Consider the following 54519-nt stretch of genomic DNA (forward strand, 5'->3'; position numbering starts at 1 on the left):
GTCGGGGTGCGCCATCTGATCCACGACGAGCCCGACCCGGGATTCCTGGACCGCCCGGAGGTCCGCGAGTCCCTGGCCCTGCTGGCCGCCCGAGGCCTCCCGCTCGACGTTCCCGATGCGTTCCCCCGGCACCTGGACCAGGCCGTCCGCGTGGGATCGGAGGTCGACGGCCTGGTGCTGGTGCTGGACCATCTCGGCAAGCCCCCGCTGGGCGACGCCGCGGCGATGGGGGAGTGGGAACGCTCCCTGCGTGCGCTCGCGGGCCTCGGAACCAGCATCGCGAAGCTGTCCGGGCTCGCCACCAGCGGCGCGGGGTACGCGGCCCCGACGGACCTGCGCCGAGCCGTGGAGCTGGCCGGTGAGCTGTTCGGGCCCCGCCGGCTGATGTTCGGCAGCGACTGGCCGATCGCCCCGACCGCCTTCGACCTCACCTCCGGGACCAGCGGTCTGATCGCGCTGCTGGAGGAGCTGCCCGCCCCGGATCGTGGTCAGATCCACCGCGGCACGGCAGAGCGCGTGTACCGGCGCCCGGCCGGGTGAGGCTCAGTGGAGGCCGGCTCCCTTGAGGATCCAGCTCTCGACCCCTGCGATGTGTGCGGCGGCGTGCACGCGGGCGAGGTCCCCGCGCCCCTGGCGCAGCGCGTCCAGGATCCGACGGTGCTCGGCCAGGGTGGAGTCCACGGCGGAATCCTCGGTGAGACCTCGCCATACGCGCGCCCGCGCCGTCGCGCTGGCGAGCCCTTCGAGCATCGAGGAGAGGTAGGCGTTGGGGCAGCGGCTGGTGATCAGCTGATGGAACTCGATGTCCGCCTGCACCAGCTCCTCGACGCTGGAGTGCTCGGAGAGATCGACCATCAGCTGCTCGAGACGGTCGAAGTCGTGCTCGCCGAGATGGGGGCAGGCCTGCTCCACCGCCGTGGGTTCCAGCAGTCGGCGCACCTCGAGGATCTGCTCCTCCCCGGAGCCGTGGTGGAGATCGAGGATGAAACCGAGCGATTCGACCAGCAGGCTCGGAGCGAGGGAGGTGACATAGGTGCCATCGCCCTGGCGCACGTCCAGCACACGGATCACGGACAGCGCCTTGACCGCCTCGCGCAGCGAATTGCGACTCACACCGATCCGCTCGGAGAGCTCCTTCTCCGGCGGCAGGCGGTCGGCCGGGCCGAGCTCGCCGTCGATGATCATCTGCTTGATCGCGTCGATCGCACGATCCGTCACGGCATGCGGTGCTGGCATGGCGTCCTACTCCTCGCTGGGCCGGCGAAGGTGCCGGTCATCACCCGATCGATGCTAGTTCACGGGTGCCGCGCACCGGGCGCGGACCCGCCGATCCCTCCGGGGGAGCCTGATCGGGTCCCGCCGTCCACGTCTCATCCGCGCCCCTTCCGTGTCCCGCCCGCGCCCCATCCGTGTCCCGTCCGCGTCATGACCCGTCGCGCCGCGCTCGTGCCCGCGGTGCTCGCACGCTCGTGCCCGGGGCGCTCGCACGCTCGGTCACGCCCGCGGCGAACAGGCGGGGTATCCGCGTCGAACACGCGTAGTGTCGAGTCAACATCACCACCGGACGGGGGAGGACCATGTTCGAACGCTTCACCGATCGCGCCCGTCGCGTCGTCGTCCTGGCACAGGACGAAGCACGGCTGCTGAACCACAACTACATCGGCACCGAGCACATCCTGCTGGGGCTCATCCACGAGGCCGAAGGCGTCGGCGCGAAGGCCCTCGAGGCCCTCGGCGTGACGCTCGAGGCCGTGCGCGAGCAGGTGCGCGACATCATCGGCGAGGGCAACCAGACCCCCAGCGGCCACATTCCCTTCACGCCTCGTGCGAAGAAGGTCCTCGAGCTCTCCCTGCGCGAGGCACTGCAGCTGGGCCACAACTACATCGGCACCGAGCACATCCTGCTCGGCCTGCTGCGCGAGGGAGAGGGCACCGCCGTCAAGGTGCTCTCCCGCCTCAAGGCCGAGCCGTCGGCCGTGCGCCAGGAGGTCATCGAGCGCCTGCAGGGCTACCAGGGCAAGGAACCGGCCACCGCCGGCGGCCCCTCCGAGGGTCAGCCCTCCGGCTCGCTGGTGCTGGACCAGTTCGGCCGCAACCTCACCCAGGCCGCCCGCGATGGCAAGCTCGACCCGGTCATCGGCCGGGATCACGAGGCCGAGCGGGTGATGCAGGTGCTCTCGCGCCGCACCAAGAACAACCCGGTGCTGATCGGCGAGCCCGGCGTCGGCAAGACGGCCGTCGTCGAGGGGCTGGCGCAGGCCATCACCGCCGGCGACGTCCCCGAGACGCTCAAGGACAAGCAGCTCTACACCCTCGACCTCGGGTCGCTGGTCGCCGGCTCCCGCTACCGCGGTGACTTCGAGGAGCGCCTGAAGAAGGTGCTCAAGGAGATCCGCACCCGCGGCGACATCATCCTGTTCATCGACGAGATCCACACCCTCGTCGGGGCGGGCGCCGCCGAGGGAGCGATCGACGCCGCCAGCATCCTCAAGCCGATGCTGGCCCGCGGCGAGCTCCAGACCATCGGGGCGACCACCCTCGACGAGTACCGCAAGCACATCGAGAAGGACGCGGCCCTGGAGCGCCGCTTCCAGCCGATCCAGGTGGATCAGCCCTCGGTGGCGCTGACGGTCGAGATCCTCAAGGGGCTGCGCGATAAGTACGAGGCGCATCACCGGGTGACCATCACCGATGCCGCGCTGGTGGCCGCCGCGAACCTCGCCGATCGCTACGTCAACGACCGCTTCCTGCCGGACAAGGCGATCGACCTGATCGACGAGGCCGGTGCCCGACTGCGCATCCGCCGTCTCACCGCGCCGCCCGAGCTCAAGGAGTTCGACGCCAAGATCGAGACCGCACGCACGAAGAAGGAGGAGGCGATCGACGGCCAGGACTTCGAGCTCGCCGCCTCCCTGCGTGACGAGGAGCAGCAGCTGAAGTCCGAGCGCGACGAGAAGGAGCAGGCCTGGCGCCACGGCGAGACCGACGCCGTGACCACGGTCTCCGAGGAGGTCGTCGCCGAGGTGCTCGCCGCCTCGACCGGCATCCCGATCGTCAAGCTCACCGAGGAGGAGTCCTCGCGGCTGCTCCACATGGAGGACGAGCTGCACAAGCGGGTCATCGGCCAGGACGAGGCCATCAAGGCCCTGTCCCAGGCGATCCGCCGCACCCGTGCCGGGCTCAAGGATCCCAAGCGTCCCGGCGGCTCGTTCATCTTCGCCGGGTCCACCGGCGTCGGCAAGACCGAGCTGGCCAAGGCGCTCGCGGAGTTCCTCTTCGGGGACGACGAGTCCCTCATCCAGCTGGACATGTCCGAGTTCGGCGAGAAGCACACGGCCTCGCGGCTGTTCGGCTCGCCCCCCGGCTACGTCGGCTACGACGAGGGCGGCCAGCTCACCGAGAAGGTGCGCCGCAAGCCGTTCTCCGTGGTGCTGTTCGACGAGGTGGAGAAGGCCCATGTGGACATCTTCAACTCGCTGCTGCAGATCCTCGAGGACGGTCGGCTCACGGATTCGCAGGGTCGCGTCGTCGACTTCAAGAACACCGTGATCATCATGACCACCAACCTCGGCACCCGGGACATCGCCAAGGGCGTCTCCCTGGGCTTCAGCGCGGGCGGCGATCTGAACACCGACTACGACCGGATGAAGGACAAGGTGTACGAGGAGCTCAAGCAGCACTTCAAGCCGGAGTTCCTTAACCGTGTCGATGACACGGTGGTCTTCCCGCAGCTCTCGCGCGAGGAGATCGTCCAGATCGTGGATCTCATGATCGGCAAGCTGGAGGGACGCCTGGCGGAGAAGGACATGACCATCGAGCTCACGCACGGGGCGAAGGTCCTGCTGGCGGAGAAGGGGTACGACCCGGTGCTCGGTGCCCGTCCTCTGCGTCGCACCATCCAGCGCGACATCGAGGACGTCCTGTCTGAGAAGATCCTGTTCGGTCAGGTCCACGTGGGCGATACGATCGTCGTCGATGCGGAGGGCGAGGGTCTGCTCGGCGAGCTGACCTTCGGTCGCCGGGGCACCAGCGGCGAGCTCGAGTCGGTCACCGAGACGGTCGACGTCGAATCGATGACGCAGGCCCGGGCCGACGAGATGACCCGCCCGGACGGCTCCGCCGCTCCGGACACGGACAGCGCGGAGGCCAGCGCCTCCTGATCGGTGCGAGCCGGTCCCGCCCCTCGGTGGGACCGGCTCGCCCGCTTCGCGGGCGATGCTGTGCACCGCTCGCGGATCGCCCGGTGCGGACCGGCCGTCGTGGACGGCCCGTCGCGGAGGGCGGATCATCCGTCGCGACGGCGCAGCTCCGGGCCCGTCCCGGGCACGACGCCGGTGAGCGCATCAGGGACGGAGCAGCACTCCGGCGCCGAATCCGGCCCGGACGCCGAGAAATCGGAGGAGAGGACGCATGGGCGGATCCATCGACTGGCTGCTGTCCCTGACCGGTCAGATCGAGGACTGGATCATGGGCGTCGCCGATGCCTGGTGGGTCTACCTGGTCGTCTATGGGTTCGCGGCCTTCGACGGCTTCTTCCCGACGGTGCCGAGCGAATCGACCATCGTCACCCTGTCCTCCCTGTGGTCCTCCTCGGGGCGCCCCCTGATCCTCCTGATCGGCTTCGCCGCCTGGATGGGCGCCTGGACCGGGGATAACCTCGGCTACTGGCTGGGCAGCAAGATCGGGTGGGAACGATTCAAATTCTTGCGCGAGGGCAAAGGACGCCGCGCCGTCGAGGCGGCCGACCGCGGGCTGCAGCGCCGCGCCCTGCTGTTCCTCATGACCGCCCGTTACATCCCCTTCGGCCGCACCGCGGTGAACCTGGTCGCCGGCGCCGTGCACTACCCGCACAAGGAGTTCTGGCCGCGCTCGCTGCTGTCCACCTTCGTGTGGGCCGCCTACTCCTGCGCGATCGGCGCCATCGCCGGAGCCTGGTTCGGCGAGCACCATCTGCTCGCGATCACAGCCGCTCTGATCGCGGCCGTCGTGCTCGCCCTCATCGTGGAGCGCCTGATCGCGGCCATGCACCGGATCCTGGACCGCCGGGCCGAGCGCCGCGGAGAGGTCCTCGAGGACCGACTGGGCATGGAGGGATCCTCCGAGGCCGTCGCCGACGATCACGAGGACACGACCCGCGACGACCCCGAGCACCTCGCCCACGAACGGAGCCACCGGGATCAGGCTCCGGGGGACCGGGGCCCCGAGACCCCGGGCCCGGCGGATCGGGGCCATCACGATCGGGGCGCAGAGGGCCGCGGCGATCAGGACAGCGAACTCGAGGACGGACATAACTGCGCCGACGAGGTGGATGCCACGCCACTGTCCTCCCAGGGACAGGACAGCCCGGCATGAGCCCCACCATTCGCCCGGCCCTGCCGGCCGACGTCCGAGACATCAACGCTCTCGTCGAGCCGATGACTCACACCGGCATCCTGCTGGGCAAGGACCTGGTCTCCTACTACGAGGCGGTCCAGGAGTTCCTCGTCGCCGTCGACGACGAGGGCACCGTCGTCGGCTGCGGCGCCCTGCACATCATGTGGGAGGACCTCGCCGAGGTGCGCACCCTCGCCGTCCGCGATGACCAGCGCGGCACCGGGCTGGGTCACCGGATGCTGACCGCGCTGCTGGAGCGTGCGGCCCAGCTCGGGCTCAGTCGGGTGTTCTGCCTGACCTTCGAGGTCGAGTTCTTCTCCCGCCACGGGTTCGAGGTGATGGCCGACGAGGTCGCCCCCGAGATCTACAACCAGCTGCTGCGATCGCCCGACGAGGGCATCGCCGAGTTCCTCGACCTCGCCCGCGTCAAGCCCAACACCCTCGGCAACACCCGGATGATCACCACGCTCGGCACCGCCGGTTGATCAGTGGCCGGGGGCGGCAGAACGACCGCTGACGGGAACGTTCAGTCGCGAGACGCGAGACGCGAGACGCGAGACGCGAGTCGTGAGTCGTGAGACGCGGTCCGTTCAGGGCAGGCGCAGCTGCTCGCCGATTCGTGCCGCGAGTCCGTCCTGGACCAGGGACGCGGTGCAGCGCTCCACCCGGGCCGGATCCGACGGGTCCAGGGCGAGCAGATCAGCGGAGGCCGCCTCGCCGTCACGCCGCAGCACCGCCATGATCTTCCCGCGCATCTGCCGGTCGGTCCCCTCGAAACGCTGCGGCCGTCGACCGTCCTGAACGGAGGGGGGCATTCCCGCCGCGTACCAGGCGCATCCGGCCTCGGCCAGCGGACACCGCTCGCACTGCGGCGAGCGCGCCGTGCACACCAATGCTCCCAGCTCCATGACCGCCTGGTTCCACGCGACGGAGCGCTTCGGCTCGGCCGGCAGACTCCGGGTGGCCAGCGCCCGCTCGGCCGCGGAGTACGAGGGGTCCGGCAGCGCCCGGCCGCGGACGCTGCGCGCGAGCACCCGACGAATGTTGGTGTCGGCCACCACGGCGCGCCCGTGGTGGGCGAAGGCCGTGACGGCGGCGGCCGTGTACTCGCCGATGCCGGGCAGGGAGTGCAGGGACTCGAGGCCGCGGGGCACCGCTCCGCCGTGCTCACGGACGATGGCGCGCGCGCACTCCTGCAGGCGCAGCGCCCGCCGCGGGTAGCCGAGCCGGTCCCAGCGGCGCAGCACCTCGGCCGTCGGCGCATCGGCGAGATCGGCGGGCGTGGGCCACTGCTCCATCCAGTCGACCCAGCGGGGCAGGACCCGGACCACCGGGGTCTGCTGCAGCATGACCTCGGAGACGAGGATCGCCCAGGGCGAGGTGCCCGGGCGCCGCCAGGGGAGATCGCGGCCCTGGACCGAGAACCAGTCGATCACGTCGTCGATGACCTGATCGTCGGCCCGGTCCCCGGGGAGGGGCGTGCGATGACCGACGCGGGACGGGACCTCTCGGTCCCGCCCCGCGTCGAGGGAGTGAGGTGCCGGAGCACCTGGTCCGTGTGTCAGGCCTGCGGCCCTGCCTGGGGGTCGGAGGACGGATCGCGCTGCGCCGACAGCAGATCGCGGATCTCGGTGAGCAGCAGGATGTCCTCGGACAGGGGAGTCTCCTCCTCCTCGGGGAGACCGCGGCGCCGGCGGTCCAGGGCGCGCGCCTTGGATATCGGCAGCACGAAGACGAAGTACACGACCGCCGCCGTGATGAGGAAGGCGATGACCGCGGAGAGGATCGCCCCGACGTCGACCCTCGTCGATTCATTGGTGATCAGGAATGCGAGGCCATGGACGTTGCCGCCGCCGAAGACATTGATGATGGGCTGGATCAGGCTGTCCACGAAGGCCCCGATCAGCGCGGTGAACGCGGAGCCGATGACGAGACCGACCGCGAGATCGATGACGTTGCCCTGCATGATGAAGTCCTTGAAACCCTTCATGGGTCATCCTTACTGGGAAATGGGATCGGAATCATGTCACCGAGGCGACACTTCGGGACTCTAGCCGACTATCGAGACCGATACCCACCCCTCCCTCAGGGCGTGAGCGACTTCTCGTGCGCGGGGCCGCTCGACGGAGACCAGCACCTGCGCCGTCCCGGCCGTGCCCTGTCCGAGCACGTCCTCGGTGCCCCCGGCGTCCGGAGGCTCGACGACGACGGCGGGGACAGCGGTCACGGAGGCCGGATCGGGGCCCGAGGTGAGGACGTCGAGATGCGCCCCGGGGACCAGGCGCGGCACCAGCACGGCCGGCACGGGCAGCGCCATCAGTGCGGAATCCTCGGGGATCGCCGCCGCGCCGTCCCCGATGAGCAGGCCGGGCAGCAGCGGGGTCCGGGCGGTGACGTCGAGGGCGACTTCGCGGCCCACGAGCTGCTCCGGTGCGCCGGCGCTGCCCGACGGGACGAGCTCGGCGGCGACCCGCACCGTGGCCAGGTGCCGCTCGGTCAGGACCGTCCCGGCCGACAGGTCCTCCGCCGCGGTCACCACCGGGACGCCGCGCGTGCCCGGTGGCAGCAGGGAGGGGACGAGCAGAGCCAGGGCCAGGGCGAGGGAGAGCACGATCAGCGTGCGGCGACGGCGGCGCAGGGCGCGCCGCCAGGTGGGCACGGAGGCGCGGATCCGGGTGAGCATGGCTCGAACCTAGACGGCGCCCGGCCCGTCCGCCCGCCGTGCGGGCGCGCTGTGGATGACGGGGCGCTGGGGAGGAAGGGTCAGGAGGAGGAGGCTGCTGCGGCCGCCGGCTGCGCGCTCGCGGAGGAGCTGCCGCCGGTGGAGGACCCGGACGTGGACGAGCCGCTGCCGGCCGCGCCGTCCGCGGAGGAGCCGGTCGAGGACGCGCCGTCGGACGCCGCGGAGGATCCGTCGGAGGAGCCACCGCTCGAGGAGCCCGAGGAGGACTGCGAGGACGTTGCGGAGTTCGCGGAGTCGGTGGAGTAGAAGCCGGATCCCTTGAACACGATGCCCACCGAGTCGAAGACCTTCCGCAGCGCATCCTGCGTGCACTCGGGGCAGGTCACCAGCGAGTCCTCGCTGAAGCTCTGGTACTGCTCGAAGCGGTGCCCGCAGCTCTTGCAGGCGTAGACATAGGTGGGCACGAGGCATCCTCCGGGATCTTCTCTCAGCGGCCGCTGCTGCGGCGACCGGAGCGATTCTACGTCCGCGAGGCGGGATCCGGGCCTCAGGAGCCCTCGATCGTGATCAAGCGGACGAGCCCGTCGGCCGTCAGGACGACGGGGATCGGCACATCGTGCTCCCCGCGCGGCAGGGTGCCCGCCTCCAGCAGCTCGTCGGGGTGGATCACCGTGACCACGTGGGTGTCCGCGCCCGCTGCGGACAGGGCACGGTCGTAGTAACCGGCGCCGTGCCCGATCCGGGTCCCCGAGCGGTCCACCGCCACGGCCGGGGTCAGCACGAGGACGGCATCGGCGAGCGCATCGGGGCCGAGGCGCTCCCCGTCGGGCTCCGGGCCGAAGCCCCGTCCCGGGGACGGGAGGAAGGGGGAGAGGCCGTCCCAGGTGATCCACTCGAGCCGGCGCCCCGCGGAGGCCGGGAAGATCATCCGGGCCCCGGCCGCGACGAGCTCGTCGACCAGGGGCATGACGTCGGCCTCGAGCGGCGAGGGGTGGTACGCCGCCACCAGCGGTTCTCTGCTCTCGTCGCCTCCGTCCGCCGCAGCGAGGGCGGCCCCGCGGACCTGCGCGAGCAGCGGGGCGGCATGGTCGATCAGCTGCTGCGCCTCCCGGGCCCGACGGGCGCCGCCGACCTCGCCTTGGTAGGTGCGGGAGCGGCGGCCGCGCAGCTCGGTGCGCAGCTGTTTCTTGCGAGCCGTCATCGCCTCGGTGTCCATGTCCCCAGACTCCCATATCGGGCATCCGACGGAGCGCATGCGCACGGCCGAGGGTCAGCGCCTGCGCACGCCCGAGGGCCGCAGCGTCCGCGCACGCTCCGGCCCGGCGCGCCGTCTACGATGGCGCGATGGTTCACGTCTGGCCGCTCACCCTGCGCGACGGGGAGCTCTCGCTGCGGCCCCTGCGTCGGCGGGACCGCCCCGAGTTCGAGCGCCTGCGCGAGCGCAACCGGGACTGGCTGCGGCCGTGGGATGCCACCGACCCCGAGCGTGCCGCTCGGCAGCTGCCGTTCACCGCCCTGCGCCGATGGAACGACCAGCAGGCCCGGCACGGCTGGTACCTGCCGCTGACGATCATCGCCCGCGGTCGCCTCGCGGGGCAGATCACGGCCGGCCCGATCCAGTACGGGGCGCTGCGCTCGACGGTGCTGGGCTACTGGATCGACCGCGAGCGGGCCGGGGCCGGTCTGGCCCCGCGCGCGACGGCGCTGATGATCGACCATCTCTTCGCCGAGCTCGGCCTGCATCGCATCGAGGTCACGGTGCGCCCCGAGAACACGGCGAGCCTGCGCGTGGTGGAGAAGCTGCACCTGCGTCCCGAGGGCCTGCGACGCTCGGCGATCCATGTCGACGGTGCCTGGCGGGACCATCTGGTGTTCGCGCTCACCGCCGAGGAAGTGGCCACGGGCGCGGACGGCCGCGGGGTGCTCGCCCGGCTGCATCGCGAGTTCCCTTCCGACACGCCCACGGGATGACCAGGGAAATCACATCGTTGTCATTACTGTAGCGGTGTGGAGTCGATCAATCTCGGAGCCGTCCTCTTCGGCCTTCTGCTGCTGCTGTGGGTGGCCTACGCCCTGCCGCGCACCGCGCGCCGGCGCGACGTCATGGGCCGTGCCCGCGCCGCCGAGCTCACCGAGATGACCGCGGAGGCCCGGGACCTGTCCGAGGCCGTCCACACCCGCCGCTCCTCCCGTGAGGTGAATGCCGCCATGCCCCAGGACCGCCTGCTCCTGCGACCCGCCGATCCCACCAGCCGCCCCCGCTTCGACGCCGTCCCCGGCACTCGCATCGACGTCCTCGAGGAGAGGGCGCGCTCGCGGCGGGCGATGCGGACCGTGCTCGCCCTGCTGGCCGTGGGCACCGTCGGCCTGATCGGTCTCGCCCTCGCGCAGGCCATCGCCTGGTGGGTGCCGCTGATCGCGGTCGCCGGCCTCGCCGTGTACCTCGTCGGCCTGCGCCGCGCCGAGCTCGAGCGCCGCGCCCGCACCACCCGCACCGCCACCCGGGCCCGCCAGGAGCGTGCCGAGCGGGAGACGGCCCGTCGGGCAGATGCCGCGAGGACCGCTGCCCCCGTCGCGGAGCCGGCGACCCCGCCCGCCCGTGCCGAGACGTCCGTCCGACGTGAACCGCTGGAGACCACCGCGGAGCGCGCCGCCCACCAGGTCTCCGCGCCGGGGGAGTGGACGCCCCGACCCGTTCCACGCCCCACCTACACCCTGGGCGGCGAGGTCGACGACCTCGCCAGTCGGCACGCCGCCCACCGGGAGAGCATGCGTGCCACGTCCGTCCCGCTCGAGAGCGAGGGGGTCGAGGAGCTCGAGGCGGCCGACGAGACCTACGCTCCCGCGCAGGACCTGCGGCTCGACGAGATCCTCGCCCGCCGCCGCGCCTGAGATGGACGGGTCCGCACGCCTGGCCGAGATCGAGCAGGCGCTGGCCCGCGAGGGCTGGTCCGAGCGGCCGGTGGCGGTGCTCGATCTCGACGCCTTCGACGCGAACCTCGCGGAGCTCGCCCGGCGTGCCGACGGCACCCCGCTGCGGGTCGCCTCGAAATCCCTGCGGGTGCGCACGCTGCTGGACCGGGCGCTGGCGCATCCCGGCTGCCGCGGCGTGCTCGCCTACACGCTGCCGGAGGCCCTCTGGCTCGCGGACGGCGGGATCGAGGACCTGGTGGTCGCCTATCCCACCACCGACCGCGCCGCCCTGCGCCGACTGGCGGGCGACCCGTCGGCGCCGGCCGCCATCACCCTGATGGTCGACGAGGTCGCCCAGCTCGAGCTGCTCCTGGACGCGACGTCGGACGTGCGCGACGGGACGCGGCCGATCCGGGTCGCGATCGAGCTCGACGTCTCCTATGCTCCGCTGCCCGGCATCCGCTTCGGCGCCCACCGCTCCCCGGTGCGCACCCCCGCACAGGCCCGCGAGCTGGCCGAGGAGATCGCCCGCCGCCCGGGCCTCGAGCTGGTCGGCCTGATGGCCTACGAGGGGCACGTCGCCGGGGTCACCGACGCGGCCCGCACCCCCTACGGCGCCGCCGTGCGAACCATGAAGGCCCTCTCCCGACCCGACATCGCGTCCCGCCGCGCCGAGGCGGTCTCCGCGGTCCGGGAGGTGGCGGACCTCGAGTTCGTCAACGGCGGCGGCACCGGCTCGATCGAGTCCACCGGCGCCGAGGCCGTCGTCACCGAGATCGCCGCCGGCTCCGGACTCGTCGGCTCCGGGCTGTTCGACCACTACCGCGATTTCCACCCCCGACCCGCCCTGCACCTGGGGTTCTCCGTGGTCCGACGACCAGCCCCCGGGATCGCCACGCTGCTGGGCGGCGGATGGATCGCCAGCGGTGTCCCCGGTCAGGACCGTCTGCCCACCATCGCGCACCCGCCCGGCCTGGCCTACGCCCCGCAGGAGGCGGCCGGCGAGGTGCAGACCCCGGTCGTGGGCGCCGCTGCCGACGATCTGCGGGTGGGGGAGACCGTCTGGCTGCGCCATGCGAAGGCGGGAGAGCCCGCGGAGCATCTGGCGGCATATGTGCTGATCTCCGGCGACGAGGTGGTCGCCGCCGCCCCCACCTACCGTGGAGAGGGGGCAGTCTTTCTCTGAGGAGATGCCGCTGAGGAGATGCCGCTGAGGAGATGCCGCTCGCCGGCTCGCGAGGGTCCGGGCCGGCGGACCACGGCGGCCGAGCCATCGGACCGCAGCGGTCGAGCCCGCGGACCGGAACGGAAGGAACCCATGGTGCTGATCTCATGCCCGACCCACCGCACCTGGAGCGGGACGGTCCGCTGGAGCCCGCAGCAGGTCCTTGCTCCGCGCAGCGAGGACGAGATCCTCGCGGCCATGCGCACCGCCCGAGAGGCCGGGGCGGGCCTGCGGATGATCGGCGGCGGGCACTCCTTCTCCGCGCTGGTGGCGACCGACGGCGTGATGGCCGGCCTCGACGGCTACCGGGGTCTGGTGCGGGTCGACGCCGACTCCGGGTTCGTCACGCTGCGAGGCGGCACCCGGTTGTGGGAGATCGCCGACCTGCTCGCCCCGCACGGCCTCGCATTGTCGGTGATGGGGGACATCGACCACCAGTCCATCGCCGGGGCGATCCAGACCGGCACCCACGGCACCGGAGCGCGCTTCACCGGCTTCGCGGGCATGGTCCGCGGGCTCCGCCTCGCCCTGCCCGACGGATCCGTCGTGGACACCTCACCGACCCGGGACCCCGATCTCTTCCAGGCCGCCCGTCTGGGGCTCGGCGCGGTCGGCGTCGTCCTCGAGGTCACCCTCGCCTGCGTGCCCCGGTACCGGTTGGATCTCGTGGAGGCCACCGTCGACCTCGACGAGGCGCTCGGCAGCTTCGTCGCGGACTCCGCGATCGCCGACCACCACGAGCTGTTCTGGTTCCCGCGCACCGACCGGGCGACCGTGCGGACCATGCGCCGGGTCCCCCAGGACACCCCGGCCCGGGGCCCCGGTCGCGTGGCCGGGGTGATCCAGCAGGAGGTGCTCGGCAACGGGGCCTGGGAGCTGCTGTGCCGTGGGGCCTCGCTCGCACCGGCCCTCAGCCGGCCCGCCGCCGAGCTCGCTTCCCGGGTCTTCGCCGGGCCGCGGGTGCTGGACGATTCCGCCGCGGTGTTCACCGCGCCGCGCCGGGTGCGCTTCCACGAGTCCGAATGGGCGATCCCCACCGAACGTCTCGGGGAGGCGTTCACCGCGCTGCGGGCACGGCTGACGGCCGAGGACGTCCGCGTCACCTTCCCGCTCGAGATCCGCCGCGCCGCGCCCGACGACGTCTGGCTGTCCACCGCCTACGGCCGCGACACCGTCTACCTCGCGGCGCACCGCTACCACCGGGAGGACCCCGGGCCGTACCTGCTGCTGATCCAGCGCATCCTCGCCCCCTTCACGGCTCGTCCGCACTGGGGCAAGCAGCACTGGCTCGGGGCCCCACAGCTTCGGGAGCTGTATCCGCGCTTCGAGGACTTCCGGGCGGTGCGCGCGGCGGCCGACCCCGAGGGGATGCTCATGACCCCGTATCTCCGCCATCTGCTGGGATGATGGGGGAGTCCGTCCTGCGGCGGGATCGGCACCCGGGTCCGCCGCGGCCTAGGCTGTCGGCGATGAACAGCTCCTCGCCCCGCACCCCGCCCTCGTCCGTCCCCAGCCCGACGCGTCTGCTGGAGATCGCGACCACCGCGGCCGGCGCCGCGGCCGACTACATCCGCTCCCTGGACCGTGACCACCTCAGTCGCGAGTACAAGACCTCCAGCCACGACATCGTCACCGAGCACGACAGGGCGAGCGAGGAGATCATCGTCTCCGAGCTGCGGCGCCTGCTGCCGACCTGCCGCATCGTCGGCGAGGAGGGCGGGGAGCGCCCGGCCGCGGAGGGCTCCGCCGAGGCGGAGGGCCCGGTGGTGAGCTTCTACGTCGACCCCATCGACGGCACCAGCAACTTCGCCGCCGGACTGCCGCTGTTCTGCATCTCGATCGGGGTCGCGGTCGATGACGAGCTGGTCGCCGGGGTGATCGACGCGCCGATCCTCGGTCAGATCTTCTCCGCGGCCGACGGGCCCGCGATGCTGGGCGGCGTCCCGATCAGCCCGCGCTCGACGAATGCCCCGGCCGATGCCCTGCTGCTGACCGGCTTCCCCGGGCAGCGCGACGCCCTCGAGTTCCCCGAGCTCGCCGCCCGCGCCCACGTCGAGATCCACCAGGAGCACTCCGCCGTCCGCCACCTCGGCACCGCGGCCCTGGAGCTCGCCTACGTCGCCGCCGGCTGGGCCGATGCCACCGCACTGGCCTCGATCAACTCCTGGGACATCGCCGCCGGTTTCCATCTCGTCCGGCAGGCGGGCGGCTCGATCCGCAGCTGGCCGGGACGGGACCGCAGCGACCGGCCCGCTCACCTCCACCCCGCCTACGTCGCCTGCACGGGACCCGAGCGGCTCGACCTGCTCGATGCGCTCCACGAGCAGGTCCAGGAGGTCCGCGACGCGGATCTGTGATCCTCGTCAAGGCGGCCTCGTCAGTTCGTCACCCGGCGCTGCCCGGTGCTAATCTGTCGGGGTCGCCACGCGACATGGGGCTATGGCGCAGTTGGTAGCGCGTCTCGTTCGCAATGAGAAGGTCCGGGGTTCGAATCCCCGTAGCTCCACCGCATGACCTGGGCCGCGTTACCGTTCACGAACGGTTGCGCGGCCCAGGTCTTTCTGCGTCCGGTGCCATGTGGTGGGATGGAGGGACGCCCGGCCAGACGATGGCCGCCGACCCCGGGGAGCCGCATGATCCAGCCCGTCGCAGCGCCCGCAGGTCGCCCGCTGGTCTCGGCGGTGACCGGGACCAATGGCAAGACCAGCGTCGCCAGTGCCACCCTGCAGCTGTTGCGGGCCGTCGGGTGGCGCGCAGCGGGCTACGACTCGACCGGCATCACGGACGTCGACGGCATCGTGCACATCGCGCGTCCACGGCGTTCACCGGACTTTCTGCCCGAGATGATCGAGTACCAGGCTCGCGCCGGTGCGACGGCCATGTCCCTCGAGGCCTTCGTCGGCATCCTCGCCGACGGACTGTTCGAGCGCGTCGAGGTCGACACCGCCGTGTGCACGGGTCTCGAACGAGATCACCTGGACGTCCACGGCAGCATCGAGGCGTACTGGGGCGCCAAGCTGTCCCTGTTCGACACGCACCTGCGGCCCGACGGGGTCGCCGTGATGGCGACGGACTGCGCGCAGGGTGACCGGGTGCGCGCTGCGGTGCAGCGGCGCGGGGCGCGCCTGGTCACGGTGGGGGAGGGCGGAGACCTCGCGTTCACGGCCCCTCGGGAGGTCGATGGAGGGCTCTGCGGACGACTCATGATCGACGAGGAGGTCTTCGAGGTCACGCTGCCGACGGTGCACTCGATCGCCGTCACCAATCTGCTGCTGGCCGCGGCCGCCGTCCTCACCGCGGGGTCTGCGCCGGACATCCTGGCCCGGGCTCTCGAGGAGACCACCCCGCCGCCGGGTCGTCTCGAGGTCATCGCGCGGAGCCGCGGCGTCACCGCGATGGTCGACACCGCGCACAATCCCGGCGCTCTGCGGACCGCACTGCGAACGGTGCGGGCACGCACGACGGGACGGCTGCTGGTGGTGTTCGGGGCCGGCGGGGAGAGGGACCGTCCCAAGCGGAACGAGATGGGGGCGATCGCCGCTTCGCTCGCCGACCTCGTGATCCTGACCGACGACAACCCCCGGCGCGAGTCACCGGGGCGCATCCGCTCCGATGTGCGTGCGGGATGCCCGGACTGCCTGGAGATCCCGCGCCGACAGGACGCGATCCACGCCGCGCTGGAGATAGCCCGTCCAGGCGACGTCGTGCTGGTCGCCGGCAAGGGCGACGAGACGGAGCAGCTGATCGGGACCCGTCGAGTGCCCCACGACGACCGCGAGGTCATCCGGCGAGCGATGCCGCAGACATGATCTGCGCGGTGCCCGCAGGGAGTGGACACCGCGCAGCTCAGGAACGGCTCAGATCTTCCCGCCGTCGGGGTCATATCCTCCGTCGGGGTTCCAGCCTCCGTCGGGGTCGCCTCCGCTGTCGGGGTTCCAGCCTCCGTCGGGGTCGCCTCCGCTGTCGGGGTTCCAGCCGCCGTCGGGGTCGCCCCCTCCGTCCGGGTTCCATCCGCCGTCCGGATCGTAGCCCCCATCCGGGTCATATCCGGGATTCACGCCGTTCGTCATGATGCCTCCTGGCTTCGGTGTGTGTCCTTCGTCATAGAGTCAACGTGCTTCCTCGCGTGCGTGCAAGGGGTGTGCGGTGAATTCTTGGACATGTGCCGGGTCGGCCGTCACGTCCAGCATTCGGCTCCCTCTCGTGACGGCGTGGTCCGCCACGAAGGCACCGCATGATGGCGCGCTGCGGTGCGATCATCCGAGAACTCGCTCGGACGGGACACCGAAGGGGGTCCTCATGGCCGCACCCACCGACGTCGTCTCCGTGGCCGCGCGCGGCATCATGCCCACCCGCGCCTGGGACCTGCTCGCCGGCCGGGTCCTGCGGGTCTACTCCTCGATGGACCGCTTCACGGGCCATCGGGGCCCCCGAGGACCGAGGACCGAGGACCGCGGCGTGGCCGGCCGGCCTCCCGCCGGGTACTCTCCCTGCGGAACCACCGACCGGGGGAGGGGCGCGATGACCACGAGCATCGTCCTGATCCACGCCATCCGCTCCTCGCGCACCATGTGGCAGGGACAGGTCCGTCGCCTGCGCGAGCACGGCTACCGGGTGATCGCCCCGGATCTGCCCGGGCACGGGCTCCGACGAGGCGAGACGTTCTCTCTGCACGGCGCCCTGGAGACCATCGACGAGGCCGTCGCGGCCTGCGAGGAGCCGCCGCTGCTGGTCGGCCTCTCCCTCGGCGGCTACATGACGCTGCACTGGGCGGCGCAGAACCCGCAGCGGCTCGCGGCGGTGGTCGCCGCGGACTGCACGATCGTCCCCGGCCCCGCTTCGGTTCGCCTCTACGGGCTGTGGATGAGCATGAAGGACTGGATGCCGGGGGACACGGATTCCCGGGTGGCACGCGCCTTCGCCCGACGCCATACCCGCAAGGCCGCGAGACGCTACTACGGCGGCGGCCGTGCCCGCGGGGTGGTGCCCACCGTCGTGCGCACGATCGGTGCCCTCGACCTGCTCGCGGACGTCGCCTCGATCGAGGTGCCGATCACCTTCGTCAACGGCGAGCACGACCCGTTCCGACGCCACGAGGCGCAGTTCCTCGAGGCGTCGCGGGACGGGAAGCTGGTGGTGCTGCACGACGCCGGACACATCGCGAACCTCTCCCGGCCCAAGCGCTTCGCCAAGGTGCTGCGACGCGCCGCCGGCCCGCGATCCTCCCCTTCGCGGGTGCGGGCGGGAATGGGCGACGGTGCCCGCGCGTAACGCCCCGCCCGGGGCGCCCTCGCCGGTGGCTGCTCGCGCTGCGGTGCCGCCGACCGCTCAGTCGGGCAGGTGACCGGTGCGCAGGAGGTGCTCGAACGCCTGGGCGAAGCGTTCCGCGTCGGCCTTCCGGTTCGGCATCATCGCGATGTCCCGAGCCCCCTGGACCTGGATCTTCACCCGCGAGAAGATCCCGGGCCGGTAGGTGATGCCGGTGATCCGGTCGGCGCGCGCCTCCTTCTTGATCTTCACGCCCGTGAAGCCGCCGGTCACCTTCGCCACCAGCAGCCGACGCACGGTCGCGATCATCACGTCGGGATAGTCGCCGGCGACCCCCGGCACGGCGAGCAGGACCTCTTCCTGCGGGTCCAGCGCCTTGGGGACGTCGCGCCGCAGTCCCGGCGAGGAGAACAGCTCGTTGCGGTTCAGCGCGGTGGCATAGGACATGGAAGCGCGGGACGTGGTCATCGCGCCATCGTAGAGCCACGGTGCGCCGCACGCAGAGCTGTGGCACCCCGTGCGGCGCACCGGTCGGGGACCGGCAGCAGGCGATGGGGACTTGTCCCCATGGGCGGATCCGTCGAGCGTATATACGGTCGAGGACGATACGGATGACGAGCGGCCGCCCCCGCAGGAGAGGCGGCCAGGACGATGGGGCGGGCATGAGCGGATTCTTCGGGGCGGACCCCGAGCAGCTGCGGGAGCACGCGACCACGATGCGGGCGAAGGCACAGCGTCTCGTGGAGCTGCGCGACAGTCTTGAACCGCTGGTCATGGACGAGTCGATCTGGCACGGCCAGGATGCCGACAGCTTCCGGCAGAGCTGGAGCGGAGTCACGGCGCCGCTGTTCGCCGGCAGCGGGGAGGACCTCACCCGCCGCGGCCGGGGTCTCGAGGATCATGCCGAGCAGCAGGACACCGCGTCCGTGGCGGATGGCGGCTCCGGGGCGGGGGAGGGCTCCGGCGGGGGCTCGGACGAGGGGTTCAACCCGCTCTCCTTCCTCGGCGACCTGGCGAAGGACGCGCAGGACATCTTCAAGAACTCGACGAAGATGCTCGATTTCCTCAAGCGCATCCCGTCGGCCGCCGACGAGTACGCCCAGCTCGCCGAACGCGGACTGGAGGGTCTGTGGAAGTCCTCCTACCTCGATGAGCTGTTCAACGGCGGAAAGGGATGGCAGGCGGCCGCGGAGAGCGCACTGGGCAAGCTGGGCATTCCCTCGTCGCTGGGCACGTTCGAGCCGGGGAAGTACCTCAACAAGCTCGACGAGGTCGCTCCGTTCCTCAAGACCGGCGGCAAGCTGCTCGGCAAGGCGGTGCCCTTCGCCGACATCGGCTTCGGACTCCACCAGGCCTTCACCGCCGACAACGCCTACGACCGCTGGAGCGGCGGACTCGGGGCGGCCGGCGGCACCCTGCTCGCGATCGCCCCGCTGACCGGTCCGGCAGCCCCGATCGTGGGAGCGATCGGCGCAGGCCTCGGCGTCGTCTCCATCGGCATGGACGTCGGCAAGCTCGTCTATGAGAACTGGGACGACATCACCGGCACGGTGGGTGATGCCTGGGACGCCACCACCGGGGCGATCAGCGACACGGCCGGGGCCGTGAGCGACGCCGTCGGAGATGCCTCCGAGGCGGTCACCGATACCGTCAGCGACGTCGGCTCCACCGTCAGCGACGGCATCGGAGCGGTCGGCGACGCCTTCGGCTTCTGAACCTGGCCGGCTTCTGAACACGGTCGGCTTCTGAACACGGTCGGCTTCTGAACACGGGCTGGTCCGATGACGACGGACCCGGGGAGCTCTCGCCCCGGTGTGCTCCAGCCCTCTCGACCCTAGGATGACGGACATGACCCAGCAGACCCTGCGCACCGAGCGCGACGCCGCCGGTGCCTACGAGATCCTCGCCGCCGCCACCTCTGAGCCGGAGGTCCTCGTGGTCCTGACCGACGAGGAGCTGATCGCGCTGGCCGGCACGGAGGCCACGGAGCTCGCCGGCACCCCGTTCCTCGACACGGCGGGCCTCGAGCGCGATCCGGCCGCCGCCGTGGCGCTGCGATCCCTGGTCGCCCGCGGCCTCGTCGTGCTCGAGGAGGACGGGCGGGAGAACGAGGGGGAGGACCTCGGGGACGGATCCCCGGCGCGGCGCACCGCGCAGCTGGATCGCACCCTCGCCGGGCTGCTCACACTGCGCTCATCCCCGCTGGCCCTGGCGAACCTCACGCGCCGCGTCGCCGATCAGACGACCTCGCTCATGGTGTACCTGTTCCCGCAGAGCGGCGTGCTGGAGGAATTCATCACCGCCGACGGGTTCCACCACTTCAGCGTCCCCGCCCGCCAGGCCGTTCCCGGGCGGCTCGCACGCTACGCGGACGCGGCGGAGGTCGCCGGCGCGGCCGACGGCGGCAGCATCGAAGGCACCGTCGCCGGGATCGAGTCCTCGACCGACCCGCTCGCCGCCCGTCTGCAGGACACCCGTGCCCTGACCGTCCTGACCACGGCGCACGAGGACGTCACCACCCAGGTCTCGATCATGGCGACCTCCGACGGCGTGCTCGTGATGGACACTCCGCAGGACGAGGCCGAGCAGACGCTCGTGCGGGAGATCGGGGCGGGCACCCTGCTGGAGCTGTTGGACGGCGCCCTGCCTCGGCCCGACGCTCTGTGAACGCCGACAGGACCGTCGGCGCACCCGCCCCGTAGGCTGGGGGCATGACCCGCCCCGTGCTGCGCGTCGGCTTCGTGCCGGGCGTCGAACCAGACCGTTTCGTGCGCCGCTGGCGCGCCGGACGCCGTCCGGCCTTCCTGGAGACCGTGCCCGTGCCGGTCTCGACCCAGCGCGAGGCGCTCACCCGTGAAGACGTCGACATGTGCTTCGTCCGGATGCCACTGCCCTCCGAGGATCTCCACCTGATCCCCCTGTGGGAGGAACGGCCCATGATCGTCGTCGGCACCGAGAGCGTCCTGAGCCTGCACGACGAGCTGACCGAGGCCGACCTGGCCGAGGAGACGGAGATCCCCGCCGACGGGCCCGACGACGCCGCCCAACGGGTCGCGGTCGTTGCCAGCGGGGTCGGCTTCACCCGGCTCCCGATGTCGCTGGCCCGCCTGCACCACCGCAAGGACGTGGTCCATCGGCCCCTGACGGACGCCGACCCCACTCGTATCGCCCTGGCCTGGCCCCGGGCCGCCGACGACGACCTGCGTCAGGAGTTCGTCGGCGTCGTCCGCGGCCGCACGCCCCGATCCAGCCGCTGAGGCCGCAGCCCCATCCCTTCCGTTCTTCCCGCCGCTGACGCGGCATCGTTCTTCCCGCCGCTGACGCGGCATCACGACGACAGGAGAGTTCCCATGACCGAGCAGCCCCGCATGAACGTCGAGAGCTTCAACCTCGACCATCGCACCGTCGCCGCCCCCTACCTGCGCATCGCCGACCGCAAGGAGCTCCCCGGCGGCGACGTGCTCACCAAGTTCGACGTGCGCTTCACCCAGCCCAACACCGAGCATCTGGACTCCGAGACCGTGCACTCGCTCGAGCACCTCATGGCCGAGCACATGCGCAACCACACCGGCGACGTCCTGGATGTCTCCCCGATGGGATGCCGCACCGGCTTCTACGTGCTGCTGGTCGGCGACCACACGCCGGAGGGGTTCGCCCCCGTCCTGGAAGCCACGCTGCGTGATCTGCTCGCGGCGGACGAGGTGCCCGCCGCCAACGAGATCCAGTGCGGGTGGGGCGCCCACCACACGCTGCAGGGCGCGCAGGACGCCGCCCGCACCTTCCTCGACGCCCGCGAGCAGTGGGGTCAGGTCACCGCACGCTGAGTCCCTCGCGCACCGCCGCCAGCAGGCGCGCGGTGCGCGGGTCCTCGGCGATCTCGTCGACGCCGATCACCTGCCCGTCGGCGTCGGCCAGCGGGATGCGCCAGTTCGGGTACTCCTCGTCGGTACCCGGCTGATTCTGGATCCTGCGCTCGCCGACGCAGTCCACGAGCGAGACCCCCAGCAGCATCGACGGCGTGCACGCCAAGTGCCGATGCAGGGCGATCACCGTGGTCTCGAGGTCCGCCCCGGACTCCAGCAGCCCCTCCTCACGCAAGAGGTCGAGCACCTGCTCGCGCCCGGCGGCATCGGCCGCCTGCTCCTGCTCCAGCGGACGCTCCAGCAGGCCCAGCTCATGACGCAGCGCGACATGGTCACCGGCCAGGTATCCGGCCGTCGGCGGCAGGTCGTGCGTGTTCACCGATGCCATGCACAGCGCGCGGTAGTCCTCCGCGCGCAGCGGGCGTCCCTCGTCGTCGTGCTCGAACCACAGGATCGAGGTGCCGAGGATCCCGCGATCGACCAGGTAGTCGCGCACCCACGGCTCGAAGGTGCCCAGATCCTCCCCGACCACCACGGTGCCGGAGCGCTGCGCCTCCAGCGCCAGGATGCCGATCATCGCCTCGTGGTCGTAGGAGACGTAGGCGCCGTCGGACGCCTCATGACCCTCGGGGATCCACCACAGGCGGAACAGCCCCAGCACGTGATCGATGCGCAGGGCGCCCGCATGGCGCATGAGGGTGCGCAGCATGTCGCGCCAGGGCCGGTAGGAGGCCTCGCGCAGCTGCTCGGGGTGCCACGGCGGCTGATGCCAGTTCTGCCCCTGCTGGTTGTACTGGTCGGCCGGTGCCCCGACCCCGGCGCCCCGCGCGAGCACATGGCGCAGGCGCCAGGAATCCGCCCCGATCTGCTCCACGCCGACCGCGAGATCGTGCATGATGCCGACGCGCATCCCGGCCTCGCGGGCGGCCACCTGCGCGGCCCCCATCTGCTCATCCAGCAGCCACTGCGTCCAGACGTGGAACTCGATCCGCTCGGCCAGATCGACCCGAGCCCGCTGGACGGCGGCGTCCCCGAGATCCTCCAGGACGGCTTCATCGGCGGTGCCGTGCACCTGCTCCGCGATCGCGGACCACAGCGCGAAGTCCTCCAGGCCCCGGCCCTCGCGTCGGTGATAGGCGTCCAGCAGGGCGTGCCGCCCCGCCGACAGCGGCACCGCGAAGAGCTCCTCGAGGGCCTCCAGCTTCGCCGCGAGCACCTCGTCGCGCTCGAGATGGTCCGCCCGGGCGTTCCATCCCTCGACGCCGCCGCGGAGACGCTGCACCTTCTGCCGGGCGACGTCCGAGAGGTCCCGGTACTCCGGGACGTCCTCGATGCGCAGGTAGAGCACGCTGGTGAAGCGGCGCGTCACCGGCAGGTACGGAGAGGGCTCGACCGGCGGGGTCGGGTAGGACGCGTGCAGCGGGTTCACCAGCAGGAAGTCCGCGCCGTGGCGGGTGGCGGAGATCGCTGCCAGATCGCGCATGTCCCCGAGATCGCCGATGCCCCAGGATCGCCGCGAGCGAACCGAGTACAGCTGCGCCTGCACCCCGAAGCCGGGCCGGGCGGCGACGGCGTCCTGGACGGTGAGCCGGGCAGGCGTGACGACGACGTCCGCCTCGGTCGGTCCGGCCGATGTCGCCGCGACCAGCCGGTGCCAGCCCAGCGGCAGCCCGGCGGGCAGACGGAACCTCGCGCGCCCGCGCAGCTGCCCGTCCAGATCATAGGGCGGGGTGAAGTCCTCGACCTGCTCGAGGTCGCGCCGACCGCCGTCCTCCAGCAGCAGGCGCGCCGTCACCGTCGTGCCGTGGTCGACGTGGACGGGGACCGTGGTGCCGAGGTCCTCGCGCAGGACCGTCACCGGGGGCAGGGTGCGCCGCCACGGGACGCGCTCGTGCTCGTCGCGGATCCGGGCGATGTCCGTCTCGGACGTGACCTCCGCGCCGAGGGCCGCGAGGACGGCGCGCAGGGTGCCGTCGGCGACAGCCCTGCGGGTGCCGTCCCAGCCCCAATAGTCAGTGCTGACGCCGAGGTCGCGGGCGAGATCGCGCAGCGGTGAGGAATCCGAAGCCATGCGGGTCATCGTAGCGGCGATCACACCGGGGGACGGCGGGTGTCCCAGCAGCCTCCTATGTCCAGGACGGCAGCCACATGCGGTACCTCCACTGCTCGAGGTCGATCACCTGACCGCTCCAGATCGGCCAGAAGAACGCGGAGACCAGGACGATGAGCACCAGCAGGGATCCCGCGAACAATCCGCCGGCCAGGCGTCTCTCCCCGTCGGACCCGGGTGGGCCGATCACCAGGGACAGCACGTAGGCCAGGCACATGATCAGCCACGGCTCGAAGGCGATCGCGTAGAACGTGAAGATGGTGCGGTCCATGTACAGCAGCCACGGCAGGTAGCCGGCCGCGATCCCCGCCAGCGCCGCCCAGGCCCGGCCATCGAAGCGGAGCACGGCGATCACCAGGGTGACCAGCACCGCGATGGTGCCCAGCCACCAGATCAAGGGATTCCCGACCGAGAGGACGTGCGAGGCGCACTGGGCGACCTGGCAGCCGTCCTCCCCGTACTCGGAGGAGCGGTAGAAGAAGTTCGTCGGCCGCAGCATCAGCGGCCACCCCAGCGGATTCGCCTCGTAGGGATGCTCGGTGTCCAGTCCGATGTGGAACTCGTAGGCCTGCCGGTGGTACAGCCACAGCGACAGCAGCGAGTCCAGCACCCCGTTCCCGGTGCCGATGCCCTCCTGCTCCGCCGCGTGCCGGTCGTATCCCACCGCGGAGGCGAACCAGCCGGCCCACGAGGCGAGGTAGACCACCAGCGCCGTACCCACCATGGCGAAGAACGCCGGGATCGCATCGCGCACCAGCCCGCCGAGCAGCCAGTTCTTCTGGGCGATGGTGCGCCGGGCCCACCAGTCCCACAGCACCGTCATGATCCCGAAGACCGCCAGGAAGTACAGCCCCGACCATTTCACCGAGCAGGACATCCCCAGCAGCACCCCGGCCGCCAGCCGCCACGGTCTCAGTCCGCCGGAGATCCCCAGCGGGGCGGCGACCTCAGCCCTGGTGTGCAACCGGGCGGCCTGGAGCGCCAGGTGCTCCCGGAAGCGGTCCCGGTCGATCAGCAGCGCCCCGAAGCCGGCGAGGGCGAAGACCATCAGGAACGGGTCGAGCAGACTGGTGCGCGAGTGCACGATGGCCAGACCGTCGACCGCCAGCAGCAGCCCTGCGATGAGACCGGCGGTGGTCGAGCGGAACAGCCGGCGCGCGATGAACGTCAGCATCAGCACGGCGGCGGCCCCGAGCACGGCCGAGGAGATCCGCCATCCGACGGGGTTGTCGGCCCCCAGCAGCATCATGCCCAGGCCGATCAGCCATTTGCCCAGCGGTGGATGGACGACGTAGGAGCCGGAGTCCTCGTAGGTATCGACGCGGCCGGACTCGAAGACGCCATCGTGGTCGTCCGGCCAGTCCATCTCCACGCCCTGCTGGGTGAGGGTGTAGCCGTCCTTGACGTAGTAGGTCTCGTCGAAGATCAGCTCGTCGATCGTGCCCAGACCCCACAGCCGCAGCACGAGGGCGAGGCCGAACAGGGCCATTGCTCCGGCCCAGGCCATACGGGAGACCGGCAGGTCGAACGTCTTCAACCGGCGGCGATACGAGGCGGCGAGAGCACCGGGCTCGTCCTTTACATCGGCGCGGTGATGCGTCCCCTCCTCCGTGTGCACCCGGTCATGCTAGGACATCGGCCTCCGAGGCCAGGGGAGGAGCCCGCACCGGAGCCTGCGGTGGGCGCGGCGGCCAGTGGCTAGCATGGCCAGATGCTCGAGCCCGGAGTCCTCACCCTCGCCGCCACGCCGATCGGCAACCCGCTGGACGCCTCGGTGCGCCTGATGCGGGCGCTGGAGGAGGCCGACCTCATCGCCGCGGAGGACACCCGGCGCCTCGCCCGGCTCGTGTCCGCCCTCGAGGTCGGGACCACCGGCAGGATCATCTCCTACCACGAGCACAACGAGGCGGAGCGCACCGACGTGCTGCTCGAGGCGCTCGCGGCGGGCCGACGGGTCCTGATCGTCACCGACGCCGGGATGCCGGTGGTCTCCGATCCGGGATTCCGCGCGGTGCGCGCTGCGACCGAGGCGGGATACCCGACCACCGTGATCCCCGGGCCCTCCGCCGTGCTCACGGCACTGGCAGCATCGGGGATCGCCCCGGACCGGTTCGCCTTCGAAGGATTCCCGCCGCGGCGCGAAGGCCGACGGGCCGGTGCGCTCGAGCCGCTCGCCGACGAGCGGCGCACGATGGTCTTCTTCGAATCGCCGCGCCGCACTGCCGCCACCCTCGCCGCGATGGCCGAGGCCTTCGGGCCGCAGCGCGAGGCCGCCGTCGCGCGGGAGCTGACCAAGACCTATGAGGAGGTCGTGCGCGGGTCTCTCGCGGAGCTCGCCGACTGGGCGGAGACCACCGAGGTGCTGGGCGAGATCGTGATCGTGGTGGCCGGGGCGGAGCCGGTGTCGGCGAGCGCCGAGGACCTCGTGGAGGAGATCCTGGCCCGGACCGCGGCCGGGGAGCGACTCAAGGCCGTGGCGAAGGAGCTGGCCAAGGACAATCCCGGGGTGAGCGCGAGCGAGCTGTATGATCTCGCGCTGCGACGACGCGGGTGAGACGACGCGGGCAGGACGACGCGGGTGAGACGACGAGAGGTGGGACGGCGCGGGCAGGACGGCGCGGGTGAGACGACGAGAGCGGGACGACGAGAGGTGGGACGACGCGGGCAGGACGGCGCGCGTCATGGGGGAGAGTCGGCCCGGGGCGTCTCCCGGTGCCCGCTCCGGGGCGCTTTCTCCGTGCCCGGACCGGACGCGACGAAGCCCCCGGCACCAGGTGCCGGAGGCTTCGTCGGAGGATCACTGCACGGGCCCGGGGCCCGTGGGGATCAGTCCTCGATCTGGAGGAGACCGCGCTGGTAGGCCTTGGCCAGACGACGCGGGACGGAGGCGGTGCGGCCCTGGACCGTCACCTGCACGAGGCCGGGGTTGTTGGCCTTCCACTGCGAGCGACGGGCGTGGGTCCGAGCGCGGGACATCTTGAACTTGGGCACTGCCATGAGGACGCTCCTTGACGGTCCGGAGGATGAACTGGCGTTGGCATCCGTCCCGAGCAGCGACCCGAACCCGGTCCAGCGGAATCGGGGCGCTCGGGTGCACGATAGGACGCGCAACGACGACCCATCTTGTCACATGGGGCGCGGTCTCGCGCCCCAGGGCCCTCGTGAGCTATCCCACCGCCGCCTCGTCGGCCGCCGGGGCTGGGCCAGGAACCGGACCGGGCTGGACCATGAATCGGACCGGGCTGGGCCGGGCTGGACCGGCTGGACCGGCTGGACCGGCTGGACCGGGCTGGACCGGGGCCGCGCCAGGAATCTGACCGGGCCGCACCAGGATCGGCACGACGTCGGCCGGACGCGACGATGAGCTCACCGCGCCTTCTACCATGGTCGCATGCCGTCATCGCATGAGACAGAGTCCCCCGCCCCGGTGCGCAACCGCGAGGACATCGACCCCCGCGGACGCTCCCGCGACCGCTCCTGGCCACCGGCACCCGATCCGCTGCCGTTCCCGGTGATCGACAACCACTGTCACCTCGACTTCGCCGATGGCGAGCGGTCCCTCAGCATCGATGACCACGTGGCCCACGCGGCGGCGGCGGGCATCGACGGGCAGATCACCATCGGCTCCGATCTCGAGGCGGTCCGCTGGACCGCCGCACTCCTGGCCTCCGACGCCTGCCCGCCATCGTTGCGCGGCGGCGTCGCCGTCCACCCCAACGAGGCGGCGCTGCACGCCCGCGGCACCGATCATGACGGCGCGGCGCTGATCGGACTCGGCGCCGCGATCGCCGAGGTCTCGGAGCTGCTGCGGGGTCCCGGCATGGTCGTGGTGGGCGAGACCGGGCTCGACTGGTTCCGCACGTCCCGCACGGACGAGCAGGCTCGCGCCGCGCAGATCGAGTCGTTCCGCGCGCACATCGCCCTCGCCAAGGAGCTCGATCTGCCGCTGCAGATCCACGACCGTGACGCCCACCGTGATGTGCTCGAGGTGCTGGAGGCCGACGGGGCGCCCGAGCGCACCGTGTTCCACTGCTTCTCCGGGGATGCCGAGTTCGCGCGCACCTGCGTGGATCGCGGCTGGTTCCTCTCCTTCGCCGGCACCGTGACGTTCAAGAACGCCGCCGACCTGCGCGCTGCGCTCACCGAGGTGGGCCTGGGGCGCGTGATGGTCGAGACCGACGCCCCGTTCCTCACGCCCGTGCCCTACCGGGGTCGGCCGAACTCGTCGTACCTGATCCCGCTGACCATGGCGACCATCGCCGAGGTCACCGATACCTCGTTGGAGGAGGCCTGTCGCGTGGTCCGCGCCACCACCGAACAGGTCTACGGCTGGCCGGAAACGGTCCGGGCATGAGCAGCCGGACGGCGCGCGGCGCGCGAGGGGCCGACGAGGGCGAGACTCCGTCGGGCGCGGGCGGAGAGTCGTCGCGGGCCGGCCAGGACCCGTCGGCCGGGAGCGCGGAGCCGGCAGCGGAGGGCGCGGAGCCGATGACCGCAGACCCGCTGCTGACCGCCCGGGACATCCGCGAGCTCGCGGAGACAGCGGGAATCCACCCCTCGAAGCAGCGCGGCCAGAACTTCGTGATGGATCCCAACACCGTGCGCACCATCGTCGGCCGCGCCGGCATCGAGCCGGGCCAGGCCGCGCTCGAGGTGGGGCCGGGACTCGGCTCCCTCACCCTCGGGCTGCTCGACGCCGGGGCCGACGTCGTGGCGGTCGAGCTGGACCGAGGTCTCGCCGAGCTGCTGCCGCAGACGCTGCGGGCCCGGGGGATCGGTGAGGACCGCTTCCGCCTGGTGCACGATGATGCTCTGCGCGTCGAAGAGCTCCCCGACCTGCCCCGGGCCGGAGCGCCGACCGTCCTGGTCGCGAATCTGCCCTACAACGTGGCCACCCCCATCCTGCTGACGATGCTGGAGCGCTTCGAGTCCATCCGCTCTGCGCTGGTCATGGTGCAGTCCGAGGTCGTCGACCGTCTCACCGCAGGACCGGGGTCGCGCACCTATGGCGGCCCCAGCGTCAAGGCCGCCTGGTATGGCCGCGCCGTGCATGCGGGACGCATCTCCCGGCAGATCTTCTGGCCGGTCCCCAACGTCGACTCCGCGCTGGTCGAGCTGGTGCGCTACGACGAGCCGCTGGGCACCGCGGCGGAGCGCGAGCAGGTGTTCGCCGTGGTCGACGCCGCTTTCGCCCAGCGCCGCAAGACCCTGCGCGCCGCCCTCGCGACGTGGGCGGGGAGCCCGACCCGCTCCGAGGAGATCCTGCGCGCCGCCGCCATCGATCCGAGCGCACGGGGGGAGACGCTGGAGATCGAGCAGTTCCGCGCGATCGCCCGGGTGAGCAGCGCGACCACCTGACGACGGGCGTGGGGAAACGCGTGACGGAGCCGCCCTCCGCGTCGGTCGTTCGGGGCTGTTTCTTCGTGGTTCGGGAGTGATTGTGCATCCTCCACAATCCTTGTTTGTCCACATTTATTAAGGCTGTCTTGACAAGGGTGGCAGAGTGCTGCTCTGTGGGCAGAGAAGCAGACCCAGGGTGACGGCGGAAGCGATCGTGACCTGCACAGAAGATCCGGTAGTTCCGTGCGGGTGAGCGTCCTCGAGTCACACGTTCCTCTCTTTGGCCTTCCTCCCCAGAGGGTGGTTATCCACATTCTGCGACGATCTTCGAAGAATTCCGTCGTGACTCTTCAGTAAGTCGAACAGGCATGCGATACTGGATGGCATGGATGACGAGTTCGAGGGTGCGGAGACCGCGGGAGCAGGCGATGGCTCCACCGGTGGTCCCGCTGCGCCCTCCACCGGCGGTCCCGCCGGATCCTCGACGGATGGCCCCGCTGGATCCTCGACGGATGGCTCTGCTGGGTCGTCGACGGGTGGTCGCGGGGTGGAGGTCGCGGCCGGTGACGGCGGGGTCGTGGTCGGGGGTGTGGAGCTGTCTGCGGTGATCGGGGTGCTCGCGGAGCTGGGTGCGCGGGGGTCTTCCTCTCTGGAGGGACTGTCGGGGGTCGAGACGATCCGGGTTCTGACGGGACTGCGGGAACTGTCCTCGGCGATGGCAGCGGTCCAGGCCCGGGCACTGGTGCATCTGGAGACAGCGGCGAAGGACGACGCGCTGGCGCGGGGCGAGAGGGGCCGGGCAGCGGTGAAGACCGCACGGTCGGAGGCATCATTCGCGTTGAAGGCCTCCCCGGCCGCGGCGGGACAGACGATGTCCAGCTCCCGACGCCTGGTCGCCTCGATGCCGGGAATGGTCGCGGCCCTGTCACGGGGACAGGCCTCGCCGGCAGCCGCGCACCGGGTGGGAAAGGTCCTCGCCTCGGCCAGCCCGGCACTGCGCAGCGAGGTCGATGAGGTCCTCACCGAGCGTCTGACCGATCTGGAGGGGTGCGGGGTCGAGGAATGGGGCAGCGAGACCGAGAAGGTCCTGCACGCCCTGGACCCCGACGGGGCGGCGGGCCGGCACCTGCGCGCTCGTCAGCAGCGTGGGGTCACGATGCGTCGCGGAGAGGACGGGATGTCCACCCTGACCGCGCGGGTCAGCGCGATGGACGCGGCCCGGATCCGCAAACGACTGGCGCTGGGGGCGGAGAAAGCCCGAGTCGGTGGGGACCGGCGCGGTCACCAGCAGATCATGGCCGACCAGTTCGTCGATGTGCTGCTGGACCGTGGCGCACGCGAGGGGCCCGGGAGCGTCGGGGTGACGACGATGGAGATCGGGGTGATCATCACCGACCGGTCGCTGCTGGCCCCCGCCCACGCTGATGCGGCAGTGATCGAGGGCGTCGGCTCGGTGCCGTACGAGCACGTGCGAGAGGAGATGCTGCAGGCCATCACCGCGGCGAACGGTCCGGGGGTGAAGCTGGCGCTGCGGAACCTGTATATCGATCCCGAGGATGGGCAGCTGGTCGCGGTCCAGTCCCGCTCCCGCGCGTTCCCGCCCGCCCTGTCACGGTTTCTGCGGTGGTCCCACCTGACCTGCCGGGCACCGTACTGTGACGCGCCGATCCGGCAGATCGACCACATCACCCCGCACGCCCGCGGTGGGGCGACGTCGCGGGACAACGGCAACAGCCTGTGCGCGGGAGACAACCAGAAGGAAGAAGCCGGCGTCACCGCCCGGGTGATCACCGACGCGCACGGCCGGCGGGCCAGTGTGGAGTGGACGACGAGATACGGGCAGAAAGCCCGCCGGGCGGGACACAGCTTCGACCCGGTCGGTACCGCCCGCCACCGCCTGGCCCGACGCCCCACCCCCGCCGACCCCGCCGACCCCTGCGACCCCGCCACTACCGTGCGGACGCGGTGGACTGCCTGGGTGATCGAGGGTATGCACGGGCCGGTCCCAGCCAGGACCGGGACCACGGCCACGCTGGAGAAGGCCCTGGACCGCGTCGGACGATCCACGACCACGACCACCAGCCCCCACCTCGCCGCAGACGGATGGCCCGGATACCGCCGCTACCAGCACACCGGCCGCACCGACCTCATCGTCACCCCCGACCTCATCTTCACCACCAACCACACCCACCCCGACCAACCTGACCGGATGCAGGACGCGACAGGGGACGGCAGGACGCGAGGCATCATGCCCCGGTGGACTTGAGCCAGGGACGGGCGAGGGAGTGGTGCGGCGGGGTTGAGCGTCGTCAGCCCACCAGGTCGGACAGCTCCAACCAGCGCTCCTCGAGCCCCTCGATCTCGGCCTCGACCGCCCGCAGATCCGCAGTGATGGTCTGCAGCCCCTGGTAATCGGACTGATCATGCGCCGCAAGCTTCTCGTGCAGCGTCCCGGTCTGCTGGGACAGCTTCTCCATCCGCCGCTCCACGGAGCTGAGCTCCTTCTGAGCGGAGCGCGCCTCAGCTCCGGAGAGGGCCGAGGCGGCCGATTGTCCGCCGCCGGTCCCATCGGTCTCGGGTGCTGCAAAGGACCCAGACCCTTCTGGGGAGCGAGCAGAGTCCGCGACACGAGTCTGCGGCGGGGCGGCGGCGCTCCCAGCGTCTGCGCCGCGACCCGCTGCTGCTCCGGGAGACGTTTCGGCGGCCTTGCGCAGCTCGATGTACTGCTCCACGCCCCCGGGAACGTGGCGCACCGTGCCGTCGAGCACCGCGTACTGGGTGTCCGTGACGCGCTCGAGCAGGTAGCGATCGTGGGAGACCACGATCAGCGGCCCCGGCCAGGTGTCCAGCAGGTCCTCCATCGCCGCGAGCATGTCGGTGTCCATGTCGTTCGTCGGCTCGTCGAGCACCAGGATGTTGGGTTCCTCGAGCAGCGTCAGCAGCAGGTTCAACCGTCGCTGCTGACCACCGGAGAGCTCCCCGACCTTCACCTTCTGATGTGCCGTGGTGAAACCGAGTCGTTCCAGCAGCTGACCGGGGGAGACGTCGTCCTTGCCCGCGCGGTAGGAGCTGCGGTATCGGCCGACCACGTCACTGACCCGCGAGTTCACATGCTCCTGCAATCCCTCGATCCGCTGCGACACCTGGCGCACCGTGACCGTCTTGCCTCGCTTGACGCGCCCGGCCTGCGGCGCGAGGTCCCCGGTGATCAGCGCGAGCAGCGTCGATTTGCCGGCGCCGTTCGGCCCGAGCACCCCGATGCGGTCCGCCGCGCCGATGTGCAGCGTCACGTCGTGCAGGACCTGCACGTCCCCGTAGCCCGCGTCGACATCGAGCACGTCGATCACGTCGCGTCCCAGGCGCGAGGTGGCGAGCTGGGTCAGCTCGACGGTGTCGCGCACCGGCGGTTCGTCGTCGATCAGCTCGTTCGCGGCGTCGATGCGGAACTTCGGCTTCGAGGTGCGGGCCGGGGCACCACGACGCAGCCAGGCGAGCTCCTTGCGCATCAGGTTCTGCCGCTTCGCCTCCACGGCGGCGGCCTGACGGTCGCGCTCCACGCGCTGCAGGACGTAGGCGGCGTACCCGCCCTCGAAGGGGTCGACCACCCCGTCGTGCACCTCCCACATCCGGGTGCAGACCGCGTCGAGGAACCAGCGGTCGTGGGTGACCACCACGAGTCCGCCGTCCTTCGGCGTCCAGCGCCGACGCAGGTGCTCGGCGAGCCAGGCGATGCCCTCCACGTCGAGATGGTTGGTGGGCTCGTCCAGCAGCAGCACGTCCCAGTCGCCGACCAGCAGCTCCGCCAGGTGCACCCGGCGCAGCTGACCACCGGAGAGGTCCGCCAGGGGCGTCTCCAGATCCAACTCCTGGAGCAGCCCGGCCAGGACGTCCCGGATCCGCGGATCGGAGGCCCATTCGTACTCGGGGCGTTCACCCACCACGCGCTGGCGGATCGTCGTGTCCTCGGTGGCCTCGTCCTGCTGGCCCAGGACACCGACGTGGACCCCGCCGCGCACGGTGACCCGGCCCGAATCCGGGTCCTGGAGCCGGGCGAGCAGACGCAGCAGCGTCGACTTGCCGTCGCCGTTGCGTCCGACCACTCCGATGCGGTCGCCCTCGTCGATCCCGAGGGTGACGTCCTCGAGCAGGACGCGGTCGGGCAGGGAGACGTGCAGGGACTGGGTACCGAGCAGATGGGCCATTCAGAGGTGTCCTTCACGAAGCAGTGGCGGCGAGATGTGCGCCAGATCAGATGGTCGCAAGTTCAGATGGTCGCGTGATGAGGTGTGCGCGCGACGGGGTGGGCGTCCGACGGGGTGGGCAGTGTGGCCGGGGATGGGCAGCGCGGCCGGAGTGGGGAGCGCGGCAGGGGTGGTTGTGGGAGCGGGATGCGCCGCGGCGGGCGGTCCACGCGATCAGCCCTGCACGGGGTCGTCCATCTCGAAGGTCAGCAGCAGCGAGCGGAGGGTATCGGCGAGCGCCGTGCGGCCATCGGCGTCCAGCGGTCGCAGCAGGTCGCGCTCTGCTGCGAGCAGGCTCTCCATGGCGTCGTCGACGCGGCGAACACCCTCCGACTGCAGGCGGACCTCGACGGCGCGCCCGTCCCGGGGACTGCGGTTCTTGCTGACCAGACCGCGCGCCACCAGCTTGTCGATGCGCGTGGTCATGGTGCCGCTGGTGACGAGCGTCTGCTGCATCAGGGCACCGGGGGAGAGGGCGTCGTCACCGCTGCGGCGCAGCGCCGAGAGCATGTCGAACTCCCAGCCCTCGAGGCCGGCGGCCGTGAAGGAATCGCGGCGGGCGGTCTCCAGGAAGCGCGCCAGGCGGGAGATGCGGGAGAAGACGGCCAGCGGATCGGTGTCCAGGTCGCCGCGAGCCCGTTCCCAGCCCTCGATGATGCGGTCGACCTCGTCGAGGCGCGGCGCGGCGGCGTCATCAGGCGTGGTGGTGGGCATGCGCTGAGTCTAGGGCGCGCTCGGTCCGAGAGGGAGGGTGGGTCGCTCGTGCGTGGTCCGTGACACCGTCGAGCGCGCTGCCTCGGTGGCCGCCATCGGGCGCGTGGCGCCGGCTGATGCCGGCGGGCGGGTGGCGCCGGCTGACGCGGAGGGGCGTGCGCGACCCCGGCTGACACCGCCGGGAGCGCTCAGCCCCGGGAGTCGGCGCGCAGCGACGGCTCCTTCTGCAGCGCCCCCAGCCCGTACCAGGACAGGTTCACCATGCGCGCGGCGACGATCTCCTTCGCGGGCTGGCGGGTCTCCAACCACCATTGGCCCGTGTACGCGACCATCCCCACCAGCATCTGCGCGTACATCGTCGCGTCCTGGGTGGGGTAGGAGTACAGCCGCAGCTGGGCGGCGAGGATCTCCTCGACCCGCTGGGCGACGTCGGTCAGCAAGGACGAGAAGGTGCCGCCGGTCTGGCTGACGGGGGAGTCCCGCACCAGGATCCGGAATCCGTCCTCGTTCTCGTCGATGTAGGCCAGGAATGCGGTCGCGGCCCGCTCCATGAGCAGGCGCGGATGGGTGCGCTGATCGCGCAGGGCGTGCCCGAGCGCGGCCAGCAGGGTGGAGACCTCGCGGTCGACGACGACCGCGTACAGCCCCTCCTTGCCCCCGAAGTGCTCGTAGACGATCGGCTTGGAGACCGTCGCCCGGGCGGCGATCTCCTCGACGCTGGCCATGTCGAAGCCCCTCTCGGCGAAGACCTGCCGCCCGACCATCACGAGCTGCTCGCGTCGTTCCCGTCCCGTCATCCGGGTCGATCGGCCGCGAGGGCCTCCGCTGTCCGCCATGGCGCGAGTCTCCCACAGGCGTGGCCGGCACCACCCGGCCTCCGCGCTGATCCGGTCCGGGAGCCAGGACGCGGACGTTAGGATTCGGGTGCGCTCGATGCCTTCGCCCCTGCCGCCGACCCCTCGGTCGTCGACGCCGGTCGGTCGAGGGTGCCGGAGGCGCGGTCCGCCATGGTGTAATCGGCAACACCTCAGATTTTGGTTCTGAAGTTTCAGGTTCGAGTCCTGATGGCGGAACGCTCACCGCCCTGGGGCGGTGTCGCCGCACCACACCCGTCGATCCCGAGGAGCTGCCGACGTGGAATCCCCCGCACCAGCCGCTGTCATCGTTCTGGCCGCAGGCGCCGGGACCCGTATGAAGTCCCGGAAGCCGAAGGTGCTCCACGAGATCGGAGGCAGATCCCTCCTCGTGCATGCGGTCACCGCTGCCGAGGGCACCAGCCCCTCCGAGCTGGTCGTGGTGCTCCGCCATGAGCGCGAGCGGGTCGCCGAGCACCTCGCCGAGCACGCTTCCGAGGTCACCGTCGCCGACCAGGACGAGATGCCGGGAACCGGCCGTGCCGTCCAGTGCGGCCTCGACCAGGTCGCCGCGAGCGAGGGCACCGTCCTGGTCACCTACGGCGATGTGCCGCTGCTGGATCCGGCGACCCTGCGGGAGCTCGTCGGCGCCCACGAGAGCGCGGGCGCCGCCGCGACCGTGCTGACCGCCCGCGTTCCCGATCCCGCCGGATACGGCCGCATCCTGCGCAGCGAGGACGGCTCGGAGGTGCTCGGCATCGTCGAGCACAAGGACGCCACGGAGGCGGAGCGGGGGATCGACGAGATCAACTCCGGCATCTACGCCTTCGACCTGGCCGTCCTGCGCGATGCACTCGGACGGATCGGCACCGACAATGCCCAGGGCGAGATGTACCTGACCGACGTCCTCTCGATCGCCCGTCGGGACGGGCGCTCCGTGCACGCGGTGGTGACCGACGACGTGATGATGGTCGAGGGCGTCAACGACCGCGTCCAGCTCGCCCAGCTCGGCGCCGAGATGAATCGCCGCATCCTCGAGCGCCACATGCGCGCCGGGGTCACCATCGTCGACCCCTCCACCACCTGGATCGACGCCGACGTCTCGATCGCCCAGGATGCGGTGATCCTGCCGGGCGTCCAGCTGCACGGCGCCACCGACATCGGCGAGGACGCGCTGATCGGACCGGACACGACCCTGGCCGACACCGAGGTCGGTGCCGGCGCCGAGGTGGTCCGCTCCCACGCCGTGCTCGCCGTGATCGGCAAAGAAGCGAACGTCGGTCCCTTCTCCTACCTGCGTGCCGGCACCGATCTCGGGAGGGCGGGCAAGATCGGCGGATTCGTCGAGACCAAGAACGCGAAGATCGGCCAGGGCGCGAAGGTCCCGCACCTGAGCTACGTGGGCGACGCCGAGATCGGCGAGGGCACCAATATCGGTGCGGGCACGATCGTCGCCAACTACGACGGGGTGACCAAGAACCGCACCACCGTCGGCAAGCAGGTGCGCGTCGGTGCCCAGAACGTGCTGGTGGCACCCGTGGCGATCGGCGACGGTGCGGCGACCGGGGCCGGCACCACGGTGCGCAAGGACGTCGGTCCCGGGGCGCTTGGAGTGAACGCGGTCTCGCAGCGGAACATGGAAGGATGGACCATGCGACGCCGCGCGGGGACCGCGGCCGAGGACGCGGCACGTGCTGCCCTGGACTCGGCGGAACGGTCCGCTGCCGATGCGCCGGCCAGCACAGACGCCCAGGAGCACAAGGAGCACGAGCAGCGATGAGCGGAATCGTCACCACGGGGGAGAAGCGACTGGTCCTCGCCTCGGGAAGGGCTCACCCGGTCCTCGCCCAGGAGGTCGCCGACGAGCTCGGCGTCGAGATCCTGCCGATGGATGCCTGGGACTTCGCCAACGGCGAGATCTACGTGCGCTACGGCGAGTCCGTGCGCGGCACCGATGTCTTCGTGCTGCAGTCGCATCCTGCGCCCATCAACACCTGGGTGATGGAGCACCTCATCATGATCGATGCGCTCAAGCGCGCCTCGGCCAAGCGGATCACCGCGATCGCCCCGAGCTTCCCGTACGCCCGTCAGGACAAGAAGCACCGCGGGCGCGAGCCGATCTCCGCCCGGCTCGTCGCGGACATGTACGAGACGGCCGGGATCGACCGCATGATCTCCGTCGACCTCCACGCCCCGCAGGTGCAGGGCTACTTCAACCGGCCGCTCGACCACCTGATGGCACTGCCGATCCTCGCCACCTACATCCAGGAGAAGTACGGCGAAGAGGACATCGCCGTGGTCTCCCCGGACGCCGGCCGGATCCGCGTGGCCGAGCAGTGGGCGAAGAAGCTCGGCGGCGTGAACCTCGCCTTCATCCACAAGTCGCGCGACCCGGAGAAGCCGAACCAGGCCGTCGCCAAGCGCGTGATCGGTGACGTCGAGGGCAAGACCTGCATCCTGGTCGACGACATGATCGACACCGCAGGCACCATCGTGCAGGCCTCCGACGCCCTGATCGCGAACGGGGCGGACTCGGTCATCATCGCGACCACCCACGCGATCCTCTCGGACCCCGCGACGGAGCGCCTCAAGTCCAGCGCGGTGCGCGAGATCGTGTGCACCAACACGCTGCCGGTGCCGGCGGAGAAGCAGTTCGATCGCCTCACCCAGCTGTCGATCGCGCCGCTGCTGGCGCGGGCGATCCGGGCGGTCTTCGACGACGGCTCGGTCACCAGCCTGTTCGACGGCGAGGTCTGACCCCGGTGATCTGATCACCCGGCCCGATCACCCGGCCCGAGCGCGCGGCGCCGGCATCGAGAACGACGTTCGGAACACCTTCCGTCACGGAAAGTGTTCCGAACGTCGTTCTCGTGTCGTGGCCCACGGCCACCGTGGGTCGGCTTCCGTGGGCCGGCTGCCACGAGCCGGCCACCGCAGGTCGGGCGATCGTCGTCACGTCCGCGCCGGCACCGCGGGCTCACCGTGCTAATCTCACCGGGTCACTTCGGCGAGGGAGCGGGCACCAGCCCGTTCCGTGATCGACGCGGTGCGGATCTCCGGGAGCTCCTGCTCCCAGTGCCCCGTGGCGTCGCTCATCGTCGAGCACCAGCAACCACGAGGAGCACCCATCATGGCTGAGAAGCTGAACGTCGAACTGCGCGAGGACTTCGGCAAGGGCGCTGCCCGCCGTCTCCGCGCCGATCAGCGCATCCCCGCCGTCCTGTACGGCCACGGCGAGGCCCCGCTGCACCTCTCCCTGCCCAACCACGAGACCGCTCTGATCGCGCGCAACCCCAACGCGCTGCTCGAGCTCGGCCTCGCCGACGGCACCCAGCACCTGGCCCTGATCAAGGAGATCCAGCGTCACCCGCTCAAGCGGAGCCTGACCCACCTCGACCTCATCACCGTCCGCCGCGGCGAGAAGGTCGAGGTCGACATCCCGGTCATCCTGTCCGGCGAGCCGGTCGCCCCGGCCATCGCCATGGTCGACCTGCAGACGCTGACGCTGTCCGTCGACGCGCTCCACGTGCCCGAGCACATCGAGATCTCGGTCGAGGACGCCGAGGAGGGCTACCAGCTCTTCGCCGGTGACGTCATCCTGCCGGGCGACGCCGAGCTGGTCACGGACGCCGAGATCCTCGTCGCCTCCGTCGAGATGCCGCGCGTCGAGCCCGCGCCCGAGGATGAGGAGTCCGAGGAGACGGCCGGGGAGAGCGCCGAGGAGTCCGAGGAGGACGCCGAGCAGGAGTGACCCGATCGAGCAGGCCGTGAGGCGCTGCGGTCCGAGTCCTCGACCACGGGTCCACGGCGCATCGGCCCGCTCGTTTCCTCACACCCATCGTCCGGGGCGTCGCGCGCTGCGTGGCGCCCCGGTACGGTATCCGGGGCCGGTGGGCGCTGGGCGCTGGGCGCTGGGCGCTGGGCGCACAGCGCAGAGCGCACAGCGCAGAGCGCACAGCGCAGAGCGCACAGCGGGAGGCACCGGCCGGGACCAGGCCGCGCCGGGTGGGATGCTCGGTGCCGGCGTCGACGCTGCAGCGAGGAGCAGTCCATGACCGTGAGCGATTCTCGTCCCGGCCCGTACCTGGTGGTGGGGCTTGGCAACCCCGGCCCGAAGTACGCCTCGACCCGGCACAACATCGGCCAGATGGTGCTGGACCATATCGCCGGCGCCGTCGGCGCCCGCTTCGCCGCGGCGCGCCGTGCTCAGGCCGTCGTGATCGAGGGACGACTGGGCCTGCCCGGCTCCGGCGAACGGGTGATCCTCGCCAAGACGACCACCTACATGAACGTCTCCGGCGGGCCCGTGAAGGCGCTCGCGTCCTACTACGACATCCCGCCCGAGCGGATCGTCGTCGTCCATGACGAGGTCGACATCCCCTTCGACACGCTCCGGATGAAGAGCGGCGGCGGCGAGGGCGGCCACAACGGGCTGCGCGACATCACCACAGCGCTCGGCACCAAGGACTACCTGCGCATCCGCGTCGGCGTGGGTCGCCCCTCAGGAGGTCGCGACACCGCCGATCACGTGCTCGCCCCCTTCTCCGCCACCGAGCGCAAGACCCTCGAACTGCTGATCTCCGACGCCGCCGACGCCGTGGAGTCCGTGGTCCTCGAGGGGCTCACCGCCTCCCAGCAACGATTCCACTCCCCAGAGGCACGATGACCACGAACACGCTCCCCGCCACGGCGACCCGCGCCCCGCTGCGCCCGCTGCTCCAGCAGCTCGCCGACGGACAGGACCTCACCTCGCTGCGGGCGCTCGTCGAGGAGGGCTCCGCCTCCGGCGAGGGCGGCAGCATCGTCGCCGCGACGGGACTGTTCCCCTTCGCCGTCGCGGACCTCGCCCGTCGCGCCACCGCCGAGAACCCGCTCGTGGTCGTCACCCCCACCACCCGCGCCCTCGAGGACCTCCGCTCGGCGCTGTCGGCCCTGATCGGCACCGAACACGTCGCCGAGCTGCCCGCCTGGGAGACGCTCCCGCACGAGCGGCTGTCCCCGCGCGCCGATACCGTCGCCCGACGTCTGGCGACCCTGCGCCGCATCGCCCACCCCGAGTCCGAGGACCCGGTGCGCGTGCTGCTGATGCCCGTGCGCTCGCTGCTGCAGCCGATCGCCACCGGGCTCGGCGACCTGCGCTCCGTGCGCGCTGCCGTCGGCGAGGACTACCCCCTCGAGGACCTGGTGCGAGACCTCGTCGATGCCGCCTACGTGCGGGTGGACATGGTCGAGAAGCGCGGGGAGTTCGCCGTGCGCGGCGGCATCCTCGACGTCTTCCCGCCCACCGAGCCGCATCCGGTGCGCGTGGACCTCTTCGGCGACGAGATCGACGACGTGCGCTACTTCTCCGTCGCCGACCAGCGCTCCCTGGATCCCGCCCCGCGCGGGCTCGACGCCCCGCCGTGCCGGGAGATCCTGCTGACCCCGGCCGTGCGGGAGCGGGCCCGTGCCGTCGCCGAGGAGCTGCCCGGGGCCCGCGATCTGCTGCTGCGCATCGCCGACGGGATCGCCGCCGACGGCATGGAATCGCTCAGCCCCGTCCTGGTCGACGGCATGGAGCAGGTCGCTGACGTCCTCCCCGCCGGGGCCCGCTTCCTGGTGCTGGACCCCGAGCGCGCCCGCGCCCGCGCCGAGGAGCTGGTCGCGACCACGGACGAGTTCCTCGCCGCCGCGTGGTCCAGCGCCGCCGCCGGCGGAGGACTCCCGCTCGATGTGGGGGCGGCGAGCTTCGTGCCGCTGTCCGAGGCGAAGGGGCACGCCCGCGAGGGCGGCCGCCCCTGGTTCACCCTGGCGGCCTTCGGACTGGACGCCGACGTCGACCTCACCACCACCGCGCACACCCACCCCGGCTACTCCGGCAAGCCCGGCGACGCCGCGAAGGACCTCGAGAAGCGCCGCACCGACGGGTGGTCCGTCGTGGCCACCATGGTCGGCTCCGGCGGAGCGCGCCACGTCGCGGAGAACCTCCGCGCCGAGGGCATGCCGGCCGTGTTCTCCCCCGACCTCGACGGGCCGGTCGCGGGAGGCGAGGCGGTCGTGACCGTCGGCCCCTTCCCCGACGGCCTGGTCGTCGAGGACCTCCAGCTGGTCCTCGCCTCCGAGCGGGACCTGACCGGCAAGTCCGGAGCCCGCCGCGGCGAGGAGCGCAAGATGCCCTCGCGGCGGCGCAACGTCGTCGACCCGCTGCAGCTGCGCCCCGGCGACCACGTCGTCCACGCCCACCACGGCGTCGGCCGCTTCGTCGAGATGACCCGCCGTGCCGTCGGCACCGGCGCGAAGCGCACCACCCGCGAGTACCTGGTCATCGAGTACGCCCCCTCCAAGAAGGGCCAGCCCGGCGACCGCCTGTACGTCCCCAGCGACCAGCTGGACCAGGTCACCAAGTACGTCGGCGGCGAGGAGCCCAGCGTCAACCGCATGGGCGGGGCCGACTGGGCCAAGACCAAGTCCCGCGCCCGCAAGGCGATCCGCGAGATCGCCGATGAGCTGGTGCGCCTGTACTCGGCGAGGCAGTCCGCGCCCGGCCACGCCTTCGGCCCCGACACCCCGTGGCAGCGGGAGCTCGAGGACGCCTTCGAGTTCGTCGAGACCCCGGACCAGCTCTCCACCCTCGACGACGTCAAGTCCGACATGGAGAAGACCGTCCCGATGGACCGGCTGATCCTCGGCGACGTCGGCTACGGCAAGACCGAGATCGCCGTGCGCGCCGCGTTCAAGGCCGTCCAGGAGGGCAAGCAGGTGGCGGTGCTCGCCCCGACGACGCTGCTGGCCCAGCAGCACATGGACACCTTCGCCGAGCGGTACACCGGCTTCCCGGTGACCGTGCGGGGGCTCTCGCGCTTCCAGAGCCCGGCGGACTCCGAGCGGACCATCCAGGGGATCGCCGACGGCAGCGTCGACATCGTCATCGGCACCCACCGCCTGCTGACCGGCAACGTGCGCTTCAAGGATCTGGGCCTGCTGATCGTCGATGAGGAGCAGCGCTTCGGCGTCGAGCACAAGGAGACCCTCAAGGCCCTGCGCACGAACGTCGACGTGCTGGCGATGTCGGCCACCCCGATCCCGCGCACCCTGGAGATGGCCGTCACCGGCATCCGGGAGATGTCGATCCTGGCCACCCCGCCGGAGGAGCGCCATCCGGTGCTCACCTACGTCGGCGCCCAGGAGGACAAGCAGGTCACCGCGGCCATCCGCCGCGAGCTGCTGCGCGAGGGCCAGGTGTTCTACATCCACAACCGGGTCGAGGACATCGACCGCGTCGCCGCGCACCTGCGGGAGCTGGTGCCCGACGCCCGGGTCCAGGTCGCCCACGGCAAGATGCACGAGCACCAGCTGGAGCGGGTCATCGTCGACTTCTGGGAGCGCGACTTCGACGTGCTGGTGTGCACCACCATCGTCGAGACCGGGCTGGACATCGCCAACGCCAACACCCTGATCGTCGAGAACGCCGACAAGTTCGGCCTCTCCCAGCTGCATCAGCTGCGCGGACGCGTGGGCCGCTCCAGCGAGCGGGCCTACGCCTACTTCCTCTACAACGCCACCAAGCCGCTGACGGAGACCGCGCACGACCGACTCACCACCCTCGCGACCAACACCGACCTCGGCGCGGGCATGCAGGTGGCCATGAAGGACCTCGAGATCCGCGGCGCCGGGAACCTGCTGGGCGGCGAGCAGTCCGGGCACATCGCCGGGGTCGGCTTCGACCTGTACGTGCGCATGGTGGGGGAGGCCGTGGCGGCCTTCCGCGGCGAGAGCTCGGCGCCGGAGAAGGAGATCCGGGTCGAGCTGCCGCTGGACGCCCACGTCCCCCACGACTACATCGGCTCCGAGCGGCTGCGGCTGGAGGCGTACTCCAAGCTCTCGGCCGTCCGCGAGGTCTCCGAGATCGAGCAGATCCGCGCCGAGCTCACCGACCGCTACGGTGCCCCGCCCCCGCCGGTCGAGGTGCTGCTGGACGTGGCGCGCTTCCGGATCGACGCCCGGGCCGCCGGCGTCGACGAGGTGCAGGCGCAGGGCAAGATGATCCGCTTCGCCCACCTGGAGGTGCCCGACTCCGCCGCGATGCGGATGAAGCGCCTCTACCCGGGCACCCTGCTCAAGCCCGCCACCCGCCAGGTGATGGTGCCCCGACCCATGACCGCCCGCTTCGGCGGCACCGAGCTGCGGGACCACGAGCTGCTGGACTGGGCCCGCCAGGTGCTGCGCACCCTCGTGCCCGAGGCCGCCGAGGCGATGACGGCCCCGACGATCCCGGGCGAGGTCGAGAGCGCGCAGCGGGGCACGGATCACGGCAGGGAGGGCGGCGCGACCCGGAGCACAGGTCAGGCCGGAGGGAAGTAGCCTCGCCTCCGTGAGCGACGACGAGAACCGGACCGGCCCCGACGAGCCTGCACCTCGCGCGGTCGGCCCCGCGCCCCGCGGGACCGCGCTGCTGCGCGCCGTGGAGGTGATGGAGGCCCTGCGTGCGGCCGACGGCGACGCCTGGACCCACCAGCAGAGCCATGCCTCGCTCGCGCGATACCTGCTGGAGGAGACCCACGAGGTGCTCGAGGTGATCGACGATCCCGCGGCCCACGGGCCCGGGGCGCTGCCCGACGAGCTCGGGGACCTGCTGTTCCAGATCCTGTTCCACGCCCGCATCGGCCAGGAGGAGGATCCCGCCTGGGACGTGGACGACGTGGCCCGTTCCTTCATCGCCAAGATGGAACGGCGCAATCCCCACATCTTCGCCTCCCACCGCGAGCAGGCCCTGAACGACCGCGAGGACGTCGAGGAGATCATCGCGCAGTGGCACGCCGTCAAGGCCGCCGAGCGTCGTGCCTCCGGCGACCGCCCCCGGGGATGGGCCGACGGCATCCCCGCTCGGCTGCCCGCCCTGCAGACCGCCGCGAAGATCGTCCACCGCGCCCGCTCCGACGGGCAGCTCGAGCAGCTGCTGGCCGCGGCCGACCACGCGGCCGCCGCTGCGGACACCGAGGAGTTCGGCGGTGACCTCGGCCGCGCGCTGCTCGACCTCGTCGTCGCCGCCGAGGCCCGGGACGACGACCCCGAGACCGCGCTGCGAGCCCTGCTGGCGCGGCTGCGTCCGCAGGACACCGGGGACACCGCGGACACCGCGGACCCCGCGGCCATCGCGGAGACCGGCGGAGCTCCTGCGAGGCCCGGCAGGGTCGATGAGCGGCCCGGGCAGGGTGCCGGCGGCCCGACGGCCTAGACTGGTTCGCGGACGGTCAGCGCCGACCGCCGTGACCGCTTGTCGCCCTGTAGGAAGGAACAGCCCATGGCCGCTCTGATCGATGCCGTTCACGCCCGCGAGATCCTCGACTCCCGAGGCAATCCCACCGTCGAGGTCGAGATCCTCCTCGACGACGGGACCTTCGCCACCGCTGCGGTGCCCTCCGGCGCCTCCACCGGTGCCTTCGAGGCGGTCGAGCGCCGTGACGGCGACAAGGACCGTTACCTGGGCAAGGGTGTGGAGGAGGCCGTCTCGGCGGTCGTCGCCGACATCCAGCCGAAGATCCTGGGCATGGACGTCCAGGAGCAGCGTGCGATCGACGCCGCGATGATCGAGCTCGACGGCACGTCCAACAAGGGCACGCTCGGCGCCAACGCCATCCTCGGCGTCTCCCTCGCGGTGGCCCGCGCCGCCGCGGACTCGGCGGGCGTGCCGCTGTACCAGTACGTCGGCGGCCCCAACGCGCACATCCTGCCGGTGCCGATGATGAACATCCTCAACGGCGGTTCCCACGCGGACTCCAACGTCGACATCCAGGAGTTCATGATCGCCCCGATCGGTGCGGAGACCTTCCGCGAGGCGCTGCGCGTCGGCGCCGAGGTCTACCATGCCCTGAAGGCCGTGCTCAAGGAGCGCGGCCTGGCCACCGGTCTCGGCGACGAGGGCGGCTTCGCCCCGAATCTGGAGTCCAACCGTGCGGCCCTGGACCTGATCGTCGAGGCCATCGGCAAGGCCGGCTTCGAGGCGGGCAAGGACGTGGCCCTGGCCCTGGACGTCGCCGCCTCCGAGTTCTTCGAGGACGGCGCGTACACCTTCGAGGGCGCGAAGAAGACCTCGGCCGAGCTCATCGACTACTACGCCGAGCTGGTCGACGCGTACCCGCTGGTCTCCATCGAGGACCCGCTGGACGAGGACGACTGGGAGGGCTGGAAGGCCATGACCGACCGGGTCGGGGCGAAGGTCCAGCTTGTCGGCGACGACCTGTTCGTCACCAACCCCGAGCGTCTGGGCCGCGGCATCACCGAGGGCTCCGCGAACGCCCTGCTGGTGAAGGTCAACCAGATCGGATCGCTGTCCGAGACGCTCGACGCCGTGGACCTCGCGCACCGCGCGGGCTTCAAGGCCATGATGTCCCACCGCTCCGGGGAGACCGAGGACACCACGATCGCCGACCTCGCCGTGGCCACCAACTGCGGCCAGATCAAGTCGGGCGCCCCGGCCCGCGGCGAGCGCGTGGCCAAGTACAACCAGCTGCTGCGGATCGAGGAGGAGCTGGACGACGCCGCGCGCTACGCGGGCGCCTCCGCGTTCCCCCGCTCCCCGCGTTTCTCCGTCTGAGAGCCCAGGCAGAGGTTGTAACCTCTGGGCATGAGCAGCAGACGTCCGGGCGCCCCGCGAACAGCGAGGCGCCCGGTCTCTGCGTCCGGGGCCCGTCGCCCCGGGGCGAGACCGGCGGCCCGCGCCTCCTCCCGCAGCGGCTCCTCGCGCGGCGGCGTCCCGGAGGGGTCCCCGTCCCGCAGCCGCAGCCGCGGACCGGCCCCCGCGTCGCGTCCGCGCAGCACCGCCCCACGCGGCGCGGAGGAGGACGGCCCCGGCATCACCATCACCCGCCGCACCCTCGCGCTGGTCGCGCTCGTCGTGATCGCCCTGGCCGCCCTGGTCCCCACGATCAACTCCTACGTCGCCCAGCGCCAGCAGCTCTCCGAGCTGCAGACACAGGTCGAGAAGCAGGAGCAGGACGTGGAGACGCTGCGTGAGCAGGTCGCCCGCTGGGAGGACCCGGCCTTCGTCGCCGCGCGCGCCCGCGAGCGGCTGCTCTTCGCGATGCCGGGGGAGACCCAGTACCGCCTCACCGACACCTCCGGGCAGGACGTCCCCCTCACCGAGGCCGAGCAGGCCGCCGAGGAGGCTCAGGAGGGTGAATGGTTCTCGACGCTCTGGAAGAGCGTCGAAGGCGCCAGCCGCCTGACTCCCGAGGACATCCCGGACGAGACCGGGTCCACGGACGAGGACGTGCCCGAGGAGGATCCCGCCGACACCACCGATCAGGACCCCGACCAGTGACAGCACTTGCCCCCCTGCCGTACGAGACCCCGGCGGACTCCCGCGATCTGGCGGTCATGCGCCAGCAGCTCGGCCGGGACATGCGCGGCGTGGTCTCCGTCGCGCGCCGCTGCGGCTGCGGCCGCCCCGCCGTGGTCCGCACCGCCCCCCGCCTGGAGGACGGAACCCCCTTCCCCACCTCGCTCTACCTCACCCTCCCGTGGCTGACGCTGGAGCTCTCCCGGCTCGAGTCGACGGGACTGATGGCCGAGCTCAGCGACCGGCTCGCCGTCGACGAGGAGCTCGCCGCCGGATACCGCCGCGCCCATGAGCGCTACCTCGCCCGCCGCGCGGAGATCGGGGAGGCCGACGAGGTCCGCCACATCAGCGCGGGCGGCATGCCCACCCGCGTCAAGTGCCTCCATGCTCTGGCGGGCCAGGCGCTGGCCGAGGGGCCGGGCGTCAACCCCGTCGCCGACGAGGTGCTCGCGACGCTCGACGGGGTGCTGCCGGACCTGGTCTGTCGCTGTTCCAGCACGGGGACCGAGGAGCCCGCCACCGACGAGGAGCCCGCACGATGAGCCTGTCCGCCCCCGTGGCCGCGATCGACTGCGGCACCAACTCCATCCGCCTGCTCATCGCCCGGCGCGACGAGACCACCGGTGCGCTGGTCGACCTGGACAGGCGCCTGGAGATGGTGCGCCTCGGCCTCGGGGTGGACCGCACCGGCCGGTTCGACCCGGTGGCGATCGAGCGCACGCTCGAGGCGGCCCGGCGCTACCGCGAGCTCATCGACCACCACGGGGTCGCGCCCGCCGATGTGCGCTTCGTCGCGACCTCGGCCACCCGCGATGCCGCCAACCGCGACGAGTTCATCGGCGGCATCCAGCAGATCCTCGGTGTCACCCCCGAGGTGATCAGCGGCGGCGAGGAGGCGGCGCTCTCCTTCCGCGGCGCCGTCAGCACCGTCCCGGGCCTGCCCGAGGGGCCGCGCCTGGTCGTCGATATCGGGGGAGGGTCCACCGAGCTGGTGCTCGGGACCGAGACCCCCACCCACCGCATCAGCCTGGACATCGGTTCGGTCCGTCTGACTGAGCGGCACCTGGTCACCGACCCGCCCACCGCCGAGGAGATCGCCGCCGCCACCGCCGACGTCGATGCGATGGTCGACGAGGCCGCCGCCGCGGTGCCGCTCCAGCAGGCCACGGCACTGATCGGAGTCGCCGGCACCGTGACCACGATCACGGCCGTCGCGGAAGGCCTGCAGGACTATCGGCCCGACGTCACCCACGGCGCCACCCTGCGCATCGACGATGTCGAGAAGGTGTGCCGTGACCTGCTCTCGCGCACGCGGGCGCAGCGTGCCGAGCACCGGATGATCCATCCTGGCCGCATCGACGTGATCGGCGCCGGGGCGCTGATCTGGTCGCGCATCATGGACCGGGTGGCCACGGCCTCCGGGATCAGCCGGACACGCACCAGCGAACATGACATCCTGGACGGAATCGCCCTGGACCTGCTGGATCGCAGGATCTGAAGGACCTCGGGCGGGATCGCGCGCAGCGCCGCGTGCGATCGGTCCGCAGGGTGGGCAGGCAGCACCGAGGGGACGGCCCGCGGCAGGGCGTGTCCATGGATGGTGCCGTTTTTGTCTCCGGGCCCCCTGAGTTCTAGGCTGGGGTCCATGAACACCACTTTCGGCGGTAAGCCCCATGTCCTGATCCTCGGCGGCGGTTCCGTCGGCCTGACGACTGCGTCCGATCTGCGCAAGACCCTCGGCTCCGAGGTCGCCATCACGATCGTCGACCCGCGGCCGTACATGACGTACGCACCCTTCCTCCCCGAGGTCGGCGCGGGCAGCATCGATCCCCGCAACGTGCTCGCCCCGCTGCGCAAGATGCTCACGGGCACCAAGGTCGTCACCGGCGCGGTCTCCCAGATCCGCAGCGCGGAGAACACCGTCGTGGTCAGCACCGAGGAGGACGTCCAGCTCGAGATCTCCTACGACTACCTCGTCGTCGGCCTCGGCTCCGTCCCGCGGCTGCTGCCGATCCCGGGCCTGGCGGAGAACGCCATCGGCTTCAAGCAGGTCGAGGAGGCCGTGGCCGTCCGCGACCGCATCCTCTCCAGCCTCGCCGAGGCCGCGTCCACCAAGGACCCGAAGATCCGCAAGCGTCTGCTCACGTTCACCTACGTCGGCGGCGGCTTCGCCGGCGGTGAGGCGGTCGCCGAGGCCGAGGACATGGTCCGCGACGCCCTGCGCTACTACCCGGACCTGCACGCCTCGGACATCCGCTTCGTGCTGATCGACGCCGCCCCGTTCGTATTCCCGGAGCTCACCGAGGACCAGCGGGCCTACGTCCTGAACCAGCTGCGCGAGCGCGGTGTCGAGGTCAAGCTCGAGACCTTCCTGAACTCCGTCGAGGACGGCGTCATCAAGACCAGCGACGGCGACGAGTTCGAGTCGGGGATGCTGGTGTGGAACGCGGGCGTCAAGCCGAACCCGGTGCTCGGCGACGACGAGACCTCCGACCTGCCGGTCATCTCCGAGCGCGGCCCCATGATGGGCAAGCTCGACGCGCTGGCCGACCTCCGCGTCAACGGCACCGACGGGCCGCTGGAGAACGTGTTCACCGGCGGCGACTGCGCCGCGGTGCCGGACCTCGCCTCGGGCGAGGGCAAGTTCTGCCCGCCCAACGCCCAGCACGCCGTGCGACAGGGCAAGCGCATCGCGGACAACATCGCCCGGTCCGTGCAGGGTCGTCCGCTGGTGGACTACTACCACAAGAACCTCGGCGTCATGGCGACCCTGGGCATGTACAAGGGCGTGGGTCGCCTGAACCTGGCCGACAAGGAGATCGACATCCGCGGCCTGCCGGCCTGGGTCATGGCTCGTTCGTACCACGTGTACGCGATGCCGACCTTCGGCCGGAAGGCGGCAGTCATCGCGGGCTGGGCGACCAACCTGATCTCCCGTCGCGACATCATCGGCATCCCCGAGAACTCGACCCCGCGCGCGGCCTTCGAGTACGCCGCGAACACCGGCAAGAAGAAGTGATCCGGCCGGGCGCGGTGGTCGGCTGACCCCGCTCCCCGCCCCGATCGAGGCACCGCCGCACCGGATGCGGCGGTGCCTCGCCGCGTCCGGGTCGAACGTTCCGGGCCCGACGGTTGCGCCGGAGTGGCCCGTGACGCGTCGTCGGACAGCGCCGACGCGTCCTCGGACGATGACGAAGTATGCTCATGTCCTCCACCACATGAGCAGGTACGACCAGATCCCGGGGCCGCAGCGGCCGAGCCGGGAGGACCAGGAGGAAGGGACCTCATGGAGATCCACATCGTGACCGACGCCGCCGAGGGGGCGCAGGCGGTCGCCGACGTCTTCGCACGGACGCTGCGGGAGACCGCCGCGGACGGCACGGTCCTCGGGCTGGCCACCGGATCCTCCCCGGTCCCCGCCTACACCGAGCTGATCCGTCGCCACCGCGAGGAGCGACTCTCCTTCGCGGGGGTGCAGGCCTTCCTGCTGGACGAGTACGTCGGTCTGCCCCCCGGCCACGAGCAGAGCTACCACCGCTTCATCCGGGAGAACTTCACCTCCCACGTCGACATCGAGGACGCCGCCGTCCACTCGCCCGACGGCGCCGCCGCCGATCCGGCCGCGGAGGCCGCGGACTATGACCGACGGATCGGCGAGGCCGGCGGGGTGGATCTGCAGATCCTCGGGATCGGGTCCAACGGGCACATCGCCTTCAACGAGCCGGGCAGCTCCCTGGCGTCCCGCACCCGCGTCGTCGGCCTGACCCGTCGGACGATCGCCGACAACGCACGGTTCTTCGAGAACGCCGAGGACGTCCCCGTCCGCGCGCTCAGCCAGGGCCTGGGGACGATCCGGGAGGCGCGCCGCATCGTGCTGACCGCGACCGGCGAGGGCAAGGCCGAGGCCGTGGCCCAGCTCGCCGAGGGCGCGATCAGCGCGCGCTGGCCCGCCACCAGCCTCCAGCTGCACCCGGACGTGACCGTCGTGGTGGATGAGGCGGCCGCCTCCCGGCTCGAGCTCGCCGACTACTACCGGTACGCCCGCAGCCTCGAGCAGACCGGAACGGTCGCAGCTCACAGCTGACGCCGCGGGCCGGGGGAGACCCCGCGGGGGAGGGACGGATACGATCGCTGGCATGCAGAAGGTCGATCCCCCCTCCTCCTCGCCCTCGTCGGCGGTCACGGCACCGTCCAGCGGATTCGACCGGTTCTTCCGGATCTCCGAGCGGGGCTCGACGCTCTCGCGCGAGATCCGCGGCGGCCTGGTCACATTCTTCTCGATGTGCTACATCGTGGTGCTGAACCCGCTGATCATCGGCACCGTGCCGGACTCGACCGGCCAGTTCCTGGGCGGGGGATCGGAGCCCAACCTGCCGGCGGTGGCCGCCGGCACCGCCCTGATCGCGGGCCTGCTGAGCATCTTCATGGGGGCCTGGGCGAAGTTCCCCCTGGCGCTGGCGACCGGGCTCGGCCTGAACGCTTACATCGCGTACTCGGTGGTGCCCCTGCCCGGAATGACCTGGGGCGGGGCCATGGGGCTGGTCCTGCTCGAGGGCGTGGTCATCCTGATCCTCGTCCTGACCGGGTTCCGCAAGGCGGTCTTCAACGCCGTCCCCCCGTTCCTCAAGACCGCGATCGCCGTCGGGATCGGCCTGTTCATCGCTTTCCTTGGCCTGTTCAACGCGAAGTTCGTGACCACCGCGACCGGCACGCCCGTGCAGCTGGGCAACGACGGCTCCCTGACCGGCTGGCCGACCTTCGTGTTCGTGGCCGGACTGCTGCTGATGTTCGTCCTCTGGGTGCGCAAGGTCCCCGGAGCGATCCTCATCGCGATCATCTCCGCGACGGTCCTGGCGATCGTCATCGAGCGCTTCACGCATCTGGGGGCCTTCGCCGCCCCCGACGACAGCGGCGCCGGCGGGAACCCCGGGGGCTGGGCGATGAACGTCCCGACGATCACCGAGTTCCCGATCAAGGCCCCGGACTTCGCGACCCTGCTGACCGTCGACCCGATCGGAGGCATCACGGCCGCCGGTGGCATCGGGGCGATCATCATCGTCTTCTCCCTGCTGCTGGCCGACTTCTTCGACACGATGGGCACGATGGTCGCGGTCGGCTCCGAGGCGGACCTCGTCGACGAGACGGGGGAGATCCCCTACTCCCAGCGGATCCTGGTGGTGGACTCGGTGGCCGCCATCGCCGGCGGCGCGGGCGGTGTCTCCTCCAACACCAGCTTCGTCGAATCCACCTCTGGCGTCGCCGAAGGGGCGCGCACCGGTCTCGCCTCCGTCGTGGTCGGCGTCGCGTTCCTGCTGACGACCTTCCTGTCCCCGCTGGTGGCCCTGGTGCCCTACGAGGCGGCCACCCCCGCCCTGGTGATGGTCGGCTTCCTGATGATGACGCAGATCTCCGATCTGGACTTCACCGACATCGAGGTCGCCCTGCCGTCGTTCCTCACCATCATCCTGATGCCCTTCGCGTACTCGATCACGGTCGGCATGGGAGCCGGCTTCCTGATGTACGTCCTGATCCGGCTGGTCCGCGGCAAGGCGCGCGAAGTGCACTGGCTCATGTACGTCATCGCGGCGCTGTTCATCGTGTACTTCCTGCGCGGCGCCCTCGAGGGCCTGGTGCTGTGATGGCACGCGGCGGCCGGGAGGGGTCCGACGGGTCCGACAGGGCCGACGCGCCCGCGGCCGACGAGAGCGACGAGGTCACCGAGCTGGCGGCCGAGCTGCGTCGGCTGCTGCTGGTCTCCTCCCGGATCCTGCGGTCCCACACCGCCTCGGAAGAGGTCTCCGCCTCCCAGTTCTCGGTGCTCGCGTTCCTGCAGCGCTCGGGGACCTCGACGCCCGGGGCGCTGGCGGACTTCGAGCACGTCAGCCCGCCGGTGATGACCCGGATGCTGGGTCGCCTCGAGGAAGCCGGCCTGGTACGGCGCTCCGCGCATCCCGGGGATGGGCGCCAGGTGCAGGTCGCGCTCACGGACAGCGGCGAACAGGTCGTTCTTCAGGGGCGCGCCGAGCGCGACGCCTGGCTGCGACGCCGACTCCAGGCGGCGGGACCGCAGGAGCGTCGGACCCTCCGTGAGGCGACGGCTCTGCTGCGACGCACGCTGGTCGAACGCCGCGACTGAACGTCGCGGGGCGACGGGACGTGCCCGCCCCCGTGCCCAGGACGGAGAACGGCCGGACCACCGCGAGGGTGGTCCGGCCGTCGCGCGGCGGGCGGGCTCACGGGCCCGCGCGGATCAGGCGGAGCGGTCCAGCACGTGGTCGAGCACGGCGAGCAGCGCGGCGACGTCGTCCTCCCCGACGGCCGGGAAGGTCGCGATGCGCAGCTGATTGCGTCCCAGCTTGCGATACGGCTCGATATCGAGCACTCCGTGGGCGCGCAGCACGGCGGTGATGGCCGTGGCGTCGATCGAGTCCTCGACATCCAGCGTGGTCACGACCTGCGAGCGGGCCTGCGGGTCGCTCACGAAGGGCGTGATCTCCGGGCGTCGGGCGGCCCACTCCTGGAGCATCCCGCTGGTGGCGGCCGTGCGATCATCCGCCCAGGCGAGACCGCCCTGGTCGAGCATCCAGTCGATCTGCTCCGCCATCAGCACCAGGGTCGCCACCGCCGGAGTGTTGAGGGTCTGATCCTTGCGCGAGTTCTCGATCGCGCTGGTCAGGGAGAGGAACGAGGGAATCCATCGATCCGCGGAGGAGGCGAGGCGCTGTGCCCGCTCGATCGCGGACGGGGAGAGGAGGGCGATCCAGAGCCCGCCGTCGGAGGCGAACGCCTTCTGCGGGGCGAAGTAGTACGCGTCGGTCTGGGCGACGTCCACCATCACCCCACCCGCGGCCGAGGTGGCATCGACCAGGACCAGCTGGTCAGAGCCTGCGGCTCCGGGACGGCGCACAGGCGCCATCACTCCTGTGGAGGTCTCGTTGTGGGGCCAGGCGTAGGCGTCGACACCCTCGCGGGCCACCGGGGCCGGGAGAGCGCCGGGGTCGGCCCGGACGATCTCGGGATCCTCGAGGTGTGGGGCGTCGGCGACCTCGGTCGCGAACTTCTGGGAGAACTCCCCGAGGACCAGGTGCTGCGAGCGACGTTCGATCAGCCCCAGGGCGGCGACATCCCAGAACGCCGTCGATCCGCCGTTGCCGAGCGCGACCTCGTAGCCTTCCGGCAGCGAGAACAGCTCACGCAGACCGGCCCGGATCCGGCCGACGAGCTGCTTGACGGGGGCCTGGCGGTGCGAGGTGCCCAGCACCGAATGGGACACGGAGCTCAGCGCATCGACCTGCGCCGGGCGGACGCGGGAGGGACCGGAGCCGAACCGACCGTCCGCCGGGAGCAGCTCCCGGGGGATCGACAGACCACGGATGGTCTCGGCGCGTGCGGTGCGGGCTTCGGACATCGGCTGCTCCTGGAGATGCGTGAGCGGTACCGTCGGTGGATCCGGCGGCGGGGGTGCCCATCCTGCCAGGCCGCGGCAGCCGGCCCCGGAGCGGTCCGTGTCCCGCACCCGGTCGGAGGGGAGCCGTGGGAAGATCGGAGCATGAGCCGTGCCGATCTCGACAAGCAGCCGTACGACGTCGCGGGGATGTTCGACAGCATCGCCGGACGATACGACCTCATGAACGACGTCGCCGCCTTGGGACAGGTTCAGATGTGGCGTGCCGCCATGGTCGACGCGCTGGAGATCGAGGCCGAGGACACGGTGCTCGATCTCGCGGCAGGCACCGGGACCTCCTCCACGGCGATCGCCCGCGTCGGCGCTCGCGTCGTCGCCGCCGACTTCTCCCTCGGGATGATGGCCGAGGGCCGACGCCGCGGGGCCCCCGTCCCGTTCATCGGTGCGGACGCGCAGCACCTGCCCTTCGCCGACGACTCCTTCGGTGCCGCCGTGATCTCCTTCGGCCTGCGCAACGTGCACAGCCCGAGGACCGCCCTGGCCGAGATGATGCGCGTCGTCCGACCGGGAGGACGGGTTGTCGTCTGCGAGTTCTCGACCCCCACGTCCACGCTCTTCCGGACGGTCTACGAGAAGTACCTGCTGCGTGCGCTCCCGGCGGTCGCCCGGAGGGTCGCCACGAGCGCGGAAGCCTACGACTACCTGGCCGAGTCGATTCTGGAGTGGCCCGACCAGGAGTCGCTGCGCCGCTGGTTCACGGACGCCGGCCTCGTCCGGGCCCAGTACCGGAACCTCACCGGGGGGATCGTCGCCCTGCACCGCGGGGTCGTGCCTCACACCTGAGGGTGCGGCAGCGCGCAGCCGCACCGCCCGTCGGCGGACGAGGACCGCTCCGGGCGGCACACAAAGGCGCTCTGACCTGCAGTGTCACCCGGGCCCCGATGATGTGTCGCAGCACACGGCCGCACAGCCCGTTCTGGCTTGACGGGTGCTGGCGACCTGCGTAATGTTCTTACTCGTGCCCAGCAGGTCGGGACAGCGGAAAGGCCGGAAGGCTGGCCCGGGAATCTCGGTCTGACGAGGCACGGCAGGTCTCTCCGGAAGGAGTTGGCGCGGCGGGGGTCACATCCCACCGAGTTGACATGGAGGACCGGAACCCGTAAGTTATAAGGGTTGCCCCGGAGCTGATGAGCCGAAAGGTTCGGATCTCTGA

Annotated in this window: 49 protein-coding genes and 2 tRNA genes (1 of these 51 only partly in view); 36 read left to right on the forward strand and 15 right to left on the reverse strand. The window is 71.4% G+C overall.

Going from position 1 to position 54519, the window contains the following annotated elements; all coding sequences use genetic code 11:
• Nucleotides 1-540 carry the 3' portion of an amidohydrolase family protein gene (locus JOF44_RS19985; RefSeq protein WP_209895462.1) on the forward strand. It extends 330 nt beyond the left edge of the window, so the window shows 540 of its 870 coding nt (coding positions 331-870); its start codon lies beyond the left edge, outside the window; the stop codon is at nucleotides 538-540.
• 3 nt (nucleotides 541-543) lie between these two features.
• Here JOF44_RS19985 and JOF44_RS19990 read toward each other — a convergent pair whose 3' ends face one another.
• Nucleotides 544-1236 (reverse strand): FadR/GntR family transcriptional regulator, encoded by a 693-nt coding sequence (locus JOF44_RS19990; protein ID WP_209895464.1) that lies wholly within the window; start codon nucleotides 1234-1236, stop codon nucleotides 544-546.
• A 341-nt stretch (nucleotides 1237-1577) separates the two neighbouring features.
• On the opposite strand from JOF44_RS19990, the gene JOF44_RS19995 reads away from it, so the two are divergent.
• The 3 genes from JOF44_RS19995 to JOF44_RS20005 all read left to right on the forward strand — a co-directional run bounded on the left by JOF44_RS19995 (nucleotide 1578) and on the right by JOF44_RS20005 (nucleotide 5858).
• Nucleotides 1578-4160, forward strand: coding sequence for an ATP-dependent Clp protease ATP-binding subunit (locus tag JOF44_RS19995; protein WP_209895466.1), 2583 nt, complete (start codon nucleotides 1578-1580; stop codon nucleotides 4158-4160).
• A 250-nt stretch (nucleotides 4161-4410) separates the two neighbouring features.
• Nucleotides 4411-5352 (forward strand): DedA family protein, encoded by a 942-nt coding sequence (locus JOF44_RS20000; protein ID WP_245349030.1) that lies wholly within the window; start codon nucleotides 4411-4413, stop codon nucleotides 5350-5352.
• Nucleotides 5349-5858, forward strand: a complete 510-nt coding sequence (locus JOF44_RS20005) for an amino-acid N-acetyltransferase (RefSeq protein WP_209895468.1) — start codon at nucleotides 5349-5351, stop codon at nucleotides 5856-5858. The genes JOF44_RS20000 and JOF44_RS20005 overlap by 4 nt, the downstream gene beginning before the upstream one ends.
• A 105-nt stretch (nucleotides 5859-5963) precedes the next feature.
• On the opposite strand, the gene JOF44_RS20010 is transcribed toward JOF44_RS20005, so the two are convergent.
• From JOF44_RS20010 to JOF44_RS20030, 5 genes are all read right to left on the reverse strand, one after another.
• Nucleotides 5964-6809, reverse strand: coding sequence for an A/G-specific adenine glycosylase (locus JOF44_RS20010; protein ID WP_209895470.1), 846 nt, complete (start codon nucleotides 6807-6809; stop codon nucleotides 5964-5966).
• A 125-nt stretch (nucleotides 6810-6934) separates the two neighbouring features.
• Nucleotides 6935-7363 (reverse strand): large conductance mechanosensitive channel protein MscL, encoded by a 429-nt coding sequence (mscL, locus tag JOF44_RS20015; protein WP_209895472.1) that lies wholly within the window; start codon nucleotides 7361-7363, stop codon nucleotides 6935-6937.
• Between the two features lie 60 nt (nucleotides 7364-7423).
• Nucleotides 7424-8056 carry an SAF domain-containing protein gene (locus JOF44_RS20020; RefSeq protein ID WP_209895474.1) on the reverse strand — a complete coding sequence of 211 codons (633 nt, stop codon included), beginning with the start codon at nucleotides 8054-8056 and terminating at the stop codon, nucleotides 7424-7426.
• Nucleotides 8057-8136: 80 nt separating this feature from the next.
• Nucleotides 8137-8520, reverse strand: coding sequence for an FmdB family zinc ribbon protein (locus tag JOF44_RS20025; RefSeq protein WP_209895476.1), 384 nt, complete (start codon nucleotides 8518-8520; stop codon nucleotides 8137-8139).
• An 83-nt stretch (nucleotides 8521-8603) separates the two neighbouring features.
• Nucleotides 8604-9272 (reverse strand): 5-formyltetrahydrofolate cyclo-ligase, encoded by a 669-nt coding sequence (locus tag JOF44_RS20030; protein ID WP_209895478.1) that lies wholly within the window; start codon nucleotides 9270-9272, stop codon nucleotides 8604-8606.
• Nucleotides 9273-9400: 128 nt separating this feature from the next.
• Between JOF44_RS20030 and JOF44_RS20035 the strand changes: the two genes are divergently transcribed.
• From JOF44_RS20035 to JOF44_RS20065, 7 genes are all read left to right on the forward strand, one after another.
• Complete coding sequence (locus tag JOF44_RS20035) at nucleotides 9401-10027, forward strand: GNAT family N-acetyltransferase (RefSeq protein ID WP_209895480.1); 627 nt, start codon at nucleotides 9401-9403, stop codon at nucleotides 10025-10027.
• 36 nt (nucleotides 10028-10063) lie between these two features.
• Nucleotides 10064-10948, forward strand: coding sequence for a hypothetical protein (locus JOF44_RS20040; protein WP_209895482.1), 885 nt, complete (start codon nucleotides 10064-10066; stop codon nucleotides 10946-10948).
• 1 nt (nucleotide 10949) lies between these two features.
• Entirely contained in the window at nucleotides 10950-12155 is a 1206-nt protein-coding gene (locus tag JOF44_RS20045) for an alanine racemase (protein WP_209895484.1), read from the forward strand.
• Between the two features lie 132 nt (nucleotides 12156-12287).
• On the forward strand, nucleotides 12288-13601 hold the full coding sequence (locus tag JOF44_RS20050; RefSeq protein ID WP_209895486.1) for a D-arabinono-1,4-lactone oxidase: 1314 nt from the start codon (nucleotides 12288-12290) through the stop codon (nucleotides 13599-13601).
• A 62-nt stretch (nucleotides 13602-13663) separates the two neighbouring features.
• Nucleotides 13664-14551, forward strand: coding sequence for an inositol monophosphatase family protein (locus JOF44_RS20055; protein WP_209895488.1), 888 nt, complete (start codon nucleotides 13664-13666; stop codon nucleotides 14549-14551).
• A gap of 76 nt (nucleotides 14552-14627) precedes the next feature.
• A tRNA-Ala gene (locus JOF44_RS20060) sits at nucleotides 14628-14700 on the forward strand.
• Between the two features lie 127 nt (nucleotides 14701-14827).
• A complete protein-coding gene (locus tag JOF44_RS20065) occupies nucleotides 14828-16003 on the forward strand; it encodes a Mur ligase family protein (RefSeq protein WP_209895490.1) in 1176 nt (391 codons plus the stop codon).
• Between the two features lie 48 nt (nucleotides 16004-16051).
• On the opposite strand, the gene JOF44_RS20070 is transcribed toward JOF44_RS20065, so the two are convergent.
• The gene (locus tag JOF44_RS20070; protein ID WP_209895492.1) at nucleotides 16052-16264 is read right to left on the reverse strand and encodes a hypothetical protein; all 213 of its coding nucleotides are present in this window, start codon (nucleotides 16262-16264) and stop codon (nucleotides 16052-16054) included.
• Nucleotides 16265-16493: 229 nt separating this feature from the next.
• Here JOF44_RS20070 and JOF44_RS20075 point away from each other — a divergent pair, with 229 nt between their 5' ends.
• Complete coding sequence (locus JOF44_RS20075; RefSeq protein WP_209895494.1) at nucleotides 16494-17465, forward strand: alpha/beta fold hydrolase; 972 nt, start codon at nucleotides 16494-16496, stop codon at nucleotides 17463-17465.
• A 57-nt stretch (nucleotides 17466-17522) separates the two neighbouring features.
• Here JOF44_RS20075 and JOF44_RS20080 read toward each other — a convergent pair whose 3' ends face one another.
• Complete coding sequence (locus JOF44_RS20080) at nucleotides 17523-17930, reverse strand: hypothetical protein (RefSeq protein ID WP_209895496.1); 408 nt, start codon at nucleotides 17928-17930, stop codon at nucleotides 17523-17525.
• A gap of 194 nt (nucleotides 17931-18124) precedes the next feature.
• Here JOF44_RS20080 and JOF44_RS20085 point away from each other — a divergent pair, with 194 nt between their 5' ends.
• The 4 genes from JOF44_RS20085 to JOF44_RS20100 all read left to right on the forward strand — a co-directional run bounded on the left by JOF44_RS20085 (nucleotide 18125) and on the right by JOF44_RS20100 (nucleotide 21286).
• Nucleotides 18125-19177 carry a WXG100 family type VII secretion target gene (locus JOF44_RS20085; protein ID WP_209895497.1) on the forward strand — a complete coding sequence of 351 codons (1053 nt, stop codon included), beginning with the start codon at nucleotides 18125-18127 and terminating at the stop codon, nucleotides 19175-19177.
• Nucleotides 19178-19310: 133 nt separating this feature from the next.
• Complete coding sequence (locus tag JOF44_RS20090) at nucleotides 19311-20129, forward strand: hypothetical protein (RefSeq protein ID WP_209895499.1); 819 nt, start codon at nucleotides 19311-19313, stop codon at nucleotides 20127-20129.
• Nucleotides 20130-20173: 44 nt separating this feature from the next.
• Nucleotides 20174-20719, forward strand: coding sequence for a LysR substrate-binding domain-containing protein (locus JOF44_RS20095; protein ID WP_209895501.1), 546 nt, complete (start codon nucleotides 20174-20176; stop codon nucleotides 20717-20719).
• 93 nt (nucleotides 20720-20812) lie between these two features.
• Nucleotides 20813-21286: an S-ribosylhomocysteine lyase gene (locus JOF44_RS20100; protein WP_209895504.1), complete on the forward strand. Its 474-nt coding sequence runs from the start codon at nucleotides 20813-20815 to the stop codon at nucleotides 21284-21286.
• Here the strand turns inward: JOF44_RS20100 and malQ are convergent.
• Both malQ and JOF44_RS20110 read right to left on the reverse strand, forming a co-directional pair.
• Entirely contained in the window at nucleotides 21273-23396 is a 2124-nt protein-coding gene (gene malQ / locus JOF44_RS20105) for a 4-alpha-glucanotransferase (RefSeq protein ID WP_209895505.1), read from the reverse strand. The two genes, JOF44_RS20100 and malQ, sit on opposite strands and share 14 nt — an antisense overlap.
• 55 nt (nucleotides 23397-23451) lie before the next feature.
• Nucleotides 23452-25053 carry a dolichyl-phosphate-mannose--protein mannosyltransferase gene (locus tag JOF44_RS20110; protein ID WP_342591872.1) on the reverse strand — a complete coding sequence of 534 codons (1602 nt, stop codon included), beginning with the start codon at nucleotides 25051-25053 and terminating at the stop codon, nucleotides 23452-23454.
• A 93-nt stretch (nucleotides 25054-25146) separates the two neighbouring features.
• Between JOF44_RS20110 and rsmI the strand changes: the two genes are divergently transcribed.
• Complete coding sequence (rsmI, locus tag JOF44_RS20115; protein ID WP_209895507.1) at nucleotides 25147-25989, forward strand: 16S rRNA (cytidine(1402)-2'-O)-methyltransferase; 843 nt, start codon at nucleotides 25147-25149, stop codon at nucleotides 25987-25989.
• A gap of 272 nt (nucleotides 25990-26261) precedes the next feature.
• On the opposite strand, the gene rpmF is transcribed toward rsmI, so the two are convergent.
• Complete coding sequence (gene rpmF, locus JOF44_RS20120; protein WP_209895509.1) at nucleotides 26262-26432, reverse strand: 50S ribosomal protein L32; 171 nt, start codon at nucleotides 26430-26432, stop codon at nucleotides 26262-26264.
• Nucleotides 26433-26826: 394 nt separating this feature from the next.
• Here rpmF and JOF44_RS20125 point away from each other — a divergent pair, with 394 nt between their 5' ends.
• The 3 genes from JOF44_RS20125 (at nucleotide 26827) to JOF44_RS20135 (ending at nucleotide 31041) form a co-directional block, all read left to right on the forward strand.
• The gene (locus JOF44_RS20125; RefSeq protein ID WP_209895511.1) at nucleotides 26827-27789 is read left to right on the forward strand and encodes a TatD family hydrolase; all 963 of its coding nucleotides are present in this window, start codon (nucleotides 26827-26829) and stop codon (nucleotides 27787-27789) included.
• Nucleotides 27790-27923: 134 nt separating this feature from the next.
• Entirely contained in the window at nucleotides 27924-28793 is an 870-nt protein-coding gene (gene rsmA / locus JOF44_RS20130; RefSeq protein ID WP_209896265.1) for a 16S rRNA (adenine(1518)-N(6)/adenine(1519)-N(6))-dimethyltransferase RsmA, read from the forward strand.
• A 367-nt stretch (nucleotides 28794-29160) separates the two neighbouring features.
• Nucleotides 29161-31041 (forward strand): HNH endonuclease, encoded by a 1881-nt coding sequence (locus JOF44_RS20135; protein ID WP_209895513.1) that lies wholly within the window; start codon nucleotides 29161-29163, stop codon nucleotides 31039-31041.
• 43 nt (nucleotides 31042-31084) lie between these two features.
• Here the strand turns inward: JOF44_RS20135 and JOF44_RS20140 are convergent, their stop codons facing one another.
• From JOF44_RS20140 to JOF44_RS20150, 3 genes are all read right to left on the reverse strand, one after another.
• Complete coding sequence (locus JOF44_RS20140) at nucleotides 31085-32977, reverse strand: ABC-F family ATP-binding cassette domain-containing protein (RefSeq protein WP_209895515.1); 1893 nt, start codon at nucleotides 32975-32977, stop codon at nucleotides 31085-31087.
• Between the two features lie 213 nt (nucleotides 32978-33190).
• A complete protein-coding gene (locus JOF44_RS20145) occupies nucleotides 33191-33730 on the reverse strand; it encodes a MarR family winged helix-turn-helix transcriptional regulator (RefSeq protein ID WP_209895517.1) in 540 nt (179 codons plus the stop codon).
• Nucleotides 33731-33918: 188 nt separating this feature from the next.
• Nucleotides 33919-34566: a TetR/AcrR family transcriptional regulator gene (locus tag JOF44_RS20150; RefSeq protein WP_245349031.1), complete on the reverse strand. Its 648-nt coding sequence runs from the start codon at nucleotides 34564-34566 to the stop codon at nucleotides 33919-33921.
• Nucleotides 34567-34731: 165 nt separating this feature from the next.
• Between JOF44_RS20150 and JOF44_RS20155 the strand changes: the two genes are divergently transcribed.
• The 15 genes from JOF44_RS20155 to JOF44_RS20225 all read left to right on the forward strand — a co-directional run bounded on the left by JOF44_RS20155 (nucleotide 34732) and on the right by JOF44_RS20225 (nucleotide 52037).
• A tRNA-Gln gene (locus tag JOF44_RS20155) sits at nucleotides 34732-34803 on the forward strand.
• A 61-nt stretch (nucleotides 34804-34864) separates the two neighbouring features.
• Nucleotides 34865-36364, forward strand: a complete 1500-nt coding sequence (gene glmU / locus JOF44_RS20160; protein ID WP_209895518.1) for a bifunctional UDP-N-acetylglucosamine diphosphorylase/glucosamine-1-phosphate N-acetyltransferase GlmU — start codon at nucleotides 34865-34867, stop codon at nucleotides 36362-36364.
• Nucleotides 36361-37341, forward strand: coding sequence for a ribose-phosphate diphosphokinase (locus JOF44_RS20165; RefSeq protein WP_209895521.1), 981 nt, complete (start codon nucleotides 36361-36363; stop codon nucleotides 37339-37341). The genes glmU and JOF44_RS20165 overlap by 4 nt, the downstream gene beginning before the upstream one ends.
• Nucleotides 37342-37714: 373 nt before the next feature.
• Nucleotides 37715-38335, forward strand: coding sequence for a 50S ribosomal protein L25/general stress protein Ctc (locus JOF44_RS20170; RefSeq protein WP_209895523.1), 621 nt, complete (start codon nucleotides 37715-37717; stop codon nucleotides 38333-38335).
• A 300-nt stretch (nucleotides 38336-38635) separates the two neighbouring features.
• The gene (gene pth, locus JOF44_RS20175) at nucleotides 38636-39250 is read left to right on the forward strand and encodes an aminoacyl-tRNA hydrolase (protein ID WP_209895524.1); all 615 of its coding nucleotides are present in this window, start codon (nucleotides 38636-38638) and stop codon (nucleotides 39248-39250) included.
• A complete protein-coding gene (gene mfd, locus JOF44_RS20180) occupies nucleotides 39247-42924 on the forward strand; it encodes a transcription-repair coupling factor (RefSeq protein ID WP_209895526.1) in 3678 nt (1225 codons plus the stop codon). Before pth ends, mfd begins: the two co-directional genes overlap by 4 nt.
• 10 nt (nucleotides 42925-42934) lie before the next feature.
• On the forward strand, nucleotides 42935-43798 hold the full coding sequence (locus JOF44_RS20185; protein WP_342591877.1) for a MazG nucleotide pyrophosphohydrolase domain-containing protein: 864 nt from the start codon (nucleotides 42935-42937) through the stop codon (nucleotides 43796-43798).
• Nucleotides 43799-43864: 66 nt separating this feature from the next.
• The gene (gene eno, locus JOF44_RS20190) at nucleotides 43865-45157 is read left to right on the forward strand and encodes a phosphopyruvate hydratase (protein ID WP_209895528.1); all 1293 of its coding nucleotides are present in this window, start codon (nucleotides 43865-43867) and stop codon (nucleotides 45155-45157) included.
• A gap of 30 nt (nucleotides 45158-45187) precedes the next feature.
• Nucleotides 45188-45883 (forward strand): FtsB family cell division protein, encoded by a 696-nt coding sequence (locus tag JOF44_RS20195; RefSeq protein ID WP_209895530.1) that lies wholly within the window; start codon nucleotides 45188-45190, stop codon nucleotides 45881-45883.
• Nucleotides 45880-46443, forward strand: coding sequence for a DUF501 domain-containing protein (locus JOF44_RS20200; protein WP_342591878.1), 564 nt, complete (start codon nucleotides 45880-45882; stop codon nucleotides 46441-46443). Before JOF44_RS20195 ends, JOF44_RS20200 begins: the two co-directional genes overlap by 4 nt.
• 2 nt (nucleotides 46444-46445) lie before the next feature.
• Nucleotides 46446-47399, forward strand: a complete 954-nt coding sequence (locus tag JOF44_RS20205) for a Ppx/GppA phosphatase family protein (protein ID WP_209896272.1) — start codon at nucleotides 46446-46448, stop codon at nucleotides 47397-47399.
• A 147-nt stretch (nucleotides 47400-47546) separates the two neighbouring features.
• On the forward strand, nucleotides 47547-48920 hold the full coding sequence (locus JOF44_RS20210) for an NAD(P)/FAD-dependent oxidoreductase (protein ID WP_209895532.1): 1374 nt from the start codon (nucleotides 47547-47549) through the stop codon (nucleotides 48918-48920).
• A 267-nt stretch (nucleotides 48921-49187) separates the two neighbouring features.
• On the forward strand, nucleotides 49188-49985 hold the full coding sequence (gene nagB, locus JOF44_RS20215; protein ID WP_209895534.1) for a glucosamine-6-phosphate deaminase: 798 nt from the start codon (nucleotides 49188-49190) through the stop codon (nucleotides 49983-49985).
• 52 nt (nucleotides 49986-50037) lie between these two features.
• On the forward strand, nucleotides 50038-51540 hold the full coding sequence (locus JOF44_RS20220) for an NCS2 family permease (protein ID WP_209895536.1): 1503 nt from the start codon (nucleotides 50038-50040) through the stop codon (nucleotides 51538-51540).
• Nucleotides 51540-52037: a MarR family winged helix-turn-helix transcriptional regulator gene (locus JOF44_RS20225; RefSeq protein ID WP_209895538.1), complete on the forward strand. Its 498-nt coding sequence runs from the start codon at nucleotides 51540-51542 to the stop codon at nucleotides 52035-52037. The genes JOF44_RS20220 and JOF44_RS20225 overlap by 1 nt, the downstream gene beginning before the upstream one ends.
• A 114-nt stretch (nucleotides 52038-52151) precedes the next feature.
• On the opposite strand, the gene serC is transcribed toward JOF44_RS20225, so the two are convergent.
• Nucleotides 52152-53309 carry a phosphoserine transaminase gene (serC, locus tag JOF44_RS20230; protein ID WP_209895539.1) on the reverse strand — a complete coding sequence of 386 codons (1158 nt, stop codon included), beginning with the start codon at nucleotides 53307-53309 and terminating at the stop codon, nucleotides 52152-52154.
• A gap of 141 nt (nucleotides 53310-53450) precedes the next feature.
• Here serC and JOF44_RS20235 point away from each other — a divergent pair, with 141 nt between their 5' ends.
• A complete protein-coding gene (locus JOF44_RS20235; protein WP_209895541.1) occupies nucleotides 53451-54149 on the forward strand; it encodes a demethylmenaquinone methyltransferase in 699 nt (232 codons plus the stop codon).
• Nucleotides 54150-54519 lie beyond the last annotated feature (370 nt).

The sequence above is a fragment of the Brachybacterium fresconis genome (assembly GCF_017876515.1).
In the GTDB taxonomy this organism is placed as follows: domain Bacteria; phylum Actinomycetota; class Actinomycetes; order Actinomycetales; family Dermabacteraceae; genus Brachybacterium; species Brachybacterium fresconis.

Coding starts and splice junctions, on each gene's coding strand:
- JOF44_RS19990 (WP_209895464.1), bottom strand. CDS start 1,236: ATGCCAGCACCGCATGCCGTGACGGATCGTGCGATCGACGCGATCAAG.
- JOF44_RS19995 (WP_209895466.1), top strand. CDS start 1,578: ATGTTCGAACGCTTCACCGATCGCGCCCGTCGCGTCGTCGTCCTGGCA.
- JOF44_RS20000 (WP_245349030.1), top strand. CDS start 4,411: ATGGGCGGATCCATCGACTGGCTGCTGTCCCTGACCGGTCAGATCGAG.
- JOF44_RS20005 (WP_209895468.1), top strand. CDS start 5,349: ATGAGCCCCACCATTCGCCCGGCCCTGCCGGCCGACGTCCGAGACATC.
- mscL (WP_209895472.1), bottom strand. CDS start 7,363: ATGAAGGGTTTCAAGGACTTCATCATGCAGGGCAACGTCATCGATCTC.
- JOF44_RS20020 (WP_209895474.1), bottom strand. CDS start 8,056: ATGCTCACCCGGATCCGCGCCTCCGTGCCCACCTGGCGGCGCGCCCTG.
- JOF44_RS20030 (WP_209895478.1), bottom strand. CDS start 9,272: ATGGACACCGAGGCGATGACGGCTCGCAAGAAACAGCTGCGCACCGAG.
- JOF44_RS20035 (WP_209895480.1), top strand. CDS start 9,401: ATGGTTCACGTCTGGCCGCTCACCCTGCGCGACGGGGAGCTCTCGCTG.
- JOF44_RS20045 (WP_209895484.1), top strand. CDS start 10,950: ATGGACGGGTCCGCACGCCTGGCCGAGATCGAGCAGGCGCTGGCCCGC.
- JOF44_RS20050 (WP_209895486.1), top strand. CDS start 12,288: ATGGTGCTGATCTCATGCCCGACCCACCGCACCTGGAGCGGGACGGTC.
- JOF44_RS20055 (WP_209895488.1), top strand. CDS start 13,664: ATGAACAGCTCCTCGCCCCGCACCCCGCCCTCGTCCGTCCCCAGCCCG.
- JOF44_RS20065 (WP_209895490.1), top strand. CDS start 14,828: ATGATCCAGCCCGTCGCAGCGCCCGCAGGTCGCCCGCTGGTCTCGGCG.
- JOF44_RS20070 (WP_209895492.1), bottom strand. CDS start 16,264: ATGACGAACGGCGTGAATCCCGGATATGACCCGGATGGGGGCTACGAT.
- JOF44_RS20075 (WP_209895494.1), top strand. CDS start 16,494: ATGGCCGCACCCACCGACGTCGTCTCCGTGGCCGCGCGCGGCATCATG.
- JOF44_RS20080 (WP_209895496.1), bottom strand. CDS start 17,930: ATGACCACGTCCCGCGCTTCCATGTCCTATGCCACCGCGCTGAACCGC.
- JOF44_RS20085 (WP_209895497.1), top strand. CDS start 18,125: ATGAGCGGATTCTTCGGGGCGGACCCCGAGCAGCTGCGGGAGCACGCG.
- JOF44_RS20090 (WP_209895499.1), top strand. CDS start 19,311: ATGACCCAGCAGACCCTGCGCACCGAGCGCGACGCCGCCGGTGCCTAC.
- JOF44_RS20095 (WP_209895501.1), top strand. CDS start 20,174: ATGACCCGCCCCGTGCTGCGCGTCGGCTTCGTGCCGGGCGTCGAACCA.
- JOF44_RS20100 (WP_209895504.1), top strand. CDS start 20,813: ATGACCGAGCAGCCCCGCATGAACGTCGAGAGCTTCAACCTCGACCAT.
- malQ (WP_209895505.1), bottom strand. CDS start 23,396: ATGGCTTCGGATTCCTCACCGCTGCGCGATCTCGCCCGCGACCTCGGC.
- rsmI (WP_209895507.1), top strand. CDS start 25,147: ATGCTCGAGCCCGGAGTCCTCACCCTCGCCGCCACGCCGATCGGCAAC.
- rpmF (WP_209895509.1), bottom strand. CDS start 26,432: ATGGCAGTGCCCAAGTTCAAGATGTCCCGCGCTCGGACCCACGCCCGT.
- JOF44_RS20125 (WP_209895511.1), top strand. CDS start 26,827: ATGCCGTCATCGCATGAGACAGAGTCCCCCGCCCCGGTGCGCAACCGC.
- rsmA (WP_209896265.1), top strand. CDS start 27,924: ATGACCGCAGACCCGCTGCTGACCGCCCGGGACATCCGCGAGCTCGCG.
- JOF44_RS20135 (WP_209895513.1), top strand. CDS start 29,161: ATGGATGACGAGTTCGAGGGTGCGGAGACCGCGGGAGCAGGCGATGGC.
- JOF44_RS20140 (WP_209895515.1), bottom strand. CDS start 32,977: ATGGCCCATCTGCTCGGTACCCAGTCCCTGCACGTCTCCCTGCCCGAC.
- JOF44_RS20145 (WP_209895517.1), bottom strand. CDS start 33,730: ATGCCCACCACCACGCCTGATGACGCCGCCGCGCCGCGCCTCGACGAG.
- JOF44_RS20150 (WP_245349031.1), bottom strand. CDS start 34,566: ATGGCGGACAGCGGAGGCCCTCGCGGCCGATCGACCCGGATGACGGGA.
- JOF44_RS20165 (WP_209895521.1), top strand. CDS start 36,361: ATGAGCGGAATCGTCACCACGGGGGAGAAGCGACTGGTCCTCGCCTCG.
- JOF44_RS20170 (WP_209895523.1), top strand. CDS start 37,715: ATGGCTGAGAAGCTGAACGTCGAACTGCGCGAGGACTTCGGCAAGGGC.
- pth (WP_209895524.1), top strand. CDS start 38,636: ATGACCGTGAGCGATTCTCGTCCCGGCCCGTACCTGGTGGTGGGGCTT.
- mfd (WP_209895526.1), top strand. CDS start 39,247: ATGACCACGAACACGCTCCCCGCCACGGCGACCCGCGCCCCGCTGCGC.
- eno (WP_209895528.1), top strand. CDS start 43,865: ATGGCCGCTCTGATCGATGCCGTTCACGCCCGCGAGATCCTCGACTCC.
- JOF44_RS20195 (WP_209895530.1), top strand. CDS start 45,188: ATGAGCAGCAGACGTCCGGGCGCCCCGCGAACAGCGAGGCGCCCGGTC.
- JOF44_RS20210 (WP_209895532.1), top strand. CDS start 47,547: ATGAACACCACTTTCGGCGGTAAGCCCCATGTCCTGATCCTCGGCGGC.
- nagB (WP_209895534.1), top strand. CDS start 49,188: ATGGAGATCCACATCGTGACCGACGCCGCCGAGGGGGCGCAGGCGGTC.
- JOF44_RS20220 (WP_209895536.1), top strand. CDS start 50,038: ATGCAGAAGGTCGATCCCCCCTCCTCCTCGCCCTCGTCGGCGGTCACG.
- JOF44_RS20225 (WP_209895538.1), top strand. CDS start 51,540: ATGGCACGCGGCGGCCGGGAGGGGTCCGACGGGTCCGACAGGGCCGAC.
- serC (WP_209895539.1), bottom strand. CDS start 53,309: ATGTCCGAAGCCCGCACCGCACGCGCCGAGACCATCCGTGGTCTGTCG.
- JOF44_RS20235 (WP_209895541.1), top strand. CDS start 53,451: ATGAGCCGTGCCGATCTCGACAAGCAGCCGTACGACGTCGCGGGGATG.